This is a genomic window from Pseudomonas sp. PB3P13 (assembly GCF_054897735.1).
Genome location: NZ_CM142702.1, coordinates 4112526 through 4169102 on the forward strand (window position 1 = coordinate 4112526; position 56577 = coordinate 4169102).

The 56577-nt window shown below is 59.6% G+C and carries 54 protein-coding genes and 2 pseudogenes (2 of these 56 running past the window's edge); 25 read left to right on the forward strand and 31 right to left on the reverse strand.

The features are described 5' to 3' along the window. A protein-coding gene (locus ACYZT1_RS18915; RefSeq protein ID WP_462016181.1) for a lysophospholipid acyltransferase family protein crosses the window boundary here: on the forward strand, positions 1-557 show its 3' portion. Its footprint begins 235 nt before the window's first position; only the last 557 of its 792 coding nucleotides appear in the window; its start codon lies beyond the left edge, outside the window; its stop codon occupies positions 555-557. 40 nt (positions 558-597) lie between these two features. On the opposite strand, the gene ACYZT1_RS18920 is transcribed toward ACYZT1_RS18915, so the two are convergent. Next, complete coding sequence (locus ACYZT1_RS18920) at positions 598-1176, reverse strand: acyl carrier protein phosphodiesterase (protein ID WP_462016182.1); 579 nt, start codon at positions 1174-1176, stop codon at positions 598-600. Positions 1177-1332: 156 nt separating this feature from the next. On the opposite strand from ACYZT1_RS18920, the gene ACYZT1_RS18925 reads away from it, so the two are divergent. Genes ACYZT1_RS18925 through ACYZT1_RS18935 form a run of 3 tightly spaced genes read left to right on the forward strand, consistent with a single transcriptional unit; the run spans position 1333 to position 3895 of the window. Further along, on the forward strand, positions 1333-1653 hold the full coding sequence (locus ACYZT1_RS18925; RefSeq protein ID WP_462016183.1) for an ArsR/SmtB family transcription factor: 321 nt from the start codon (positions 1333-1335) through the stop codon (positions 1651-1653). Between the two features lie 3 nt (positions 1654-1656). Then, on the forward strand, positions 1657-2823 hold the full coding sequence (locus tag ACYZT1_RS18930) for an MFS transporter (protein WP_462016184.1): 1167 nt from the start codon (positions 1657-1659) through the stop codon (positions 2821-2823). A gap of 22 nt (positions 2824-2845) precedes the next feature. Next, positions 2846-3895, forward strand: coding sequence for an alkene reductase (locus tag ACYZT1_RS18935; protein ID WP_462016185.1), 1050 nt, complete (start codon positions 2846-2848; stop codon positions 3893-3895). A 109-nt stretch (positions 3896-4004) separates the two neighbouring features. On the opposite strand, the gene ACYZT1_RS18940 is transcribed toward ACYZT1_RS18935, so the two are convergent. Both ACYZT1_RS18940 and ACYZT1_RS18945 read right to left on the reverse strand, forming a co-directional pair. Further along, positions 4005-4484 (reverse strand): GyrI-like domain-containing protein, encoded by a 480-nt coding sequence (locus ACYZT1_RS18940; protein WP_462016186.1) that lies wholly within the window; start codon positions 4482-4484, stop codon positions 4005-4007. 67 nt (positions 4485-4551) lie between these two features. Then, positions 4552-5214 carry a LysE family translocator gene (locus ACYZT1_RS18945; RefSeq protein WP_462016187.1) on the reverse strand — a complete coding sequence of 221 codons (663 nt, stop codon included), beginning with the start codon at positions 5212-5214 and terminating at the stop codon, positions 4552-4554. A 139-nt stretch (positions 5215-5353) separates the two neighbouring features. On the opposite strand from ACYZT1_RS18945, the gene alaC reads away from it, so the two are divergent. Further along, positions 5354-6565 carry an alanine transaminase gene (gene alaC / locus ACYZT1_RS18950; RefSeq protein ID WP_462016188.1) on the forward strand — a complete coding sequence of 404 codons (1212 nt, stop codon included), beginning with the start codon at positions 5354-5356 and terminating at the stop codon, positions 6563-6565. Positions 6566-6723: 158 nt separating this feature from the next. On the opposite strand, the gene ACYZT1_RS18955 is transcribed toward alaC, so the two are convergent. Beyond that, positions 6724-8076 carry a GntP family permease gene (locus ACYZT1_RS18955; protein ID WP_462016189.1) on the reverse strand — a complete coding sequence of 451 codons (1353 nt, stop codon included), beginning with the start codon at positions 8074-8076 and terminating at the stop codon, positions 6724-6726. A 103-nt stretch (positions 8077-8179) separates the two neighbouring features. Beyond that, positions 8180-8710, reverse strand: a complete 531-nt coding sequence (locus ACYZT1_RS18960; RefSeq protein ID WP_462016190.1) for a gluconokinase — start codon at positions 8708-8710, stop codon at positions 8180-8182. Between ACYZT1_RS18960 and ACYZT1_RS18965 the strand changes: the two genes are divergently transcribed. Next, positions 8702-8929, forward strand: a complete 228-nt coding sequence (locus tag ACYZT1_RS18965; RefSeq protein ID WP_462016191.1) for a hypothetical protein — start codon at positions 8702-8704, stop codon at positions 8927-8929. The genes ACYZT1_RS18960 and ACYZT1_RS18965 overlap by 9 nt on opposite strands. Beyond that, positions 8926-9957 carry an HTH-type transcriptional regulator GntR gene (gene gntR, locus ACYZT1_RS18970; RefSeq protein ID WP_462016192.1) on the forward strand — a complete coding sequence of 344 codons (1032 nt, stop codon included), beginning with the start codon at positions 8926-8928 and terminating at the stop codon, positions 9955-9957. The genes ACYZT1_RS18965 and gntR overlap by 4 nt, the downstream gene beginning before the upstream one ends. 7 nt (positions 9958-9964) lie before the next feature. Here gntR and ACYZT1_RS18975 read toward each other — a convergent pair whose 3' ends face one another. Continuing rightward, positions 9965-10840, reverse strand: a complete 876-nt coding sequence (locus ACYZT1_RS18975) for a LysR family transcriptional regulator (protein ID WP_462016193.1) — start codon at positions 10838-10840, stop codon at positions 9965-9967. A 119-nt stretch (positions 10841-10959) separates the two neighbouring features. Between ACYZT1_RS18975 and ACYZT1_RS18980 the strand changes: the two genes are divergently transcribed. Then, complete coding sequence (locus tag ACYZT1_RS18980; protein WP_462016194.1) at positions 10960-11391, forward strand: PACE efflux transporter; 432 nt, start codon at positions 10960-10962, stop codon at positions 11389-11391. Between the two features lie 63 nt (positions 11392-11454). After that, on the forward strand, positions 11455-12087 hold the full coding sequence (locus tag ACYZT1_RS18985) for a glutathione S-transferase family protein (RefSeq protein WP_462016195.1): 633 nt from the start codon (positions 11455-11457) through the stop codon (positions 12085-12087). 37 nt (positions 12088-12124) lie between these two features. On the opposite strand, the gene ACYZT1_RS18990 is transcribed toward ACYZT1_RS18985, so the two are convergent. After that, positions 12125-12694, reverse strand: a complete 570-nt coding sequence (locus ACYZT1_RS18990) for a methyl-accepting chemotaxis protein (protein ID WP_462019281.1) — start codon at positions 12692-12694, stop codon at positions 12125-12127. Next, positions 12668-13444: pseudogene (locus ACYZT1_RS18995) on the reverse strand (PAS domain-containing protein); the annotation flags it as partial. The gene ACYZT1_RS18990 and the pseudogene ACYZT1_RS18995, both read right to left, overlap by 27 nt. Before the next feature lie 704 nt (positions 13445-14148). On the opposite strand from ACYZT1_RS18995, the gene ACYZT1_RS19000 reads away from it, so the two are divergent. Continuing rightward, positions 14149-14565, forward strand: a complete 417-nt coding sequence (locus ACYZT1_RS19000) for a GNAT family N-acetyltransferase (protein WP_462016196.1) — start codon at positions 14149-14151, stop codon at positions 14563-14565. Between the two features lie 50 nt (positions 14566-14615). Here ACYZT1_RS19000 and def read toward each other — a convergent pair whose 3' ends face one another. From def to ACYZT1_RS19015, 3 genes are all read right to left on the reverse strand, one after another. Beyond that, entirely contained in the window at positions 14616-15155 is a 540-nt protein-coding gene (def, locus tag ACYZT1_RS19005; RefSeq protein ID WP_462016197.1) for a peptide deformylase, read from the reverse strand. After that, complete coding sequence (locus ACYZT1_RS19010; protein WP_462016198.1) at positions 15152-16102, reverse strand: YihY/virulence factor BrkB family protein; 951 nt, start codon at positions 16100-16102, stop codon at positions 15152-15154. Before ACYZT1_RS19010 ends, def begins: the two co-directional genes overlap by 4 nt. A gap of 172 nt (positions 16103-16274) precedes the next feature. Next, a complete protein-coding gene (locus ACYZT1_RS19015) occupies positions 16275-16466 on the reverse strand; it encodes a CsbD family protein (protein ID WP_462016199.1) in 192 nt (63 codons plus the stop codon). A gap of 198 nt (positions 16467-16664) precedes the next feature. Here ACYZT1_RS19015 and ACYZT1_RS19020 point away from each other — a divergent pair, with 198 nt between their 5' ends. Further along, positions 16665-17042, forward strand: a complete 378-nt coding sequence (locus ACYZT1_RS19020) for a hypothetical protein (protein WP_462016200.1) — start codon at positions 16665-16667, stop codon at positions 17040-17042. A 301-nt stretch (positions 17043-17343) separates the two neighbouring features. Here the strand turns inward: ACYZT1_RS19020 and fadD1 are convergent, their stop codons facing one another. Both fadD1 and fadD2 read right to left on the reverse strand, forming a co-directional pair. Beyond that, positions 17344-19044: a long-chain-fatty-acid--CoA ligase FadD1 gene (gene fadD1 / locus ACYZT1_RS19025; RefSeq protein ID WP_462016201.1), complete on the reverse strand. Its 1701-nt coding sequence runs from the start codon at positions 19042-19044 to the stop codon at positions 17344-17346. 354 nt (positions 19045-19398) lie between these two features. After that, on the reverse strand, positions 19399-21087 hold the full coding sequence (gene fadD2 / locus ACYZT1_RS19030; protein WP_462016202.1) for a long-chain-fatty-acid--CoA ligase FadD2: 1689 nt from the start codon (positions 21085-21087) through the stop codon (positions 19399-19401). A 222-nt stretch (positions 21088-21309) separates the two neighbouring features. Here fadD2 and ACYZT1_RS19035 point away from each other — a divergent pair, with 222 nt between their 5' ends. Beyond that, entirely contained in the window at positions 21310-22254 is a 945-nt protein-coding gene (locus ACYZT1_RS19035) for a lysophospholipase (RefSeq protein WP_462016203.1), read from the forward strand. A gap of 40 nt (positions 22255-22294) precedes the next feature. Continuing rightward, a complete protein-coding gene (locus tag ACYZT1_RS19040; protein WP_020295762.1) occupies positions 22295-22765 on the forward strand; it encodes a MaoC family dehydratase in 471 nt (156 codons plus the stop codon). A gap of 120 nt (positions 22766-22885) precedes the next feature. Here the strand turns inward: ACYZT1_RS19040 and ACYZT1_RS19045 are convergent, their stop codons facing one another. The 4 genes from ACYZT1_RS19045 to ACYZT1_RS19060 form a co-directional block, all read right to left on the reverse strand. Then, entirely contained in the window at positions 22886-23749 is an 864-nt protein-coding gene (locus ACYZT1_RS19045; protein WP_462016204.1) for an efflux RND transporter periplasmic adaptor subunit, read from the reverse strand. Between the two features lie 10 nt (positions 23750-23759). Beyond that, the gene (locus tag ACYZT1_RS19050; RefSeq protein ID WP_462016205.1) at positions 23760-23966 is read right to left on the reverse strand and encodes a DUF1656 domain-containing protein; all 207 of its coding nucleotides are present in this window, start codon (positions 23964-23966) and stop codon (positions 23760-23762) included. After that, positions 23953-25941 carry an FUSC family protein gene (locus ACYZT1_RS19055; RefSeq protein ID WP_462016206.1) on the reverse strand — a complete coding sequence of 663 codons (1989 nt, stop codon included), beginning with the start codon at positions 25939-25941 and terminating at the stop codon, positions 23953-23955. Before ACYZT1_RS19055 ends, ACYZT1_RS19050 begins: the two co-directional genes overlap by 14 nt. Before the next feature lie 155 nt (positions 25942-26096). Beyond that, a complete protein-coding gene (locus tag ACYZT1_RS19060; protein ID WP_462016207.1) occupies positions 26097-26564 on the reverse strand; it encodes a PA2169 family four-helix-bundle protein in 468 nt (155 codons plus the stop codon). 202 nt (positions 26565-26766) lie between these two features. Here ACYZT1_RS19060 and ACYZT1_RS19065 point away from each other — a divergent pair, with 202 nt between their 5' ends. Next, positions 26767-27003 carry a DUF3820 family protein gene (locus ACYZT1_RS19065; RefSeq protein WP_462016208.1) on the forward strand — a complete coding sequence of 79 codons (237 nt, stop codon included), beginning with the start codon at positions 26767-26769 and terminating at the stop codon, positions 27001-27003. A 20-nt stretch (positions 27004-27023) separates the two neighbouring features. Next, entirely contained in the window at positions 27024-28202 is a 1179-nt protein-coding gene (locus ACYZT1_RS19070; protein ID WP_462016209.1) for an aminotransferase class V-fold PLP-dependent enzyme, read from the forward strand. 127 nt (positions 28203-28329) lie between these two features. Here the strand turns inward: ACYZT1_RS19070 and ACYZT1_RS19075 are convergent, their stop codons facing one another. From ACYZT1_RS19075 to zwf, 3 genes are read right to left on the reverse strand one after another with little or no spacing between them, the layout of a single operon-like run. Then, the gene (locus ACYZT1_RS19075) at positions 28330-28995 is read right to left on the reverse strand and encodes a bifunctional 4-hydroxy-2-oxoglutarate aldolase/2-dehydro-3-deoxy-phosphogluconate aldolase (protein WP_462016210.1); all 666 of its coding nucleotides are present in this window, start codon (positions 28993-28995) and stop codon (positions 28330-28332) included. Positions 28996-29012: 17 nt separating this feature from the next. Then, on the reverse strand, positions 29013-29738 hold the full coding sequence (pgl, locus tag ACYZT1_RS19080; protein ID WP_462016211.1) for a 6-phosphogluconolactonase: 726 nt from the start codon (positions 29736-29738) through the stop codon (positions 29013-29015). Next, positions 29725-31194, reverse strand: coding sequence for a glucose-6-phosphate dehydrogenase (gene zwf / locus ACYZT1_RS19085; protein ID WP_462016212.1), 1470 nt, complete (start codon positions 31192-31194; stop codon positions 29725-29727). The genes pgl and zwf overlap by 14 nt, the downstream gene beginning before the upstream one ends. Before the next feature lie 225 nt (positions 31195-31419). Between zwf and ACYZT1_RS19090 the strand changes: the two genes are divergently transcribed. Next, positions 31420-32280 carry a MurR/RpiR family transcriptional regulator gene (locus ACYZT1_RS19090; protein ID WP_462019282.1) on the forward strand — a complete coding sequence of 287 codons (861 nt, stop codon included), beginning with the start codon at positions 31420-31422 and terminating at the stop codon, positions 32278-32280. 147 nt (positions 32281-32427) lie between these two features. Here ACYZT1_RS19090 and ACYZT1_RS19095 read toward each other — a convergent pair whose 3' ends face one another. From ACYZT1_RS19095 to edd, 11 genes are all read right to left on the reverse strand, one after another. After that, a complete protein-coding gene (locus tag ACYZT1_RS19095; RefSeq protein WP_462016213.1) occupies positions 32428-33282 on the reverse strand; it encodes a D-hexose-6-phosphate mutarotase in 855 nt (284 codons plus the stop codon). Positions 33283-33388: 106 nt separating this feature from the next. After that, positions 33389-34735 (reverse strand): carbohydrate porin, encoded by a 1347-nt coding sequence (locus ACYZT1_RS19100; RefSeq protein ID WP_462016214.1) that lies wholly within the window; start codon positions 34733-34735, stop codon positions 33389-33391. A gap of 108 nt (positions 34736-34843) precedes the next feature. Continuing rightward, positions 34844-36004, reverse strand: coding sequence for an ABC transporter ATP-binding protein (locus ACYZT1_RS19105; protein ID WP_462016215.1), 1161 nt, complete (start codon positions 36002-36004; stop codon positions 34844-34846). A 3-nt stretch (positions 36005-36007) separates the two neighbouring features. Then, positions 36008-36853: a carbohydrate ABC transporter permease gene (locus ACYZT1_RS19110; RefSeq protein ID WP_462016216.1), complete on the reverse strand. Its 846-nt coding sequence runs from the start codon at positions 36851-36853 to the stop codon at positions 36008-36010. After that, a complete protein-coding gene (locus ACYZT1_RS19115; RefSeq protein ID WP_339503517.1) occupies positions 36846-37754 on the reverse strand; it encodes a carbohydrate ABC transporter permease in 909 nt (302 codons plus the stop codon). The genes ACYZT1_RS19110 and ACYZT1_RS19115 overlap by 8 nt, the downstream gene beginning before the upstream one ends. 156 nt (positions 37755-37910) lie before the next feature. Then, on the reverse strand, positions 37911-39209 hold the full coding sequence (locus ACYZT1_RS19120) for an ABC transporter substrate-binding protein (protein ID WP_462016217.1): 1299 nt from the start codon (positions 39207-39209) through the stop codon (positions 37911-37913). 116 nt (positions 39210-39325) lie between these two features. Next, on the reverse strand, positions 39326-40585 hold the full coding sequence (locus tag ACYZT1_RS19125) for a D-mannose isomerase (protein WP_462016218.1): 1260 nt from the start codon (positions 40583-40585) through the stop codon (positions 39326-39328). Between the two features lie 303 nt (positions 40586-40888). Then, positions 40889-42358 (reverse strand): ATP-binding protein, encoded by a 1470-nt coding sequence (locus ACYZT1_RS19130; RefSeq protein ID WP_462016219.1) that lies wholly within the window; start codon positions 42356-42358, stop codon positions 40889-40891. Further along, positions 42348-43079 (reverse strand): response regulator, encoded by a 732-nt coding sequence (locus ACYZT1_RS19135; protein WP_462016220.1) that lies wholly within the window; start codon positions 43077-43079, stop codon positions 42348-42350. The genes ACYZT1_RS19130 and ACYZT1_RS19135 overlap by 11 nt, the downstream gene beginning before the upstream one ends. Before the next feature lie 183 nt (positions 43080-43262). Next, positions 43263-44222, reverse strand: coding sequence for a glucokinase (locus ACYZT1_RS19140; protein WP_462016221.1), 960 nt, complete (start codon positions 44220-44222; stop codon positions 43263-43265). After that, on the reverse strand, positions 44219-46045 hold the full coding sequence (gene edd / locus ACYZT1_RS19145; protein ID WP_462016222.1) for a phosphogluconate dehydratase: 1827 nt from the start codon (positions 46043-46045) through the stop codon (positions 44219-44221). Before edd ends, ACYZT1_RS19140 begins: the two co-directional genes overlap by 4 nt. A 219-nt stretch (positions 46046-46264) precedes the next feature. Between edd and gap the strand changes: the two genes are divergently transcribed. The 9 genes and pseudogenes from gap to ACYZT1_RS19190 all read left to right on the forward strand — a co-directional run. Further along, on the forward strand, positions 46265-47266 hold the full coding sequence (gap, locus tag ACYZT1_RS19150) for a type I glyceraldehyde-3-phosphate dehydrogenase (RefSeq protein WP_462016223.1): 1002 nt from the start codon (positions 46265-46267) through the stop codon (positions 47264-47266). Positions 47267-47467: 201 nt separating this feature from the next. Further along, a complete protein-coding gene (locus tag ACYZT1_RS19155) occupies positions 47468-47986 on the forward strand; it encodes an RNA polymerase sigma factor (protein WP_462016224.1) in 519 nt (172 codons plus the stop codon). A 183-nt stretch (positions 47987-48169) separates the two neighbouring features. Further along, positions 48170-49078 (forward strand): FecR family protein, encoded by a 909-nt coding sequence (locus ACYZT1_RS19160; protein WP_462019283.1) that lies wholly within the window; start codon positions 48170-48172, stop codon positions 49076-49078. Between the two features lie 121 nt (positions 49079-49199). Beyond that, complete coding sequence (locus ACYZT1_RS19165; RefSeq protein ID WP_462016225.1) at positions 49200-51764, forward strand: TonB-dependent receptor; 2565 nt, start codon at positions 49200-49202, stop codon at positions 51762-51764. 110 nt (positions 51765-51874) lie between these two features. Then, the gene (locus ACYZT1_RS19170; protein WP_462016226.1) at positions 51875-52483 is read left to right on the forward strand and encodes a biliverdin-producing heme oxygenase; all 609 of its coding nucleotides are present in this window, start codon (positions 51875-51877) and stop codon (positions 52481-52483) included. A gap of 114 nt (positions 52484-52597) precedes the next feature. After that, on the forward strand, positions 52598-52984 hold the full coding sequence (locus tag ACYZT1_RS19175) for a YbaN family protein (RefSeq protein WP_462016227.1): 387 nt from the start codon (positions 52598-52600) through the stop codon (positions 52982-52984). Between the two features lie 450 nt (positions 52985-53434). Continuing rightward, positions 53435-54442 (forward strand): annotated as a pseudogene (locus tag ACYZT1_RS19180) (methyl-accepting chemotaxis protein); the annotation flags it as partial. 102 nt (positions 54443-54544) lie between these two features. Beyond that, entirely contained in the window at positions 54545-55300 is a 756-nt protein-coding gene (locus ACYZT1_RS19185; RefSeq protein ID WP_462019284.1) for a methyl-accepting chemotaxis protein, read from the forward strand. 152 nt (positions 55301-55452) lie between these two features. After that, on the forward strand, positions 55453-56577 hold the 5' portion of the coding sequence (locus ACYZT1_RS19190; protein WP_462016228.1) for a CoA transferase. Its footprint extends 207 nt past the window's final position; only the first 1125 of its 1332 coding nucleotides appear in the window; the start codon lies at positions 55453-55455; the stop codon falls past the right edge of the window.

Here is a 56577-nt window from a genome sequence, read left to right on the forward strand (position 1 = left end):
TTTCGTGGACCGACATCCCGTTGCTGGGCATGCTCACGCCGATGTCGTTTCTGTCCAAAGCCGAAGTGCGCACCTGGCCGGTGGCGGGCTGGCTGGCGGCCAAGGCTGGCAGTCTGTTTATCCGTCGCGGCTCGGGCGACAGCCAGTTGATTCGCAAGCAAATGACCCGTCATCTGCAGCAGGATCACCCGCTGCTGATGTTCCCGGAAGGCACCACCACCGATGGCCGTTCGCTGCGCACCTTCCATGGTCGCCTGCTGTCAGCGGCGATTGACTCCGAAGTGCCGTTGCAGCCGGTGGCGATTCGTTACCTGCGTGACGGCGAAATCGATACGCTGGCGCCGTTCATTGGTGAGGATGACTTGCTTTCGCACCTGATGCGGTTGTTCGCCAATGACCGGGGCGAGGTGGAGATCCACTTGCTCAAGCCGATTGCCTGCGAAGGCCGGGAACGTGCGGCGCTGGCGTTTGAAGCGCAGCAGGCGGTGCAGAGCGCATTGTTTGGGGCGATTCCTGAAGCGCACCCGATCCCGATGCGTCCCGCGATCGCGGCCTAAACACACATCTCCTGTGGGGGCGGGCTTGCCCACAGGTGATTCAAGTCGCTGGATAGTTCTGCGCAAAATCCTGCACCCGCGGATAGAACAAACGGAAATCCTCGCTCAATGGCTCATACAAACCCCGCAACTCCTGCATCGCCCCCGCCAACTCCTCCGGCCGTGTCAGGCGCCGGGAAATCCCTCTAATCACTTGCTCCAGCACTTCGAACTCGCGGTACGAACCTAACCAGTCATTGGCCACCATGTGCGGCGCAATCTTCGCCAGGCGCTCCGGCAATCGCGGCTCGGCCGACAGCACCCGGTATACACGCGAAGTGAACTGCTGCAGCGGCTGATCGGCGTACAGCGTCCAGTCCCGCGCCAGGCAATGGTCGAAAAACACGTCGAGCACAATCCCGGCATAACGTCGGCGAGTGACGATGAACCGTGACAACGCGACATCGACCAAGGGATGGCGGTCGGTGAACACGTCGATGCTGCGATGTAACTGGATGGCCGCTTCGATCTCCGGATCGAATTGCCCCTGCAGCCGTCCCTTGACGAAATCGCCATACAGGCTGCCGAGCCATTGACCGGGGCGCTGGCCACCGAGGTGAAGATGTGCGAGATAGTTCATGCCGCGCAGCTTAGCACTGCCGCGCACGCATCGTTATAACCCGATATACCGATTTATGCAGTCATCAGAGCAAAATCATATTGGTGTATCGCGAAGTAACGATTTAAAGTTCGCTTCATCGCGATATAGCGTTTTACTCATCACGAGCCCAAACCCATGACCATCGACCTCGACGAAATAATAAAAGCGCTGGCACACCCAGTACGCCGAGACATCCTCATCTGGCTGAAAGACCCCAGGACCCAGTTCCCCGAGCAAATCCACAACCATGAGTACGGCATCTGCGCCGGACAGATCGATCAACGCTGCGGCCTGTCGCAGTCGACCGTGTCTGCGCATTTGGCGACCTTGCAACGGGCGGGTTTGATCAGCAGCCAGAAAGCCGGTCAATGGCACTTTTTCAGACGCAACGAGGACGTGATTCAGGCAGCCCTCGACGCCATCGTCAAGGAGCTCAGCGCTCCGACAAGGAATTGATCAATGCCCCTCTCGCTACTCATTCTGGCCTTGAGCGCTTTTGCCATCGGCACCACCGAGTTTGTCATCATGGGCCTGTTGCCCGAAGTGGCGGCCGATCTCGGTGTGTCGATCCCCGGCGCCGGCTGGCTGGTGACCGGATATGCACTGGGCGTGGCCATCGGCGCCCCGTTCATGGCACTGGCCACTGCCCGCCTGCCGCGCAAGGCCGCGTTGGTAGCGTTGATGGTGATCTTCATTATCGGCAACCTGCTGTGCGCGGTAGCCAGTGACTACAACGTGCTGATGTTTGCCCGGGTAGTGACCGCCCTGTGCCACGGCGCCTTCTTCGGCATCGGTTCGGTGGTGGCGGCAGGTCTGGTCCCGGCCAACAAACGCGCCTCCGCCGTGGCTCTGATGTTCACCGGCCTGACCCTGGCCAACGTGCTCGGCGTGCCCCTGGGCACCGCACTCGGTCAGCAAGCGGGCTGGCGCTCGACCTTCTGGGCCGTGACCGTCATCGGCGTGATCGCCCTGATCGGCCTGATCCGCTTCCTGCCGGCCAAACGGGACGAGGAAAAACTCGACATGCGCGCCGAGTTGCGCGCGCTGAAGGGCGCCGGTATCTGGCTGTCATTGAGCATGACGGCGTTGTTTTCCGCGTCGATGTTCACCCTGTTCACCTACGTCGCCCCGCTGCTGGGCGATGTTACCGGTGTCTCGCCAAGAGGCGTCACCTGGACCCTGCTCCTGATCGGTCTGGGCCTGACCGTCGGCAACATCATTGGCGGCAAACTGGCGGATAAACGCTTGGCTGCGACCTTGATCGGCGTCTTCATTTCGATGGCTGTGGTCTCCACCGCGCTGACCTGGACCAGCGTCGCGCTGATCCCGACCGAGATCACCCTGTTCCTCTGGGCGACCGCTTCGTTCGCTGCGGTGCCAGCGCTGCAAATCAACGTCGTGACTTACGGCAAGGCGGCACCAAACCTGGTGTCGACCCTGAACATCGGCGCGTTCAACGTCGGTAATGCCCTCGGTGCCTGGGTGGGCGGCAGCGTCATTGCCCACGGCTTCGGCCTGACCAGCGTTCCTCTTGCGGCGGCCGCGCTGGCGGTACTCGCCCTGCTGGTGACGCTGATTACTTTCCGCCAGGGCGGCACGCCCGAACTGGCCCCCGCTAATCATTAACTTCAAAAGAGAGAGTTATTTCATGACGACTATTTTTGACCCCATCAAACTCGGCGACATCGAACTGGCCAACCGCATCATCATGGCCCCGCTGACCCGCTGCCGCGCCGACGAAGGCCGGGTGCCAAACGCGCTGATGGCCGAATATTACGTTCAGCGCGCCTCCGCCGGCCTGATCCTCAGCGAGGCCACGTCGGTCACGCCAATGGGCGTCGGCTACCCGGACACTCCGGGTATCTGGTCCAACGACCAGGTGCGTGGCTGGGCCAATGTGACCAAAGCGATCCACGGCGCGGGCGGCAAGATTTTCCTGCAGTTGTGGCACGTCGGCCGCATCTCCCACGAGTCGTACCTGAACGGTGAAGCACCGGTCGCCCCGAGCGCCATCCAGCCAAAAGGCCACGTCAGCCTGGTGCGTCCATTGGCCGACTACCCGACGCCACGTGCGCTGGAAACCGCTGAAATCGCCGACATCATCGACGCCTACCGCACCGGCGCCGAGAATGCCAAGGCGGCCGGTTTCGACGGTGTGGAAATCCACGGCGCCAACGGTTACCTGCTCGACCAGTTCCTGCAAAGCAGCACCAACCAGCGCACCGACCACTACGGCGGCTCTCTGGAAAACCGTGCGCGCCTGTTGCTCGAAGTGACTGACGCAGCGATCGAAGTCTGGGGCGCTGGCCGTGTGGGGGTGCACCTGGCACCGCGCGCCGACTCCCATGACATGGGCGACGACAACCTGGCCGAGACCTTCACCTACGTCGCCCGCGAACTGGGCAAACGTGGCATCGCCTTCATCTGCTCGCGGGAAAAAGAAGCAGGCGACAGCCTCGGTCCACAACTGAAGGAAGCGTTCGGCGGTCCGTACATTGCCAACGAACGTTTCACCAAAGACAGCGCCAACGCATGGCTGGCCAGCGGCAAGGCCGACGCAGTCGCCTTCGGTGTGCCGTTTATCGCCAACCCGGACCTGCCCGCTCGCCTGAAGGCCGATGCTGCGCTGAACGAGCCGCGTCCCGAGTTGTTTTATGCCAAAGGACCGGTCGGTTACATCGATTACCCAGTGATGTAACTTCACTGAAATAAAAAAAACCCGTATCGAAAGATCCGGGTTTTTTTAGACAAGGTGTGCTGATTCTCACGACGGCTTCGTGATTGGCCGGCACATCAGTTACCGGGGCTTATTGTGTCTTGAGCGGCACCCAGATCTCCAGCACACCGGTGCCGAGCCTTGGATTGAAATCCTCGCTGTAACGCTCGAACTCCGGCGCGTCGGCGGCTTCGCGGCCGGATTGCGGGAGCCAGGTTTTCCAGATGTACTGAAACGTCTCGGGCAGGGTTTTCAGCGACCCCTTGTGCTCGAACACCGCGTATTGCTGCGGTTGCACTTCGACCCAGCGAAATTTTTCCGGCAAATTGTCGAGCTTGTCGATTTCGATGCCAGCGATGTACTCAAAACCACCCTGGCCATCCGGATTGCAACAGATGCCGTAGGTCACTTCGCTTTTTTGCCCAGGAATACTGCCGATCTCTGGAATGAATTTCTCCCACAGATCAGGAATCGCCTGAGTGGTCTCTGCGGTAAAACGCCCACCGTATCCAGCGATCAGCAGGAAATGGCCGTGTTCGATGCGCGGTTCTGCCTGCGTTATCTCACCCATGACGCAACTCCTCAATCAGAAAAGTGGGTACGGCTGGCAGTATAGAAGCCAATCCTGTTTCGCCCAATCACAGGCTATGCAACTGCTCGACGGCACCGGACCCGATGAATTCGTGATAACCGGAAAGGATCACGTAGACCGCGAAATAGCAGAAGATCGCCGCCGATGCCATGTAGGAGTAGCGCAGCAGCTTGTCGCCCAGCAACTTGCCGCCGTGGCTCGCGGCGAAGCAGAGTCCTGCACTCCACAGCAAACCGGCGACAAAGAAGCCGCTGAGAAACCACGCCGAGCTGACAGGCCCTGCGGCACCGGATCGCGCGATCAACGTACCACCGACCGCCGCGAACCACAGAATCGCGCTGGGTGAAGACATCGCCAGAAATATTCCCCGGAAAAATTCTTTGCGGTGGGAGTTGTTTCCGACCTCGGCGGTCTGCGCCAACAGCGCCTCGTGGTGAATCGCTGCGTAGATCATTTTCGCTGCGAAGTAGATCAGCAGCGCCGAACCGCCGATCCATAGCACCCAGCGCACGGTTTCGTATTGCAGCAGCACGGTCATGCCGGCCAGCGCCAGCACGGCGTAAATCAAGTCGCCGACACACGTGCCCAGTCCCAGGGCAAAACCCTGAAAATAGCCGCGTTGCATCGCCAGCGTGATCATCGCGATATTGGCCACTCCAATATCCAGGCACAACGAAAGGCTCAACAGGAAGCCACTGGTAAATTCCATCAACGCCCATCCTTCGGACAAATTTGTTTACAGAGAAGCTGGACAGTCTGCCACAGCTGCCCTTACATTCCGCCACAGGCCACCGCAGTGGCCAGCGTCGCTCGGACGGTTCCGGGCGCTTACGTTACCCGAGGCAACAATGGCCGAACAAGGTTCGCCGCGCCGCTTTGCGCGCATAGATCGACTCCCCCCGTACGTTTTCAACATTACCGCCGAGCTGAAGATGGCCGCGCGACGCCGTGGCGAAGACATCATCGACTTGAGCATGGGCAATCCCGATGGCCCTACTCCGCCGCACATCGTCGAGAAACTGGTGACGGTCGCCCAACGCGAAGACACCCACGGTTACTCCACATCCAAAGGCATTCCGCGCCTGCGCCGGGCGATTTCCAACTGGTACAAGCAGCGTTACGAGGTCGACATCGACCCGGAAAACGAAGCCATCGTCACCATTGGTTCCAAGGAAGGCCTGGCGCATTTGATGCTGGCGACGCTCGACCAGGGCGACACCGTGCTGGTGCCCAACCCCAGTTATCCAATCCACATCTACGGTGCGGTGATTGCCGGCGCGCAGGTGCGCTCGGTGCCGCTGATTCCCGGTGTGGACTTTTTCGACGAGCTGGAGCGCGCGATTCGCGGGTCAATCCCGAAACCGAAAATGATGATTCTCGGCTTCCCGTCCAACCCGACCGCGCAGTGTGTCGAGCTGGATTTCTTCGAGCGGGTGATCGCGCTCGCCAAGCAATACGACGTGCTGGTGGTGCATGACCTGGCGTATGCCGACATCGTTTATGACGGCTGGAAAGCGCCATCGATCATGCAGGTGCCGGGGGCGAAGGACATCGCGGTGGAATTTTTCACCCTGTCCAAGAGCTACAACATGGCGGGCTGGCGCATCGGCTTCATGGTCGGCAACCCGGAACTGGTCAACGCCCTGGCGCGGATCAAGAGTTATCACGATTACGGCTCCTTCACCCCGCTGCAAGTCGCAGCGATTGCCGCGCTGGAAGGCGATCAGCAATGCGTCAAGGACATCGCCGAACAGTATCGGCAACGGCGCAACGTGATGGTCAAAGGCTTGCACGAACTGGGCTGGATGGTCGAAAACCCGAAAGCCTCGATGTATGTCTGGGCGAAGATTCCCCACGCTTATGCGCACCTGGGCTCGCTGGAGTTCGCCAAGAAGCTGCTGGCCGATGCCAAGGTCTGCGTGTCGCCCGGGGTGGGGTTTGGTGAGTACGGGGACGATCATGTGCGCTTCGCGCTGATCGAAAACCAGGACCGGATCCGTCAGGCCGTGCGCGGGATTCGCGGGATGTTTCGGGCGGACGGGTTGGTCAACAAATCCTGACGCCCTGCATATGACACTGTGGGAGTGAGCCTGCTCGCGATGAGGGCTTAACATTCAACGAAGATGTTGAAGGCTAGTCAGTCATCGCGAGCAGGCTCACTCCCACATATGTTTGGTGGTGATCACAAGAGCTGTGCCACCAGGTTCTGCGGTGTTACTTATACAAACATCGACAACAGCAGAATAAAGCCCAGCGCCACGATGGACAGGATGGTTTCCATCGCCGTCCAGGTTTTGAAGGTTTCTGCCACAGTCATGTTGAAGTACTGCTTCACCAGCCAGAAGCCGGCGTCGTTAACGTGCGACAGGATCAGCGAACCGGCGCCGGTGGCCAGCACCAGCAGTTCACGGTTAACGCCCGGAATCATCCCTACCACCGGCACCACGATGCCCGCGCCAGTGATAGTTGCCACAGTGGCCGAACCGGTCGCGATACGGATTACCGCCGCCACCAGCCAGGCCAGCAGGATCGGCGAGATTTGCGCATTTACCGCCATGTGGCCGATCACGTCGCCCACGCCGCTGGTGACCAGCATCTGCTTGAAGCCACCACCGGCGCCAATGATCAGAATGATCGCAGCGGTCGGTGCAAGGCTGGCGTCGAGCAACTTGAGAATCTTGTTCGAGCCCATGCCCTGCTTGTGGCCGAAGGTGTACAGCGACAACAGCAATGCCAGCAACAGCGCCGAGATCGGGTGGCCGACCAGGTCCATGAAGGAACGCGCGACATTGCCTTCCGGCAGTACCACATCGGCAAAGGTTTTGAGCAACATCAGGAACACCGGCAGCAGCACGGTGATCAGGGTGATGCTGAAGCTTGGCAGATCGGCCGAATCAGATTCGCGCGCCAGTTGATCCACCAGTTCCTGGTTAGGATGGCCGGGGATGTGCTTGGCAATGAACGTACCGAAAATCGGGCCGGCGATAATGGCCGTCGGCAGCGCGACGATCAGGCCGTACAAAATGGTTTTGCCGATGTCGGCACCGAACACGCCAATCGCCAGCAACGGGCCCGGGTGCGGTGGCACCAGCCCGTGTACGGCAGAGAGACCGGCGAGCAGCGGGATACCGATCTTGATGATCGACACGCCGGTACGTCGGGCAACGATGAACACCAGCGGGATCAGCAGCACGAAACCGATTTCGAAGAACAGCGGAATGCCGACCAGGAAGGCGGCGAACATCATCGCCCACTGCACTTTGTCCTTGCCGAACGCGCGGATCAGCGTTTGCGCAATCTGATCCGCGCCGCCCGACTCAGCCATCATTTTGCCGAGCATGGTGCCCAGCGCGAGGATGATCCCGACAAAACCGAGCACCCCGCCGAAGCCATCCTGGAACGCCTTGATAACGGTACCGATCGGCATGCCGGAGGTCAGCCCGAGGAAAGCGGCGGCGATGATCAGGGCAATGAAGGGGTGAAATTTGAACTTGGTGATCAGGACGATGAGTCCGATCACCGTGACCACTGCGTCGAGCAGCAGGAACGTCTCGTGGGACATGCCAAACATTAGGGGTGTCTCCTGGTTGTTGTTGTTTTTAAGGCGGCTATTTCACAGTTCATATGAAAAGTTTCGCAAGGCATCTGGACAGCGCTATCTTTCGCAGCACGACTCATACGGCACGCAGGCCGTTTTCCAGCCACCAGCGGTGCGCCTGACCGGCGAGCTCATCGACGCTATGGTTGGACGCATCGAGGGCCAGTGTGAGCGATTCGCCGACCGGCGATTCCAGCGCAGCGAACTGGCTGTCAATCAAGGTCGACGGCATGAAATGACCGGGCCGGTGGGACACACGGTCTGCGGCGACTTCAGGCGTCAGTTCAAGGAAAACGAAGCCCAGGCCCGGCAAGGCGCTGCGCAGACGTTCACGATAAATCAGTTTGAGTGCCGAACAGGTCAGCACCGGGCGCGCGCCTTGCGCATCGACGCGGCGCAGTTCATCGCACAGGCTGTCGAGCCAGCCGGCACGGTCTTCATCGTTCAGGGGAATGCCGGCGCTCATCTTTTCGATATTGGCGGCAGGGTGAAACGTATCGCCTTCAATGGCAGTGGCGCCGCTGAGCTGGCACAAGGCCTCGCTGACGCATGTCTTGCCGCAACCGGCAACGCCCATGATGACCAGGGCGGTGATGGGATGATTCATGTAACACCTCAGCGCGCAGACAGCGCTACCTTTGCCAGTTATGACACTGAGCCAAAAGCAGAAGTTGCCGACGCCTTCTTGTCATTTTTGTGGGTTGCAGCACGTTTGTTCCCAATGCCGAAAAGCGAGGTTCAGGCAAAACTCGCTTACGCATTTGCAGCCGCTTCGGGACAGCGCTACCTTAGTGCCTTGAAATTTGTTTGGCAAGCCGCCCGATGACTACTCCCAAGAACGATAAAAATACTCGCACCACCGGCCGCCCTACCCTCCACGAAGTAGCCCGCCTGGCCGGCGTCAGCCCGATTACCGCGTCTCGCGCCCTGCGCGGCGTCAGTACAGTGGCCGCCCAACTGGTGGAAAAGGTGCAGAACGCCGCGCTCGAACTCAACTATGTGGTCAATCCCGCCGCCCGCGCGCTGGCCTCGGCCCAGAGCCATTCAGTGGTGGTGTTGGTGCCGTCGCTGTCCAACCTCTTGTTCATCGACACACTGGAAGCCATTCATCAGGTTTTGCGCCCAAAGGGCTTCGAAGTGCTGATCGGCAATTTCCATTATTCACGAGACGAAGAAGAAAACCTGCTGCGCAACTACATGGCTTATCAGCCGCGCGGGTTGCTGCTGACCGGTTTTGACCGCACCGAAAGTTCGCGGCGCATGATCGAGGCGAGCAACATTCCCTGCGTCTACATGATGGAACTGGACAGCGCCGCCGGGCTCAATTGCGTGGGCTTTTCGCAACTGGCGGCGGGTGAGACGGCAGCCGAACATTTGCTCTCGCGCGGTCGCAAGCGTCTGGCTTACATCGGGGCGCAGCTTGACCAGCGCACCCTCCTGCGCGGCGAAGGTTTTCGCAGAGCGCTGCAGAAGGCCGGTCGGTATGACCCGGATCTGGAAGTGCTGACCCCGCGTGCGTCCTCCGTAGGACTCGGCGGCGAGCTGTTCCTGCAGCTGATGGCCAGCCATCCGGACGTGGATGCGATTTTTTTCGGCAACGATGACCTGGCGCAGGGCGCTTTGCTGGAAGCGATGCGCTGCGGCATCAGGATCCCCGGGCAAGTGTCGATTCTCGGTTTCAACGATTTACCGGCCTCGGCGCACATGGTCCCGCGCCTGAGCAGCATCAATACGCCACGCGAGGCCATCGGCCGGCGTGCGGCGGAGCAGATGTTGACGCTGATGGCCGGCAACACCGTGGCCCGGCCGGTGCAGGACATGGGGTTCGAGTTGAAGATTCGCGAGAGTACATAAACCTGGCTTATGTGCCGGACATGAGCCTAACAAACGCCGACGCGCCTTTCTGCAACGGCTGGCTTTTGAGCCAAACCGCGTGCACCGGCAGCACCAGGCCGTTCTCGACGTTGCGAAAACTCAAGCGCTTGAGCCTTCCCGCGTCGAGCAACGGCTGCACCACCGACAACGGAAAATTGCCCCAGCCCAAACCTGCCTCGACCATTTCCAGTGCCATCGCCAGCGTATCGGTGCGCCAACAAGACTCCGCCAGCACGGGACGGGTCTCGCTGATCGGCAAATCGCGGCTGGCGACGACGATCTGGCGCACATGCACCAAATCTTCCAGAAACAAATCCTGGCCCTGCAACAGCGGATGATCTGCCGACAGCGTCGCGGTGATCCGTTCCGTGCCGACGAACTGGAAGCGCTCCAGCACGTTCACGCTTGACCCGGCGAACGCCAGGCAGACGCTGACTCGCCCGGTATGGAGCATGGCCAGAACATCGTCCTGCGGCGCTGTCAGCACTTCGATGTCGAGCAACGGATAGCGCTGGGCGATGACCTGGATCGCGGCCATGAAACGAACCTTGTCAATATCGGGCACCACGCCGATCGACAACGTGCTTTCGAGGCCCAGTGACAATTCAATGGCATGCACCTGCAGCTGCTTTAGTTGCCCGTAAATGAGCCGCGCATGCGGCACCAGCGCGCTCGCCATCGCCGTGGGCACCGGCTCGCGATGGCTGCGATCAAACAGTGGATAACCGAGCTCGGCCTCGAGATTGGCGATGCCCATGCTCACTGCCGACGGTACTTTACCCAACGCCCTCGCCGCCGCAGAGAACGAACCACGCTCGATCACCGCCAGAAACAATTCGATGCTGTCGCTGTTGAAGTTCATGGCTTACCTGTCAATAAAACTGAAAGCACCTGACTTTTTCTGTCACTCCTATTGAAGCTATCTTGCGCCCACTTAGCCAGCACCGCTGGCCGGAAATCGCAAAATAGAGGCCACTTTCAATGCAAGGCGTCACACGCAAACTCGTCTATGTATCCCTGTACGAAGTGATCGGGATGACCTTCTCCGCCCTCGGGCTCGCCCTGTTATCGGGCACCTCGCCCGGCAGCACGGGGCCGCTGGCGGTGATCATTACCACAATCGCCGTCACCTGGAATTTCATTTACACCAGCCTGTTCGAACGCTGGGAAAGCCGTCAACTTTCACGCGCCCGCACCGTCAAGCGGCGCATCGCTCATGCCGTGGGTTTTCAACTAACCTTGATTGTGTTTCTGATCCCTTTGATCGCCTGGTGGATGAACATCAGCCTGGTGCAAGCTTTTGTGCTGGACCTGGCGCTGATCATCTTCATCCCCTGCTACACGTTTGCGTTCAACTGGTTGTTTGACCGTACCTTTGGTTTGCCGGCCTCTGCCCTGCCCGACCCTGCTTGAGTTGCACGTTGGCCGACAGCCTGTCAGATTCCCGAAGCGTTCAATCGCTAAAGGAGTAGCCCAATGGAACATGCACTGAAGATCCTCGGTAAAGCGTCGTCCATTAACGTCAGAAAAGTCCTGTGGACCTGCGAAGAGCTCGGCATTTCCTACGAACGCGAGGACTGGGGCAGCGGATTTGCCTCGACCCACAGTCCGGAATTTCTCAAGCTCAACCCCAACGCCCAGGTGCCGGTGATCATCGACGACGCGGGCGTGCTGTGGGAATCCAACACCATCTGCCGCTATCTGGTCGGCAAACACCGAAACGCCGACCTGCTGCCGCACGAGCCGGCGGCGCGCGCGCGAGTGGAACAGTGGATGGACTGGCAGACCGCCGAACTCAACCGTTCGTGGAGCTATGCGTTCACCGCGTTGGTACGCAAGGACCCGGAATGCCAGGATCCGCACCGTATCGCCAGCGGGTTGCGCGACTGGAACCAGAAGATGGCCATCCTCGAACAGCAGCTCGCAACGACCGGCGCTTATGCGGCCGGTCCACGGTTCACGCTGGCGGACATTGTCATCGGCCTGTCGGTCAATCGTTGGCTGATGACGCCGATGGACCGCCCGGAGTTTGCGGCCATCGACGAGTATTTCCAGCGCCTGGCGCAACGTCCCGGTTTCCTGAAATACGGCTGCAACGGCGTGCCGTGATGGCGCAATGTTTGTAGCCAGATCTGCGTTGACCGGGTTAACTCAGTTGCAACGTCGAATTGAACTGGCTGATGGCGTCCACGACATGCCGCGAGCCCTGCTGGATTTCCAGGATCACCTCGCCCGCCTCGTTCGCCAACTCCACGCCAAGACCGGTACGGCTCAGACTCGACTGCATGCTAGACACCGCGCTTACCGACAAATCATGGTTTTTGCGCACCACATCGACGATTTGCAGGGTGGCCTGACTGGTGCGGGCCGCAAGGCTGCGAACCTCATCGGCCACCACCGCGAACCCTCGTCCATGCTCGCCGGCGCGCGCCGCTTCGATGGCGGCATTGAGCGCCAGCAAGTTGGTCTGATCGGCAATGCCGCGTATGGTCTGGACGATCGTGCCGATGATGTCGGACTGCTTGCTGACCGCATCGATGCTCAGCGCCGCCTCGTTCAAATCCTTCGAAATATCCTGAATAATCTGCACCGTTTGTTGCACCACTTGTGAGCCCTTCTGCGCACAAGCGTCGTTCTGCACCGACGTACTGTGAGCGGACTCGGCTGCAGATTGCAATGTAGTGACTTGATGGGTGATGTCACTGGCAAACTTCACCACTTTGTACAAACGCCCCTTGGCGTCGAACAACGGGTTGTAGGACGCTTCCAGAAAAATTGTCCGACCGTGCTTGTCTCTGCGCTCAAAACGGTGCGAGTGGTATTCGCCACGATTCAGCGAAGCCCAGAACGCTTTGTAGGCTGAAGATTCAGCATCGGCGCGATGGCAAAACAGGCTGTGGTGCTGGCCGACCACTTCGTTGAGCGAGTAATGGGTGGTCTTCAGAAAATTGTCGTTGGCCGTGATCACATGGCCATCGGGAGTGAACTCGATGACTGCCATCGACCGACTGATGGCCGCGAGCATGCTCCCCTCTTCGTGTGCCTTGCAGACCCTCGCGGAAATATCCGTGGCCACTTTGATGACACTGCGTACTTGCCGGTCGGCACCGAATACCGGCATGTAGCTCGCTTCGAGCCAGGTTTCCCTGCCGCTTTTATCCAGTCGCAAAAACGTCCCGCTGATCGGCTCGCCACGCGCCAGGTCACGCCAGAGTTTGGCGTAGGCGTCGCTGCGATAGAACGTCTCTTCGCAAAAAATACGGTGATGTTTGCCGCGCACATCTTCGACGCCGTAACCCATGGCGGCACAAAAGTTGTCGTTGGCATCGAGCACGATGCCATCCGGGGTGAATTCAATCATCGCCATAGAACGGCTGACAGCCGCCAGCTTCGCATTGGCTTCGGCCAGCGCGCCGCTGTAGCGTTCGATCTCCAGCAGGTCAGCCTTGTGATGTAGGTTAAACATAATCGTAATCACCCTGAGCGCGGTCTTTTGATTTGATGAAAGTTCTTTGATCTTTCAGCGGATCCAGCACAACGTTCTTTTGGAACAGGCACACGCCCCCCTCCACGGGAGAGGCATGTCAGGTGATCAATGATGTTCAATCGGAGTGTCCATGACGCAACGCTCTTATCAAGACATCCTTCTCTTGATAGCCCGGTACCGGGCCAACCCTGATGCATTCATAAGTAATTCCCTTTACCGGACAACTCCGTGATTGACGGTGCGCTGGTTGCGCACTCTATGCCGGGCATTACATTCCGCCCGAACGAGTTAGTTACGACAGCATAGACAGAAGGCTACGACAATCAAGGCCACTATTCGGCCATCATCGAGAACAAAAACGGTTCAGCTTCACCGAATGTGCAGGACTTTGAGGGGGGAATCGAGACAGCGGGGGTGATGCGAGGTGGTGCAACTGAAGCCCGAGAACCGGGCTCCAGTCAACGCGGGATCAATGGCCGAACACATCCACCTTTTTGGCCTTTTTGTCTGCGCGTTTCTCGTCGGCAGTTTTCGCCGGTTTTTTCTTTGCCGCTTTTTTTGAATCCATGCCTTTGGCCATGATACGTACTCCACTCAAACGGGATGTAAGTTCAGGTATACACCTATCCTCGCGCACGCGTTCTTTTATAATCGCCCGCTTTGTGCAGCCACAGATCAAACCCATGCCCGAGACCCGATACTCCTTGCTAGACGAGCCGCTATGGCCATTGATGAACAAGTTTTACCGCGCTCATCAATCGCCGATGAAAGCCGTGCGCGATGCCCGGCTGTGGGTGGCCAGACGCGATGACATTGTCGGTGCGTTGTGTTTGCGGCCGGTGGCGGGCGGGCATTGGCTGACGGGATTATTCGTTGCTCCGGCGTGCCGTGGCCAGGGCATCGCGGCGGAACTGATTGCGCAGGCGGTGCAAGGGCTGGAACTGCCGGTGTGGTTGTTCTGCCATCCGGATTTGCGCGGATTTTATGAGGGCTGCAGGTTTACCTTCGCCCCGCCAATGCCCTACGCGATGGTCGAGCGGCTGAGCCGCTATGCGCGCAGCAAGCCAATGATTGCGATGGGGTTGGCGCCGCGGGTTTGATGCAATGGACGCCCGCCCCTTCAAGTCTGAACATACACGCGGGGTCACGATCACTCATCGGCGTTCGGGTCCAGATCCGGAAACAGCACCTCGGTAAACCCGAACTTGCTGAAATCGGTGATACGGGACGGATACAACCGGCCGATCAAATGATCGCATTCATGCTGCACCACTCGCGCATGAAAACCCTCGGCAATGCGTTCGATCGGCTCACCCTTCGGATCGAAACCCTCATAGCGAATCTGTTGATAGCGTTCCACCGCGCCGCGCAGGCCGGGCACCGACAGGCAGCCCTCAAAACCTTCTTCCACAGCCGCACTCAAGGGCGTGATCAGCGGATTGATCAAGATGGTTTGCGGCACAGCTTCGGCATCCGGATAACGCTCGCTGTGCTCGAAACCGAAGATGACCAGTTGCAGATCGACGCCAATTTGCGGCGCCGCAAGGCCGACGCCGCCGACACTTTCCATGGTCTGGAACATGTCATCGATCAGCTGCCACAGCTGCGGACTGTCGAACATTTCCACAGGAACCGGCGGGGCGATGCGCAGCAAACGCTCATCGCCCATTTTCAGGATTTCACGGATCATTTGGTGACTTCATCAGTGTTCGGCTTGATCGAGTGATCCCGACCCAGTCCCGAAACGTGTTGTTTGGTTTCCGTTTCCCCGGCGACCTTCTCGCCCGGGTCCTTGCCTTCGGCTGACATGTGTTCGATCACCGCATTCATTTCTGCGCCGAGCAACAACACGGCAGAGGAAATATAGAAATACAGCAAGAGCACGATGATCGCACCGATACTGCCGTACATCGCGTTGTAGTTGGCAAATTCCTTGACGTACAAACCGAAGCCCAGCGACGCCAGAATCCATACCACCACGGCCAACACCGAGCCTGGCGTGATGAAGCGGAAATCCTGTTTGACGTCGGGCATCACGTAATAAATCAGTGCCACTGCAACCATCAACAGGATCACCACCACCGGCCAGCGCGCGATGGTCCACAAGGTGACAATGAATTCCTCCATGCCGACTTGCGAGGCGATCCAGCCCATCACTTGCGGGCCAAGGACCATCAGCGCCGCGGCGATCAGCAACATGCCTGCGATGCCCACGGTGTAGACGATCGACAGCGGAAAAAGCTTCCACGCGGGGCGACCTTCAACAACATCGTAGGCGGCGTTCATCGCGCTCATCATCAACCGGACGCCTGCGGAAGCGGTCCATAGGGCGATGACGATACCCACCGACAACAGACCACCCTTGGATTGTTGCAGCTGGTCAATCACCGGGTTGACTTGCTCCAGCGCCTGGGGCGGCAGAACCAGCTCTGATTGCAGACGCAACCACGAGAAGAAGTCCGGTAGATGCAGAAAACCGATCAGGGCGATCAAAAACAGAATGAAGGGAAACAACGAGAACAGCATTTGGTAGGCCAGCGCCGACGCGTAAGTCGACATCTCGTCGTCAATAAACTCTTTGACGGTGCGCACCATCACACGAGAGATGGGCATACCTTTCATGTCTGGGAAAATCATGAGCGTCTCCTTTCGCCGCAAATCAGATGAAGTCGTGGCGACTCAGGGGCCGTTTTTACATCAAAGTAGCCCAAGTGGCGACTTTGAAACAGTTTGCTTGTTCATACCGTTGAGGCTGACACAAAAACGGCCATCCGCGGATGGCCGTTTCTCTCACTCTTCAAAGCCAGGCTTATGCTTTGTCGACGCCTTTCTTCACAGCATCTTTGGCCTTGCCGACTTCTTGCTGAACTTCGCCTTTCTTTTCCTGCACCACGCCTTCAGCGCGCATTTTGTCGTTATCGGTAGCCTTGCCGACGCCTTGCTTGACGTTGCCGACGGCTTCGTTGGCCATGCCTTTAACTTTATCGCCAGTGCTGCTCATGGTGTTTCTCCTGTGAACAATTGAACGAGAAAAGTACTTACACAAGAATTGACCGGGCGCACTTGGACGGAGTTTCATTTTTTTCGCGCACTTTTCATCAGTCAGCGCAGGTTAGGCTTTATGTTTGCCCGGCAACATCCGAGAATGCGCAACGTATTCAGGCCACTGGTGCTGAAGATCCAATCCCGTAGGAATGTTATGAAACTCGATAAAAAGCAGGCCATTGCCCGCAGAAACCAGGAACTCGGCGGTGCTGTGCTTGGCGTCAACAACTGCCATTTCACCGAATTGAACCGCAACCGCAACATTTGGTGGTTCGACATTCCGGTCGCGCGGCTGGCCGTTGGTCAATACGAATGGATTCACCTGCTGATGCACACCCCGGACACCGACGAACTGCTGCACCTGAAAGTGCCGACGGTATTCCTGCGCGAGAAGCTCGAAGGTCTGGTGGTGCGTAATGAAGGCAAGCGCAAAGCCGCGCTGAGTCTGGAATTGAGCGCGGACAAGGATTCGTATCTGCAGGACATGCGCCCGGCGGGCACCAACGTCAATTTCGCGCAGTTTCGGGTGTAAGCCAGACTCTGTGTGACGGGCCTGGGGTGTTATTTGTGGCGAGGGGGTTTACCCCCGTTCGGCTGCGCAGCAGTCGCAAGATGGCGAGCGCGATATTCCTGGGGAATTGGGTTGCGGGTTATCGTTATGGTTATGGGGCTGCTGCGCAGCCCAACGGGGGCAAGCCCCCTCGCCACAGCCCCCCCTTCGCCACAGAACCTTCCTCACCACCGAAGCCCATCGCCACAGAAGCTCCGTCACCACGCAAGCCTGCTTACTTCGCTGCCCACAAAAAACCCCGCATCTGCGGGGTTTTTTTGGGTTACGCGCTGATTTTCTGCGCGTTGAGCTTCTTCAACTCTTCATCGCGCAACTCGCGGCGCAGGATCTTGCCGACGTTGGTCGTCGGCAGCGCATCGCGGAACTCCACCGAACGCGGCACCTTGTACCCAGTGACGTTGGCGCGCATGTGCTCCATCACCTGTTCTTTGGTCAGGGTCACGCCCGGTTTGGCAACGATGAAAATCTTGATCGCCTCGCCCGACTTCTCGTCCGGCACACCGATGGCCGCGCATTGCAATACGCCCGGCAGGGTCGCGAGCACGTCTTCCAGCTCGTTCGGGTAAACGTTGAAGCCGGACACCAGGATCATGTCTTTCTTGCGGTCAACGATGCGCATGTAACCGTCAGGCTGGATCACCGCGATATCCCCGGTTTTCAGCCAGCCTTCGCTGTCGAGCATTTCATCGGTAGCGTCCTGACGCTGCCAGTAGCCTTTCATCACCTGCGGACCTTTCACGCACAGTTCGCCGATCTCGCCCAATGGCAATTCCACGCCCGCATCGTCAATGACCTTGCACAGCGTCGATGGCACCGGAATGCCGATGGTGCCGATCTGGATGTGCTGAATCGGATTGACCGTCGCCACCGGGCTGGTTTCGGTCATGCCGTAACCTTCGCAGATGGCGCAGCCGGTGACCGCTTTCCAGCGCTCGGCGGCGGCCAGCTGCAGGGCCATGCCGCCAGACAGCGTGACTTTCAGCGCCGAGAAGTCGAGCTTGCGGAACCCTTCGTTATTGCACAGCGCCACAAACAACGTGTTGAGCCCGACAAAACCGCTGAACTTCCACTTCGACAGTTCCTTGACCATCGCTGACAGATCGCGCGGGTTGCTGATCAGCACGTTGTGGTTGCCGATCAACATCATTGCCATGCAATGAAAGGTGAATGCATAAATATGGTACAGCGGCAGCGGCGTGATCAGGATCTCGCAGCCTTCGTTGAGGTTGGAGCCCATCAACGCCTTGCACTGCAACATGTTCGCCACAAGATTACGATGGGTCAGCATTGCGCCTTTGGCGACGCCGGTAGTGCCCCCGGTGTATTGCAACACGGCAACATCGCTGCTGGCCGGGTTGGCTTCGTTCACGGGTTGGCCATGACCTTTGCTCAACACGTCGTTGAACTTGATCGCCTTCGGCAAGTGATACGCCGGGACCATTTTCTTCACGTACTTGATGACGCTGTTGATCAGCAAACGCTTGAGCGGCGGCAGCAGGTCGGCCACTTCGGTGACGATCACGTGCCTGACACCGGTTTTCGGCACCACGGCCTCGGCCAGATGCGCCATGTTGGCCAGGCAAACCAGGGCTTTTGCGCCGGAGTCGTTGAATTGGTGTTCCATTTCCCGCGTGGTGTACAGCGGGTTGGTATTGACCACGATCAGCCCCGCGCGAATCGCCCCGAACACGGCAACCGGGTACTGCAAGACGTTGGGCAATTGCACGGCGATTCGATCACCTGGCTGCAAGTCGGTATGCTGTTGCAGCCACGCGGCGAACGCACCGGACAATTCGTACAATTCACCGTAGGTGATCGTCTTGCCCAGGTTGCTGAAGGCCGGCTTGTCGGCGAAGCGTTGGCAGGACTGTTTCAACACTGCCTGAATATTCGGATACTCGTCCGGATTGATGTCGGCAGCAATCCCGGCAGGGTACTTATCCTTCCAAAAGTCTTCGATCATGGAAGCCCACTCCTCAGCAACGCGAATTCGAATACCGCATTTTGATGCGATTATTATTGGTGTTTGATTATGGGGGTGTCTGGCTGACAAGGCAGGCCGAGAGGTCCCAAAGCGCGCCGAGAGTAGCAGCTTTGCCGAGGGTCGCCTAGAGCTAAAGCGGGCTCTACAGTCACGTTGGTGACTCTTGAATGTGCAATGGTCAGTTTTAGAGCAAAAATTCTATAGCGCTGTGAAAGCCCTTCAATGCACGGCATATCCCAAAAAAATCGCGAGCAAGCTCGCGCCCACAGGATCACCGTTGTCCTTGTGGGAGCGAGCTTGCTCGCGATCGTGCGAAGCGCGGCTATTTAACGATCAGGCGATATCGCGCAACTCCCGCCGCAGAATCTTGCCCACCGGCGTCATCGGCAACGACTCACGCAGAACGATGTGCTTGGGCACTTTGTAGGCTGTGAAGTTTTCCTTGCAGTAGGCCTTCAGCTCTTCAAGGCTGACACCCGCCTCGCGGGCCACGACGAACAGCTTCACCGCCTCCCCCGAACGCTCGTCCGGCACGCCGATGACTGCGCAGTTGGCGACCTTTGGATGGGCCATCACCACGTCTTCGATCTCGTTCGGGTACACGTTGAAACCGGAGACAATGATCATGTCCTTCTTGCGATCGACGATGCGCACGAAGCCGTCCGGGTCGATCACCCCAATGTCGCCGGACTTGAACCAGCCGTCGGCATCCAGCACTTCGGCGGTGGCCTCCGGTTTCTGCCAATAGCCCTTCATGATCTGCGGGCCTTTGATGCACAACTCGCCGCGCTCGCCCAGCGGCTGCTCGACACCTTCATCGTTGATGATTTTCAGCGTAGTGCCCGGCACCGGCAGGCCCACCGTGCCGATACGCGAGTGGTCGCCGTAAGGATTGGTGCAGGCAACCGGCGACGTTTCGGTCAAGCCGTAGCCTTCAGTGATGCGGCACCCGGTCAGTTGCTCCCAGCGCTCGGCAGTCGCCTTGACCAACGCGGTGCCGCCGGAGTTGGTGACCTTGAGGCTGGAGAAATCCAGGGTCTTGAAATCCGGGTGTTCCATCAACGCGACGAACAGTGTGTTAAGCCCCAGCAGACACGAAAACCGCCAGTTCTTCAGTTCCTTGATGAAACCGCCGATGTCCCGTGGATTGGTGATCAACACGTTGTGATTGCCAGTGACCATCATGCACATGCAGTTCGCCGTGAATGCATAGATGTGGTACAGCGGCAGCGGCGCGATCATCACTTCCTGACCTTCACGCAGCAATGGCTGACCGTCATCGCCGATCTGGCCCAGACAAGCCCTCGCCTGCTGCATGTTGGCGACAAGATTGCCATGGGTCAGCATCGCGCCCTTGGCCAGGCCGGTGGTGCCGCCGGTGTATTGCAGCACCGCGATATCATCGAGCCCGGCGTTCAGCGGCTTGATGCTCTGCCCCCGGCCCTGGCGCAGCGCAGTCTTGAACGAACTGGCCTGCGGCAAGGCATAGTCCGGGACCATTTTCTTCACTTTGCTGACCATGGTGTTGACCAGCCAGCCTTTGGCGGCGGGCATCATGTCGCCCATCTTCGCTTCGATCAGGTACTGAATGTCGGTGTCGGCCAGTACTTCCTGGACCTTCTGCCCGAACATGTTCAGGTAGACCAGCGCCCGCGCACCGGAATCCTTGAATTGGTGACGCATTTCCCGCGCGGTGTACAACGGGTTGGTGTTGACCACGATGAGCCCGGCGCGCAAGGCGCCAAACACGGCAATCGGATACTGCAGGACGTTAGGCATCTGCACCGCAATGCGATCGCCCGGGGCCAGGTCGGTGTGGGCCTGCAGGTAACCGGCGAACGCGGCGCTGTAGCGTTCCAGTTCGGCGTAGGTCAGGGTGACGCCCATGTTGCTGAAGGCCGGGCGGTCAGCAAATTTCTTGCAGGAACGCTCGAACACCTCGATCACCGACTTGTAAGCCCCCCGCTCAATGTCCAGGGGCACGCCGGCCGGGCGTTTGTCATTCCAGAAATCAGGTTGCATTGTTTTTATCCTCTTACCTGAGCCTATCCGGGCCGCTTTTTTTCATCGTTGCCGAATAAACAAAAAGCGGAGCTTCCCGGACGTTAGCAGCTATGGCGAATCAGGCAAATATGCCAACAGCCGTCATAGATCGTGTGAATCTTCCTGCCGTGGCGTGGGCTGATCAGACGGCGATCTCGGGATGCGCTATACAATGCAGCGAGCCCATGCAAAGGAATCGCCATGACCCACGACACTTTCTGGCTGACCGCGAGTGACCGCAGCCGTCTCTTCGTCAACCAGTGGCTACCCGTCACGCCGTTGAAGGCAGTCATTCTGGTCGCCCATGGCATGGCGGAACACAGTGGCCGCTATGCGCGCCTGGCCGAAAAATGCTGTGAACAGGGCTACGGCGTCTACGCGCCGGACTTGCGTGGACATGGTAAAACCGCAGAAAACGCCACGCTGGGCCATTTCGCCAACGATGACGGTTGGTGCAAGGTGGTCGGCGATCTGGCGAGCCTCAATCAGCACATCGGCCAACAGCATCCCGGCGTGCCTATCGTGTTGCTCGGCCACAGCATGGGCAGCTACCTCGCCCAGGCTTATTTGTTGCACCACAGTGCCAGCCTGCACGGCGCGATCCTTAGCGGTTCGAACTTCCAGCCTGTTGCGCTTTATCGGGCAGCGCGGCAGATCGCCCGCCTCGAGCGCCTGCGGCAGGGACGCACCGGACGCAGTGCGCTGATCGAAAGGCTGTCGTTTGGCTCGTTCAACAAGAACTTCAAACCGGTGCGCACGCCGTTCGACTGGCTCAGTCGCGACCCCGCCGAAGTGGACAGATACGCCGCCGACCCGCTCTGTGGTTTTCGCTGCACCAATCAGTTCTGGATCGATTTGCTCGGCGGCTTGCAGCAAATCAGCAAAGCGTCCAATCTCGCGCAGATCGATCCGGGCCTGCCTCTGCTGGTGATCGGTGGTGAATGTGATCCGGTGAGTGAAGGCAAGCGTCTGACAGATCTGGCCCACGCATTGCGCGCTGCCGGCAGCCAGAACCTGCAACTGACAATTTACCCGCAGGCGCGGCATGAGCTGTTCAACGACATCAATCGCGATGAAGTGATTGCCGATGTATTGAACTGGATCGCCGGAGCGCTAAGCCATCGCCGCCCGGCACGGTCCGAATAGTTTTTTTGTGGATTTTTTTTCGTCACAGGAATTGAGACAGATGACCCAGGTTACCAACACCCCTTACGAAGCCCTTGAAGTCGGCCAGACCGCCAGCTACAGCAAAACCGTCGAAGAGCGCGACATCCAGTTGTTCGCCGCAATGTCCGGTGACCACAACCCGGTGCACCTGGACGCCGAATTCGCCGCTGCCACCATGTTTAAAGAGCGCATCGCCCACGGCATGTTCAGCGGCGCATTGATCAGCGCGGCAGTGGCCTGCGAGTTGCCTGGGCCGGGGACGATTTATATCGGTCAGCAGATGAGTTTTCAGAAGCCCGTGAAGATTGGCGACACGCTGACCGTGCGCCTGGAAATCCTCGAAAAACTGCCGAAATTTCGTGTGCGGATCGCCACACGCGTGTTCAACCAGCGCGATGAACTGGTGGTGGATGGCGAAGCCGAGATACTTGCGCCGCGCAAGCAGCAGACCGTGACCTTGCCGACTCTGCCGGCGATCAGCATTGGGTGATGACCTGAGCGATGGTCACTGTGGGAGCGAGCTTGCTCGCGATAGCGATGTGTCAGTGCGCATGGATGCAGCCTGATGCGCCGCCATCGCGAGCAAGCTCGCTCCCACAGGGAGAAACGATCACTTTGAATCCTCCTGCACCTGCACGCTCGCCGTCATCCCGGAACTTAAATTCACTCCTTCCGGCACTTCATCCAGTTTGATCCGCACCGGAATCCGCTGTGCCAGCCGCACCCAGTTGAACGTCGGCTCCACTTCCGCCAGCAACTGCCCGTCCGGCGTGGTGTTGCGATCGGTGATGCCGCGACTGATGCTCTGGACATGCCCGTGCAACGGCGCGCCGGCACTCATCAGCCACACCTTGACCGGATCGCCGACGCGAACTCGCGGCAGTTTGGTCTCCTCGAAATACGCCTGCACGTAGAACGTCGAATCATCGATCAACGCCATCACCGGTTGCCCGGCGTTGACATAATTGCCCTGCGCCAGCTGCAGGTTGGTGACGTGCCCGCTGCGCGGCGCATGCACCTGGCTGCGCGCGAGGTTAAGCTCGGCGACCTTGGCTTCGGCCTGAGCCTCGCGCAGTTCGCCACGGGCAATGCCGGCGTTGATTTGCGCGTTCTCGCGCAGCTCGGCGCTGATCGCCTGCGGACCCAATGCGGCGCGACGACTGGCCTCGCGCTCACGCAGATTAAGCTGCTGCTGACGGGTTTGCACCACCGCATGGGCTTTCTCCAGCGCCGCTTCGAAACGCTCACGATCAATGCTCAGCAGCAGATCGCCGGCCTTGACGCGCTGATTGTCGAACGCCTTCAGTTCGCGCACCCAACCTGACACGTCCGGGGCGATTACCACCACGTCGGCGCGGATTCGCGCATCGCGGGTCCACGGTGTCAGCATGTAGTACTGCCAGAGATGAAAACCGGCAAAAATGGCCAGCGCCACCAGGCACAACGTTACCGCGACACGTACGGATGTACGCATGTTCAACTCCTTATAAAGGTCCGAGAACGACGGTGATCAGGGTCAATACACAGACGTACAAGGCGCAATCGAATAACGCCTCGTGCCAGATCCAGCGCCCGGCCGGGGTCATTTGCAGCAGCACGCGCAGACCGCCAGTGACCAGCAGCGCCAGCACCACATAAATCAGAAAGGGACTGAGCAAGACACCGCCCACTGACCATTCACGCAAGCCCATCGCTCATCTCCTGCTGACGGCACCAGGCTCGCCAGCTGTTCTGCAATTGCAGCACCGCGCCCTGAGCCAGTTTCACGGCATCGCTGGGCGGTAACGCGTACAAGGTTTTCAGGAATTTTTCACTCGGGTGTTCAAGCGCATCGGCGCGACTGGCGGTCGGACCTTGCTCCAGAAGTTTTTCCAGCTGATCAAGATAGCGACGCTGAGGCCCACTGACCGGCGCTTGCGCCACGGCAAGACTCAAGCGCAAATGCAGCAACTCGTCGCCGATGTCCAGGCCGAGCAAGCCGTCGTCCCAGCGACTGCGCCCCGGTTCCGGCAATTCGGGGTAGTGCCGCGCCAATTGCAGGAGCCGATCGGCCATGCGCCCGCCGAACCAGCTTTCGGCACCGCGCAGATTGCGTCGAGTCAGGCGCACCAGATCCTGCAGGGTGGCTATCAGCAGGCGACGGCTGTGCCACGCCGGATTGCGCAGGATCAGCAAACGGAACGCCAGCACGGCAGCGCCCACACCGATGACCATTGCCTGGGCACTGTTGAAGAAATTCGCGACATCGAACTTCATCGCGTTGAGCGGCGATATCAGCACGATGAAATGCAGGCAGAACGAGGTCGCCGTGGCACCGGTCTGCGGCTTGGCCATGCCCAGTGCCCCGAAGAATAACGGCACGCCCATGCCCAGGCAGAGCAAGGCAAAGCTGCTCCATTGCGGCAGCAGAATCTGCCCGACAATGAACGCCAACGGAATCGCCAGAAAAATCCCGCGCATGAAACTCATGCCGATCTGCGCGCCGTTTTCGCGACTGGCAAACAGGCTGCACACCACGCACGTCAACAGCAAGGCGCCCGATGCTGCCGGCCAGGCGGTAGCCAGCCAGAAGCACGACACCACCAGAAAAGCCAAGGCACTGCGCGCACCGAAAACCAGTGCCAAAGAGAGGTCGCGGTGTGGCGCGAGGGTGCGCGGCGGGTCGACCGCTTCCCTGCCCTCTTCCACCGCCTGCACTGCCGCGCTCGCCGCCATGGCGCTGTCGAGCAGCAAGGCCAGACGCGCCAGGCAGAAACTTTGCGCGGTACTGATGTGCGCATCGTGAGAGGCGTCGAGCAAGCGTGGTCGCAGGGCTTGCAGCGCAGCCTGATCCGATTGATCGAGCGCCGCTTGAACCTCGTTCAGCCACGGTTGCAGTTGCTCGGCTTCCTGCGGTTCCAGCTGCTTCCACTGTCGGCGCACGGACCTGGCGATGCGCAGCAACATCAACAGCTTCTGGCTCAGGCCACTGATCGACCGCGCGCGCAGCCGACCCAGATTGCCTTCGAACCAGGCATGTTCGCGCTGCGCATCGACCGCGACGATTCTGCCGAGGATTTCCAGCAAACCTTTACGCGCCTGCCCATCGCCAGCCAACGTTGCCTTTGCGGCTTTCATTGCGCTCTGCCAGGCGGCGCGTGCCTCATCCGCCAGTTGCTGTTCGACGCGCATTGGCCACAGCAGCGCACTCGCAGCAGTGGCGCAGATGATGCCCAGGCAGATTTCAGTGCAGCGCGCCACGGCTTGATCGAACACCGTCAGCGGATGGTTGATGGCCGGTAACGCGATGATCGCCACCGTGTAACCGGCCAGCACGAAGGAGTAGGACCAGGCGCTGCGCAGCAAGGTCGAACTCGCCGTGCACAGCCCGAGCCACAGGGCCAACGCCAACAGAAACAGCCAGGGCGTCTGGGCGAACAGGCCCATGAAGATCACCGACATGATCGTGCCGACAATCGTCCCCAGCAGCCGCGCCAAGCCTTTCTGCACCACCATCCCCGACAGCGGCTGAGCGACAATGAACGCGGTCATCAACGCCCACGCCGGTTGTTCAAGGCCCCAGCGCATCGCCAGCCACAGCGCCAGGCCGCCGCCGATCACGGTCTTGACTGCAAACTGCAAGGCACGGCGGTCAGGCAGGAATAACGCCTGGAAAGTGATGGGCACGGAGAAGACTCTTGGGGGCACGGTTTAACGATAGACGGGATCGGTCGAATGACATCCGGCAAATTATTAGCTAGCTAACTATAAATCGTCCAGCATTAAATCCCGGGCACAAAAAAACGCCAGACTGGCTGGCGTTTTTGACAGGCTACGAACGCTTACGAGCGAGCGCGAGCCTGGTTACGCAGGGCTTTCACCTGGTCGTGGTTGCGTTGCACGCCGTGGTACTGCTTTTCAACCAGGTCACGAATGCCAACCAGATTGTTCTTGTTGATTTTCTCGATTGCATCCTTGTAAGCCTTGAGCGCGTGATCTTCACCGCGTTCTGCTTCGTTCAGCACGGCTTCTTCATCTTTGCCGGTGAATACAGCTTTCACGTCAACCCAGCGACGGTGCAGATCACCGCTAACACTGGTGGAAGTTTCCGGATCGCCGCCCAGCGCACGAACAGCAGCTTGCAGTTCAGCAGCTGCGGTAGCGCAATCGGCAGAACGCTTTACGAACAGCGCTTTGAGTTCCGGATTTTTAATGTCTTCAGCGCAAGTCTTGAAGCCTTCCTGACCATCTTTGCTGGTTTCGATCAGATCGTTCAGTACAGAGATGGATTCTTTATTGATGTCAGTCATTTTCAATTCCTCACGGGTTGATGAAAGATGTAATAGCTATTGCACCCTGCATGCCAGTTTTGAATTGAGCAATAAAACCTTTATTTTCAATAGCTTAACTTTTTATACAAAAACTGTATCCGCTTTTTTTGCATGATCTGTCATTTGGCCTGCATGCAGAATGCCTGTATTTTCCAGCTGACTGAATGCAGATGGCTTACAGATGAACCCGCAAAAGCTCGAGTTACTGATCACCCGCGAAATGCCCTTCGGCAAATATAAAGGACGCATCATTGCTGACCTGCCCGGCCAGTACCTCAACTGGTTCGCCCGCGAAGGATTTCCCCACGGCGAACTGGGCGGGTTGCTGGCCCTCATGCAGGAAATCGATCACAACGGATTATCGCAATTGCTGGAACCGCTGCGCGCCAAACATGGCAAACCCGCCCCTCGCCACTGAACCACTTGATCGAGTCAACCATGCCCGAGAACACCCGCCGCGCCCGTGATGAACACTTCTGGCACACCTTCGCCGACCGCTACGACATGGGACCGGGCCCGGTCAATCTGGAAAACGGCTACTTCGGGCGCATGTCGCGCACCGTGGTCGAGGAATATCAGCGCAACATCGAGTTCATCAACCGCAGCAACTCGGTTCATGTTCGCCAGCGCTTCGAGGATGAAAGCCTGACGATTCGCGCCGCACTTGCCGGGCTGATCGATGCCCCCGAGGACACCATCGCCCTCACCCGCAACGCCACCGACGGTTTGCAATCGCTGATTCGCAACTACAACCTGCTCAAGCCAGGCGATCAGGTACTGATCTGCGACCTGGAATACGATACGGTCAAAAGCGCCATGCGCTGGCTGGCGCGTAATCGTGGCGCCGAAATCATCGAGATCGAACACACTCACCCCGCCACTTACGACGGTTTGCTGAGCACCTACAGCGAGATCTTCGCGCGTCATCCGCGCCTTAAATTGATGGCACTGACCCACGTGACACACCGCACCGGCCTGGTCATGCCGGTGCGGGCAATTGCCGCCGCCGCCAAGGAGCACGGCATCGATGTCATCCTCGACGGCGCGCATGCCCTGGGGCAGATCGAGTTCAACCTCAGCGACCTGGGTATCGCGTTCGCCGGCTTCAATCTGCACAAGTGGATCGGTGCACCGCTGACCCTCGGATTTGTCTACATCGCCCGCGAGCGACTCGCCGACATCGACCCCGACATGGCCGAGACGCATTATCCGATCAGCGACATCCGCGCCCGCACGCCACACAGCACGCCCAACATCCCGGCGCTGCTGACCTTGCCGCTGGTGTTCGAAGAACACACTGCGTTGGGCGGTGCGGCAGCCAAAGGCGCGCGACTCAATTACCTGCGCAACCTTTGGGTGAGCGCGGTGCGCGATTTGCCGGGCATCGAAGTCCTGACGCCGGATGATCCGCGCCTGTATTGCGGCATCACCTCACTGCGTTTTACCCGGCATGCCGATCAGCAGATCATGGTCGAGCGACTGCTCAACGAGTACAACCTGTTTACCATCGTGCGCGACGGTGCGGCCTGTGGTCCGTGCATCCGGATCACGCCGGGACTCATCAGCAGCGCCGACGATATGCACCTGCTGGGCAAAGCGCTCGACGAACTGCGCTGAGTTCAATCTGCAATGCCAGATTATGTCGATTTTTGCGAGTCTCTATTTGCGGGCAAAAAAAAACGGTGCGCCGACCAAGCGCACCGTTAAAGCCGTAGAACACACAACGAAGTGTCGGGTTAAGCGATCAGTCCAGCAGCGCCAGTGCCTCGGCGGTGCATTCCTGAATGCGGGCCCAGTCGCCGTTCCTGATCCACTCGGGGTCAAGCATCCAGCTACCGCCCACGCACATGACGTTTTTCAGTGCCATGTAGCTGTTGATATTGGCCGGGCTGACGCCACCGGTCGGGCAGAATTTCACTTCGCCGAACGGGCCGCCCAGCGCCTTGATGGCTGCGACGCCACCGCTGACTTCTGCCGGGAACAACTTGAAGCGGCGATAGCCCAGGCCATAGCCTTCCATGATCCCGGAAGCGTTGCTGATACCGGGCAACAGCGGGATCGGGCTGTCGATGCTGGCTTCGAGCAAATCACGCGTAATACCCGGCGTTACGATGAACTGCGAACCTGCCGCTTCGGCAGCGGCGAGCATATCGCGGTCAAGCACGGTGCCGGCGCCGGTCACCAGTTCCGGACGTTGCTCGCGCAGAATCCGGATCGCTTTGAGCCCGTACTGAGAACGCAGGGTCACTTCCAGCGCGGTCAGGCCACCGGCCGCCAGAGCGTCAGCCAGCGGCAGGATATCCTGCTCGCGGGCGATGGTGATCACCGGCAGAATCCGCGCCTTGGCGCAGAGGCTGTCGATCAGGGCAACTTTATCCGCCATGGAAACGGTCGGGGCTGGGTTTGTCATAGCGGCTGATCCTTGGCTCATGGGCACCAGTAAATCTCTAACGTAGGTTGCAGAAACGCGCGAATCGGCATGGCGGCGACATCGTCACCGGCCAGAGCGGCGCTCAGGGTGGTCAGTTTGGACTGACCGGAAATCGACAGAACCTTGTGCCTGGCTGACGCCAGCAGCGCGCGACTCATGGTCAGGCGTTGGTGCGGCACCGTTGGCGCCAGCATTGGCCAGCAGCGACGGCTGCCATCAGCCTTCAATGCGTCGGCCAGATTCGGGCTGTCGGGAAACAGCGAGGCGGTATGACCGTCATCGCCCATGCCGAGTATCAGCACGTCGATCGGCGGCAATTCGCCGAGCAAGCGATCAGCGTGTTCAGCGGCCTGTTCGACATTGGCAGCGGCGCTGTACAAGCTCAAAAATTGCGCCCTGGCCACCGGCCCCTGCAGCAGGTAACGCTTGATCAGACCGGCATTGCTGTCGGCGTGCTCGACCGGGATCCAACGTTCGTCCGCCAGGCTGATGACCACGTTTGACCAATCCAGTGTCTGCTTCGCCAGATGCTGGAAAAATGCCACCGGACTGCGTCCACCGGACACCACCAGCGTGGCGGTGCCTCGGGCGTCGATCGCATCGCTCAGCTCTTTGGCCACCTTCAGCGCCAGACCCTCGGCCAACAACACCGGGCTCTTGAACGCATGGGCAGTTACACCCGGAGGCAGGCCCTGAGACAGTTTCAATTCAGATATCGCCATACCACGACCTCCCATCCCGCGTGATCAATGCAATGGAGCTCATCGGCCCCCATGACCCCGCCGCGTACGGCTTGGGCGCGTCACCGGACTTTTTCCACCCGGCGATCAACTGGTCACACCACTTCCACGCGGCTTCGATTTCATCTTTACGGACAAACAGGTTCTGATTGCCACGCATCACTTCCAGCAACAACCGCTCGTACGCATCGGGGATCCGTGCGCTACGCCAGGTGTCGGAAAAATTCAGCTGCAATGGACCACTGCGCAGCTGCATGCCCTTGTCCAGGCCTTGCTCTTTGGTCATCACGCGCAAGGAAATGCCTTCGTCGGGTTGCAGGCGGATAATCAGCTTGTTGCTGATTTGCAGGCGCTGCTCGGGAGCGAAAATGTAATGCGACGGTTCCTTGAAGTGGATGACGATCTGCGACAGCTTCTGCGGCATGCGCTTGCCGGTCCGCAGGTAAAACGGCACACCGGCCCAACGCCAGTTGCGGATGTCGGCACGCAGGGCGACGAAGGTTTCGGTGTCGCTCTGGGTGTTGGAATTGGGCTCTTCCAGATAGCCCGGTACCGGTTTGCCTTCGCTGTAACCGGCAATGTACTGGCCGCGCACCACTTGTGTGGTCAGGCCCTCCGGGCTGATCGGCGCCAACGCCTTCAGCACTTTTACTTTTTCGTCGCGAATGCTGTCGGCGGAAAGGTCGGCCGGCGGGTCCATGGCGATCAGGCAGAGCAGCTGCAGCAAGTGATTCTGGATCATGTCGCGCAACTGGCCGGCCTTGTCGAAATAGCCCCAGCGACCTTCGATGCCGACCTTCTCGGCCACGGTGATTTCCACGTGGGAGATGTAATTCTGGTTCCACTGGGTTTCGAACAGGCTGTTGGCAAACCGCAGGGCGATCAGGTTCTGAACGGTTTCCTTGCCCAGGTAATGGTCGATGCGATAGGTGCGGTTTTCCGGGAAGAATTGCGCCACGGCGTCATTGACGGTGCGCGAGGATTCAAGGTCCGAGCCGATTGGTTTTTCCAGGACCACGCGGGTGTTTTCAGCGAGGCCGACCTTCGACAGGTTTTCGCAGATTGCGCCATACACCGCCGCCGGGGTCGCGAAGTAGGCGATCACCTGCTGAGCAGAACCTGCTGCTTCAGCGAGGGCGACATAATCGTCAGCCTTGAGAAAGTCGACGTGCAAATAGCTCAAGCGCGCGAGGAAGCGATCGAGCACCGCTTCGTCCAGCTCCTTTTCACCGACGTAGCGGCGCAGCTCGGAGGTGATGAACGCCAGATGCTCCTGCTCGCTGCCAGGCTCACGGGCCAGCGCGATGACGCGCGTGTCCTCATGAAGCAAGCCTGCGCCATCCAGCTGGTAGAGCGCAGGAAACAGCTTGCGCAAAGCGAGATCGCCGAGCGCGCCGAACAAGGCAAATGTGCACGGTTCAACCGTAATCGAAGGCATGATGTTTGTTCTTTTATCAAGTTAAGCTACAAATACCTTTTTTCAAGGCATCACTCAAGGGAAAATGTAGTAATAACCACAACATTTACCCAAAATGCAGATTCCGAGTGGTGGTCGGTCGGAGCCATCAGTAGGATAGGCCACCGCCACGGGCCGCATCAAAGGCTCAATTTGCATGGCAGGGCGTCTTTTTTGTAGGTGAATCAAGGAACAACTATGGACCGCGTGCGAAATCTCCTGGAACAGATCCAGAATCGCCTTGAAGACCTGAACAAGGCAGAACGCAAAGTCGCCGAAGTGATCCTGCTCAACCCCCAGCAGGCCACCCGGTTCAGCATCGCTGCCCTCGCCCAGGCGTCGAAAGTCAGCGAGCCGACGGTCAACCGTTTCTGCCGTTCATTCGGGGTTAGCGGCTATCCGGAACTCAAGCTGCAACTGGCTCAGAGCCTGGCCAGCGGCGCCGCCTATGTCAGTCGTGCGGTCGAAGCCGATGACAACCCGGAAGCGTACACCAAGAAGATTTTCGGCAGTGCCATCGCTTCGCTTGACAGCGCCTTGCAGGCGCTGGACCCCAACCTGGTCAGCCGCGCCGTCGATCTGCTGATCCAGGCGCGCCAGATCCACTTCTTCGGCCTCGGCGCCTCGGCCCCGGTGGCGCTGGATGCGCAACACAAATTCTTCCGCTTCAACCTGGCCGTCACCGCCCATGCCGATGTGCTGATGCAGCGCATGATTGCCTCGGTCGCGCACACCGGCGAATTGTTCGTGATCATTTCCTACACCGGGCGCACCCGCGAGCTGGTGGAAGTGGCGCGCATCGCCCGGGAGAACGGCGCTTCGGTGTTGGGCTTGACCGCCGAGGGATCACCACTGGCCAAGGCCAGTACGCTGAGCCTGAACATTCCGCTACCGGAAGACACCGACATCTATATGCCGATGACCTCGCGGATCATTCAGCTGACAGTGCTGGACGTGTTGGCGACCGGCATGACCTTGCGCCGTGGCGTGGACTTCCAGCCGCATTTGCGCAAGATCAAAGAGAGCTTGAACGCCAGTCGGTATCCGGTGGGGGATGAGTTTAATTAACCCCTTCGTTGCCTGACCCGGCCTCATCGCGAGCAGGCTCACTCCCACAGTGGATCTTCATGGGTCGCAACATGTGTGACCACCACAAATCCTTGTAGGAGTGAGCCTGCTCGCGATGGCGGCCGCTACAACACCGCTGATCTCGAGCTAAACCCCTACCCGCGCCTGCAGACTCAGATGCGCTTGCTGCCCCGGTGCCAGACTCAAGCTGTCGGTGCCGCCGCTCGCCGCTTCCACGCAGACAAACTCTGAAATCTCGTTCCAGCTCACCCCCAGCAACGGTCGCGTTCCGGGGTGCCAGACCACCGTCTCGCCATCGTCACCGGTATCGATGCATAACTGGCGCTGCCAGGCGTGATCCTTGAGCTGCAATTCGCCATCGTGCTGAAACACCCGCTGACAGCCGCCCTCAACCCGCAACTCGCCTTCCTGCTGACACGCCTGACGATTCAATTGGTCATATCCCTGCGCGCCTTCGAGTCCAGACAGCGCTACCTCACCGACATCGCCAATACGCCAATAGGCATGCAACGCCTGACTCAACTGGCACGGCAGGCTGTCTTGATGCTCCGTGCTCAGGCGCAATTCCAGGCGTTCGCCCAGGTGCGCATGCAGGTCCGCCTGCCAATCACACAGTTGCAACTGCCAATGCAATCGCACGCCCTGCTCGTCGTGACTGCTGTCCATCAGTTTCCAGTCGAGCAGCCGCGCCCAGCCGTGGGACGGCCAGGCGTTTTCGCTCGGATGCCGCCCATACCAGGGCCAGCACACCGGCACGCCACCGCGAATGGCACCGACATGCGGCCATTTCGCCGCGCACCAAAGCCAGGGCTTCTGTCCACGCGGCTGAAAGTGCAACAACTGCGCCCCCTGTCGGCTGAAAACCGCCTGACACAGCGGGTGATCGATTACGAGGACATCGCGCAGCTGATAGCGCTCCCAGGCAAATACCGGACGTGCACGCAAGGATTTGAAGAAGCGTTGAAGCGGATGCTCATGCATGTGCCACGGTCCTGAAAATCATCGGCTGTGCCAGCCCAAAAAAAAAGCGGACAGCCTGGGCCGTCCGCACAAATGCGCACATAGAGAGGAGCTTATCGCACCAGCGTTAGAACACCGACTGAATTTTCAGGCCGGCGACGATCGCGTCATCGACCTGATCAACCCCGCCCGGGTGTTTCACGTATTGCAGGTTGGGACGCACGGTCAGCCAGTTGGTGACGTGGAAACCATAGTTGATTTCAGCGTTGTATTCGGTGTCCTGGATCGGCAGGAAGCTTGGGTTGTCGTAGTCGTCGATACCGTTGACGCCGTTGATCAGCTTGCGATTCTTCTGCGCATCTTCGTTGACGTGAATGCGCGCGATACCGATGCCGACATCGTCCTTCGGACGGGCGTTGAAAGGACCTTTGTAGGTCAACATCAGGTTCTGATAGTTGTCGACCGTGTTGGTGTCCTTGTCGTGGAAGGTGGCGTTTGCAGCGATGCTCAGGCCACGGCTCTTGTCGCCGTTATGGTCGGTCAGCTGTTGCTGGGCAACGAACCAGTAACCGGACTTGCTGCTGTGACTGCGGTAAGCGTCGCCGCTGACAGCCGCATCATTGCCGTTGGCATCTTCACGAACGTCGTCGGCCTTGGCGGTACTTTTGTAGTAACCGACACGGTATTCGCCTGGCAGGCTGTTGACGTTGGGCGACCAGACCAGTTCGACCGGAATGATTGTGCCTTTGGTGCCGCTGCCACTGAGCTTGAAGCCGTTGCCGGTTTCCAGCTGCGACGGGTTCTGGTTGTACGCGCCGATCTGCGCGTAGAGCTCATCGTTGATGTTGTACTTCACGCGGATTGCGGCCTGGCTGACCGGCCAGTTGTACCAGATGCCACCGACCCAGTTACCCACTTGCGAGCCGCAGAACGCCAGGTTCTGGAAGTCGCACGGGAAGCTGTTGAAATCTTCGCCTTCGCCGAAGTAACCGGCCTTCACGTCGAGTGCGCCGTCGAAGTACTTTTGCTTGACCCACAACTGCGTCAGACGCCAGGTCTGGCCGCGCCCCCAGACTTCTTGCGAAGAACTGAAAGTACCGGCACGCGGATCGCCGATGCGGTCGTTGGAAATGTTGCGGCCACTACGCTCGGTGATCGCCAGTTTGAATTCGGCATCGTTCCAGCCGAAGATTTTTTCCAGGTCCAGTTTTGCCCCGAAGGCAAACTGGTCGCTGTAGCGCGCGGTCGTGTCGTCGTTGTAACCGCCCTTGAGGTTGGAGCCGACTTCCCCGACGTACTCGATCTGGAAATCGTAACCGGCATCAATCAGTTTGGTCCGTTCACCGCCCCAATCACCCGTCATCCATTTCGATTCCGGACTGAACGCCTCGGCAGCGTGCACGCTGCCTGCCAGGGTCATTGCCGCAATCGCCGACAACTGGCAGATCAGTTGGGCGTTGTTGTTCTTCTTCATCCCTACATCCTCGTTTTATTGTTATTAACTGTTTTTATCTAACGCGGTTTACATCGGTTGCGGCGGCGTCTCCAACCACCACGAGTTCGTCTTTCCTACAGTGATTCGCTATCGGCCTTTGAATTGGGTGACGTTGGCAACGTGAATTTCAGGTTGTGGCTTGCCCGCCACGCCCAGACGCTCCCCGGTGTTGGCATCGAACAGCAGCACTTTCGACGGGTCGAACTGCAACGTCAGGGTCTCGCCCACGGCCGGCGCGACATCCGGCGCCAGACGGCAGCAGACCTTGGTACCGTTGAGATTGACGAACACCAGCGTGTCGGGACCGGTCGGTTCGGTGACCTGGACTTCTGCGCGAATGGTCGGCAAACCATTCGGTTCGCCAACCGCGAGCACGATCTGCTCCGGGCGCATGCCGAGGATCACTTCGCGATCTTCCAGCCCGGCGTCCTGCATGCCCAATGGCAGCTCGCAACGCGCCTGACCGCTGTCGAGCAGCGCCATCAGGCGACCCTCCTTGCGCTGCAGGCGCAGGGGAATGAAGTTCATCGGCGGCGAACCGATGAAGCTCGCTACAAACAGGTTGGCCGGGTTGTTGTAGATGTCTTTTGGCGTGCCGAACTGCTGAATGATCCCGTCCTTCATCACCGCCACTTTGTCGCCCAGCGTCATGGCTTCGATCTGGTCGTGGGTCACGTAGACCGTGGTGGTTTTCAGGCGCTGGTGCATCAGTTTCATTTCGGTGCGCATCTCGACGCGCAGCTTGGCGTCGAGGTTGGAGAGGGGTTCGTCGAACAGGTAAATCTTAGGTCGACGCGCCAGGGCACGGCCCATCGCCACGCGCTGTTGCTGGCCGCCGGAAAGCTGGCCCGGCTTGCGGTTCAGCAGGTGTTCGATCTGCAGCAGCTTGGCCACCCGCGCGACTTCCTCGTCGATGTCGGCGGCCGGCATCTTGCGAATCTTCAGGCCGAACGCAATGTTGTCGCGCACGCTCATGGTCGGATACAGCGCGTAGGACTGGAACACCATGGCAATGTCGCGATCTTTCGGGCTCATGCCGCTGATGTCGGCGTCGTCCACCAGAATCGCGCCGCCGCTGATGGTTTCCAGGCCGGCGATGCAATTCATCAGCGTTGATTTACCGCAGCCGGACGGGCCGACCAGAATCAGGAATTCACCGTCATCGATTTTCAATTCGATGTTTTTCAAGGTGTCCGGCAAACCGGCGCCGTAGGTCTTGTTGACGTTGCGTAATTCGAGAGTTGCCATGTTCTACCCCTTGACCGCGCCGGACGTCAGCCCACGCAGGAAATACTTGCCAGCAAATATGTAGACCAGCAGTGTCGGCAGCCCGGCGATCATCGCGGCGGCCATATCAACGTTGTATTCCTTGGCCCCGGTGCTGGTGTTGACCAGGTTGTTGAGGGCCACGGTAATTGGCTGGGCATCGCCGCTGGCGAAGACCACGCCGAACAGGAAATCATTCCAGATCTGGGTGAACTGCCAGATCAGGCAGACCATCACGATCGGGATCGACATCGGCAGCAGGATCTTCCAGAAGATCGTGAAGAAACCCGCGCCATCCAGCCGTGCAGCCTTGACCAGCGCATCCGGGATGCTCACGTAGTAATTGCGGAAAAACAGCGTGGTGAACGCCAGGCCGTAGACGACGTGCACCAGGACCAGGCCAGTGGTGGTGTTGGCCAGACCGAACTTGCCGAGGGTGAATGAAGCCGGCAACAGCACGGTCTGGAACGGCAGAAAACAACCGAACAGCAACAAGCCGAAAAACAGCTGCGAACCACGGAAGCGCCACATCGACAGCACGTAACCGTTCATCGCGCCGATGAAGGTCGAGATCAGAACAGCCGGCACGGTGATTTTTACCGAGTTCCAGAAGTAGCCGCCTACGGTGTCCCAGGCTTTGATCCAGCCGATGCCGTCAATCACTTGCGGCCAGCTCAGCAGGTTGCCGGTGCGGATGTCTTCCGGGGTTTTGAAACTGGTCAGCAGCATGACGACCAGCGGGATCAGATAGATCGCAGCCGCCAGCAACAACGTTGCGTAAATCGCGATGCGGCTCAAGCTGATCGCCGGTTTGCCAGGTTGATTAGTCATGGCGTTTGCCTCGCAGCTCGGAGTACAGGTACGGCACCAGAATCGCCAGGATCGCGCCGAGCATCATCATGGCGCTGGCCGAACCGATGCCCATCTGGCCACGGCTGAAGGTGAAGGAATACATGAACATCGCCGGCAGGTCGGAGGAATAACCCGGACCACCCGCGGTCATTGCTGCCACCAGATCGAAGCTCTTGATTGCGATGTGCGCAAGGATCATGAAGGCGCTGAAAAACACCGGACGCAGGCTAGGCAGCACGATCTTCAGGTAGATAGTCGGCAGGCTTGCACCGTCGACTTGCGCGGCACGGATGATCGACTGATCGACACCGCGCAGACCGGCGAGGAACATCGCCATGACAAACCCCGAGGCTTGCCAGACGGCAGCAATCACCAGGCAGTAGACCACGCGATCCTGATCCACCAGCCAATCGAGACGGAAGCCTTCCCAGCCCCAGTCGCGCAGCATTTTGTCCAGGCCAAGGCCGGGGTTGAGCAACCATTTCCACGCGGTACCGGTGACGATCATCGAGAGCGCCATCGGGTACAGGTAAACGGTGCGAATGAAACCTTCCTTGCGAATGCGCTGATCGAGCAACACGGCAAGGAACACGCCAAGGACAAGGCTGATGCCGATGAACATGCCGCCGAAAAGGGCGAGGTTTTTACTCGCGACCCACCAGCGATCGTTGTCCATCAGGCGGATGTATTGCTGCAGGCCGACCCATTTGTAGCTCGGCATGAAGCTGGAATTGGTGAAGGACAGTACGAATGTCCAGATGATGTAACCGTAGAAACCAACCAACACGATGAGCATGCTCGGCGCGAGTACCAACTTGGGTAACCAGCGTTGCAGCGCATCGAACGGTGAGGCTTTGCTGAAAACCGCCACAGAACTCATCGGGATAATCCAGGTGAAGAAGGAGTGGTATCGGCGCTGATCCCTTGTGGGAGCGAGCCTGCTCGCGATAGCGGTGTATCAGTCGACATTGGTGTTGAATGTCAGTCAGCTATCGCGAGCAGGCTCGCTCCCACAGGGATGACTCAGTGCCGGAGATTACTGGGCAGCTTTGACCGCCGACGCCAGTTGACCGCTGGCCTTGGCCGGGTCTGCGTCCTTGTCGTTCATGAAGTTGGTAACCACGTCAAAGATCGCGCCTTGCACAGCCAGAGAAGTGGCCATGTTGTGCGCCATGCTCGGTTGCAGGCCGCCAGTCTTCTCGTCTGCCAGGAAATCCTTGGCAGCGGTTTGTGCGCAGGAATCGAAGCCCAGGGCGCTCATGTCGTTGAGCATGTCGGTGCGCACCGGGATCGAGCCTTTGTTGATGCTGAAGACTTTCTGAAAGTCTTTGCCCAGGGCGACCTTGGCCAGGTCTTGTTGAGCGGCGATGTCGCCCTTGCGATCAGCCTTGAGCTTGAACACGGCCAGCGAATCGATGTTGTAGGTGAAGGCTTTTTCGGTGCCCGGGAATGGCACGCACTGGTAGTCCTTGCCAGCCACCTTACCGGCAGCGGTCCATTCGCTTTTCGCCCAGTCGCCCATCATCTGCATACCGGCCTTGCCGTTGATGACATCGGCAGCGGCGATGTTCCAGTCACGCCCGGCGCGGTTCTGGTCCATATAACCGGTGAGTTTTTTCAGCTCGGTGAAGGCTTTGGTCATCTCCGGACCGGAAAGGGTTTTCTGATCGAGATCAACCAATGCCTTTTTGTAACCGTCGGCGCCCATCACCGACAGCACCACGTCTTCAAACACAGTGCTGTCCTGCCACGGCTGACCACCGTGGGCCAGCGCAATGAAACCTGCGGCCTTCAGTTTGTCGCCGGCTGCATAGAATTCTTCGAGGGTGGTCGGGGCCTTTTCAATCCCGGCTTTCTTGAACACTTGCGGGTTAATCCACAGCCAGTTGACGCGGTGAATGTTCACCGGCACGGCGACGTAATCGCCTTCGTACTTGACGGTGTCGGAGACTTTCTTGATCAGCAGGTTATCCCAGCCTTCAGCCTTGGCGACGTCGGTCAGGGTGTCGGTGCTGAGCAGGCCGGTGCTGCCCCATTCCTGGATGTCCGGGCCTTTGATCTGGGCAACGCCCGGCGGGTTACCGGCCACTGCGCGGCTTTTGAGTACGGTCATGGCCGTGGAGCCCCCACCGCCGGCGACTGCGCCGTCCTTCCAGGTGAAGCCGTCTTTTTCGACCTGGGCCTTGAGCACATCGACAGCGGCTTTTTCACCACCCGACGTCCACCAGTGAACGACTTCCACGGATCCTTTGGATTCGGCGGCAAGCACACTGAGCGGAAGCGCAGACAGGGAGGCGAGAGAAATGACTGTTGCGAGGCGAGAAATCGCGTTCATCGGGAAGTACCTTTCTTGTTGTTATGCATGCAAGTCTGGTGCTTGCGCTGCACGGATTCTAAACAGGAGTCATCCCCTCGCAGGTAACGAAGGGACGCGTGAATGTCACCGCATGGTTACATGGAACCGCTCTGGGCCAACCCTGCCAAGGCAGTTGCCATGCTCGGCGCCAGCGGCAGCCGCGGGATCAGCAACGCTTGCCAGGCGTGATACAGGTCAGGCTTGCCCGACCAGATATCGGCGCTCGGCCGGTTGAGCGGATCGAGCTCGTGGTGCCAGCTGCCATCGCAGCGGTCGATGAAATGTTGCTCGCAGAACTCCCAGAACAGTCGGTTCCAGGATTCGTATCGCGCATCGCCGGTACGCTTCAACAAGGCGCTGGCGGCGGCGCTGGCTTCGCAATGGGTCCAATGCAGACGGTGACGGACCACCGCGCGATTGTCCCAGTCGAGGGTGTAGACAATCCCCGGCGCGCCGTCGATGTTCCAGCCGTATCGGCAGTTGTGCTCGAACAGTTTTTGCGCATCGGTGGCGAGCCAGCCCGGCGTCAGCATCCCGGCCTGCACCCGCGCCGCTTCGAGGTGCAGCAATAGCCGCGCCCATTCGAAACCATGGCCGGGCGTGGTGCCGTAGGGACGGAAACCGTCGGCAGGATTGTCACGGTTGTAGTCCCGCAAAGGATTCCAGTCACGGTCGAAATGCTCGACCACCCGGTAATCATTGGCGGCGGCGTGCCCATGGATCACGCGCTCGACGATCCGCTGCGCCCGGCTGAGCCAGTGGTTGTCCCCGGTGACATCGGCCAGCGCAAGAAAGGCTTCGGTGGCGTGCATGTTGCTGTTGGCGCCGCGGTAGCTTTCTTCTTCGCTCCAGTCGCGATTGAAGGATTCGCGCATCGCGCCCTCCTCTTCGCTCCAGAACCAGGTATCGATGATGTCGATGGCGTCATCCAGTAGTGCCTGGGCGCCAGGACGTTGCGCGACCACAGCAGAACTCGCGGCGAGTGCGACGAACGCATGCAGATACGCGTTCTTGCCGGTGTTGCCGTCGCGATGCTCGGCGGTGGCAAACCAGCCACCCTGCACGGCGTCGCGCAACGGCCCGCGCAACGCTTGAATGCCGTGATCGACCAGCTCGGCAAAACCCGGCAAGCCCTGAATGTGGGCCATGGCAAAGCTGTGGGTCATGCGCGCGGTGTTCATGGTTTCGGCGTGGGCATCGGCCGGGAGGCGGCCCTTTTCATCGAGATTGCCGAAGCCTTCCGGGTGCCTCGAGGCTTTGGCGAAGTCCAGCAAACGCAGGCCTTCAGCAGCGAGCCATTGCTGGTGGGCGGGCGCGTACAGCCAACTGCTGAAATCCGGTCTGAAGGTGTCCATGGGGTGCCTTTTCTTGTTGTTATGACTGAGGGCAGTCTAAACAACGGGCAATGGCGAGCTTGTAACGAAGCGGGCAGGTTTTGTCACCAGACTGTGACATCTACACAACTATCGCGGCGAGTGATTCCTGTGGCGAGGGGATTTATCCCCGCTGGGTGGCGAAGCCGCCCCAAAAATGGATCTGTGGTGTATCAGGTGTACCTGGGGGGGCTGGAATCACGACTGCTGCGCAGCCGAACGGGGTGGTGTGGCATTCCGATAAATCCCCTCGCCACAGGAATTCCACTTGCAGCAAGGAGTGCGTTACTCGATTGAGCGTGGCAACTGCAACGTCACTCTCAACCCGCCTTCGCGTAAATTCTGCAGGCTGACTTCGCCGCCATGACTGTGAGCAATATTGCGCGCTATCCCAAGCCCCAATCCGTAACCCTGCTGCTGCCCGGCCAGGCGAAAGTGCGGCTCGAACACCTGCTCCATTCGCTGTTCAGGCACGCCCGGACCTTCGTCGTCGACATGCAGTACAAACGCGTTTTCATCATCATCGATGTGCAAATGCGCGTTCTGCCCATACTTCAATGCGTTGTCGATCAGGTTGCCGATGCAGCGCTTGAGTGCCAGCGGTTTGCCCGGATACGCCGCCAGTGCCCGCCCGTGCTGGGTCACACGGCCATTGCCGTTGGGCGCAAGATAAGGCTCCACCAGACAATCGAGCACGTGGTTGAGGTCCACCGGTTCGATGTTCTCGTGAATGTCGGTGTCTTTCACGCATTGCAGCGCGCCCTTCACCAGCAATTCCAGCTCATCCAGGTCGCGACCGAACTTGGCTTGCAGCTTCTCGTCCTCCAACAGTTCCACACGCAAGCGCAAACGCGTGATCGGCGTGCGCAGGTCATGGGAAATCGCGCTGAACAACTGACTGCGCTCAGTCAGATACCGGCTGATACGTTCGCGCATCGCATTGAATGCGCGCCCGACCTCGACAACTTCACTGCCACCGCCCTCTGCCACGGGCTGCACGTCCGCGCCCAGCGACATTTCCCGCGCGGCCCGGGCCAGACGCTTAAGCGGCCGACTCTGCCAGTGCACCAGCACGCCGATGAACAACAGCAAAAACCCGCTGGTGAGGACGATGAACCAGACCTGTTGCTTGGGCAGCCCTTGCTCTTCAAGACTGGTATAGGGTTCGGGCAGCAGCGAGGCGATGTACAGCCATTCGCCTGGCGCCATCTGGATCTGTGTGACCAGAACCGGCGGATTGACCGGCTCCAGGGTTAGCGCGTAGTGCGCCCAGGAACGCGGCAATTCATCGAGTTTTAATCCGCCGTTGAATATCCGCAGGTCCTCGGGGCTGACGAAGGTCACGGAAATGTCGGCGTTCTGACCCAGCGACTGACGCAGCACTTCGTCCACGGCTTTGAGTACCGCGGCTTTGCGCGGGGTGATCGGCAGCACTTCCATGCCCAAAGGTTTGTCATTGAGGGTCACCACGAATCGGGTGCCGCCCATGCTGCGCAACTGGTCGAGCACCAGCGGCCTGAAGGCCACCGGCAGCGAGCGAAAATAGCTGACGCTGGCGGTCATCGAATGGGCCAGGCTGCGGGCGCTGGTGACCAGCCCTTCGAGCTGCGTGGCGCGCAGTTGCGAGACCCAGATCACGCTGGACAGCGCCTGGGCGAACAGCACCGCCAGCAAGGTCAACAGCAACATGCGTCCAAGCAGGGAGCGCGGCACCGGCACTTTAGCGCCGAGTTTGCGGAAAAAATCAGTGACCATTGCTGGCAACCACATTGGCTGCCAGTTGGTAGCCGCTGCCGCGCACTGTGCGGATCAGCCGTGGCGGTTTATCGGTGTCGCGCAGGCGTTGGCGCAATCGACTGACGGCCATGTCGACGATGCGGTCCAGCGGCATCAGGTCGCGGCCACGGGTGGCGTTGCCAATGGTGTCGCGGTCGAGGATTTCCTGCGGGTGATCGAGGAACAGTTTCAACAGGGCAAAATCGGCACCGGACAGAATCACTTCTTCGCCGTCGGTGTGAAACAGCCGATGGCTGACCATGTCCAGCCGCCAGTCGTCAAAGGCCAGCACTTCGCTGCCGGAACGTTCCTGACCGAACTGGGCCCGGCGCAACAAGGCTTTGATGCGCGCCTGCAATTCACGCGGGCTGAAGGGTTTGCCGAGGTAATCGTCGGCGCCCAGCTCCAGACCGATGACGCGGTCGGCTTCGTCGGAACTGGCGGTGAGCATGATGATCGGTACCTGCGCCTGGCGCGGGTGCTGGCGAACCCAGCGACACAAGCTGAAACCATCTTCATCCGGCAGCATCACGTCGAGAATCACCAGATCGCTCGGTGCCTCGTTCAAGGCCTGGCGAAAGCCGGCGCCGTCGGGCGTGGTCCGTACCTGAAAACCGGCGCGGGTCAGGTAGGTGTCCAGCAACTCGCGTATCTCCTGATCGTCATCGACCAACAAAATCGACTTGTTGACTGAGCTCACGGCGGCGTCCTTGTTGTTTGAAGTGGGGCGGATTATGCCTTAAGCGCGGAACCAACAAACACCGCGGTAAAACTGTAGGAGCGAGCTCGCTCGCGATGGACGTCAACGATAACGCGGCAATCCTGACACCCCGCGGCGTTCACAGGTTTTTCGCGAGCAAGCTCGCTCCTACAGTGCTTGCGTTCAGGCTGGAATGGATTGGTCGAGCGCCACACCCGCGCCCATCAACCCGGGATACGGCGCCGTCACCAGCCACACCGGGATGCCTTTGAAGTAGTCGCTCATGCAGCCCTTGTCGGCGAAGCAACGGGCAAAACCGCTTTCGACAAAGAAATCGGCAAACCGCGGAATCACGCCACCGACGATGTACACGCCACCGCGTGCGCCCGTGGTCAGCACGTTGTTGCCTGCGACGCGCCCAAGCCAGCAACAGAATTGCTCCAGCACTTCCAGCGCAACCGGGTCGCCGGCCAGACCGGCAGCGGTCACCGACTCTGGCGAATCGAGCACCGGCTCATGGCCGTCCACCGCGCAAATCGCCCGATAGACACGCGGCAAACCGCTGCCACTCAAAGCCGTTTCGGCGCTGACATGCCCGATCTCGTCAAAGATGTGCTGCCACAACCGGGTTTCACGCGGACTGCTCAGCGGCAGATCCACATGCCCGCCCTCGCCCGGTAATGCCGCAAAGCGACCGTCGCCAAGGTCGAGCAAGGTGCCCACGCCAAGCCCCGTGCCCGGGCCGATCACTGCCGCTGGCCGCAGCGGTTGCGGCGTGCCTTCGCAGACCACGCGAAACTCGTCCGGCTGCAAACGGGTCATGCCCAGCGCCATCGCCGAAAAGTCGTTGATCAGCATCAGGTGATCCACCTGCAACAGCCGGCAGAAATTCTTCCGGCTGAGTCGCCAGTGATTGTTGGTGAATTTGAACTCGTCACCGCCCACCGGACCTGCCACCGACAGGCACACCGAACCGATTGAACCCAACTCCAGACCCAGCCCGGTCATGTAGACCGCGATGGCCTCTTCCGGGCTGACATGGTCTGCCGTTGCCAGCACCTGAATGGATTCCAGCTGCTGGTTTTTCCACAACGCGAACCGTGCGTTGGTCCCTCCGATGTCCCCGACCAAAGCCAGTTTCAATTAAGCGTCTCCAGGGCAGAAGTGAAGGCGCTGGCGCCCTGCTCTGCGGAGCTGAAGGCCATGCGCATGAAACCAAACAGTTCGCGACCGCTGCCGATGTTGTTGCCCAACAGGCCTTTGGCAGGTTCGCGCGCTGCAAATTCGTCGGCGTCTACCTTAAGCTCAAGTGTGCCTCTGACGCCATCGACGCGGATGATATCGCCCTCCTGCACCCGCGCCAAAGCGCCGCCGACGTAGGCTTCGGGACTGACATGAATGGCCGCCGGAATTTTCCCGGAAGCACCGGACATGCGCCCGTCAGTCACCAGGGCGACTTTGAACCCGCGATCCTGCAGCACACCCAGGAACGGCGTCATCTTGTGCAGTTCCGGCATGCCGTTGGAACGCGGCCCCTGGAAGCGCATGACGGCAACAAAATCCTTCTCCAGCAGACCAGCCTTGAATGCATCCGCCAGATCCTGTTGATCCTGAAACACCATCGCCGGTGCTTCGACAATCTGATTCTCCAGCGCCACGGCGGAGACCTTCATCACGCCGCGACCAAGGTTGCCTTCCATCACCCGCAAACCACCCTCTGGCGAGAACGCGCGGGACACCGGACGCAGAATGGTTTCGTCGAGACTGTCAGTCGGGCCTTCGCGCCACACCAGTTCGCCGTTATCGAGGAACGGTTCCCGGGTGTAGCGGCTCAAGCCGTGACCGAGCACGGTGTTGACGTTTTCGTGCAGCAGCCCGGCTGCGAGCAGTTCGCGGATCAGGAACGACATCCCGCCCGCCGCCTGGAAGTGGTTGATATCGGCCTTGCCGTTCGGATAGACATTGCTCAGGGTCGGGACGATTTCCGAAAGGTCGGCCATGTCCTGCCAGGTCAGCTGAATGCCCGCCGCCATGGCGATGGCCGGCATGTGCAAGGTGTGGTTGGTGGAACCGCCGGTGGCGTGCAACGCGACAATGGAGTTGACCAGGGAGCGCTCGTCGACGATTTCGCCGATTGGCATGAAGTGGCCATTCTGTTTGGTCAGACGCGTGACCTGATGCGCCGCTTCACGGGTCAGGGCGTCGCGCAGCGGCGTGTTCGGGTTGACGAAAGAAGCGCCCGGCAAGTGCAGGCCCATGACTTCCATCAGCAACTGATTGGTATTGGCGGTGCCGTAAAACGTGCAGGTTCCGGGGCTGTGGTAGGACTTCATTTCCGATTCCAGCAGCTCTTCACGGGTGGCCTTGCCTTCGGCATAACGCTGGCGCACATCGGCTTTCTGCTTGTTGGAAATACCCGAAACCATCGGCCCGCCCGGGACGAAGATGGTCGGCAGGTGACCGAAACGCAACGCGCCCATCATCAGGCCCGGAACGATCTTGTCGCAGATGCCGAGCATCAGCGCGCCGTCGAACATGTTGTGCGACAACGCTACGGCGGTGGACATCGCAATGACTTCACGGCTTGGCAGGCTCAGCTCCATGCCCGGCTCACCCTGCGTCACGCCATCGCACATGGCCGGCGTTCCCCCGGCGAACTGGCCGACCGAGCCGATTTCGCGCAGGGCATTCTTGATCTGTTCAGGAAAGACTTCGTACGGCTGGTGAGCCGAGAGCATGTCGTTATATGACGAAACAATTGCGATGTTGGCTGCGTTCATCATCCGCAGGTTGTGCTTGTCATCGCTGCCGCAACCGGCCACGCCGTGGGCGAAATTGGCGCATTGCAACTTGCCGCGCATCGGACCGTCGCTGGCAGCACCGCGGATAAGCGCGAGGTAAGCCTCACGTGTTGCGCGGCTGCGGGCGATAAGCCGTTCGGTGACCTCAAGGACGCGGGGATGCATGTGTAGAACTCCAGGCTAACGGATGTGGCGACCTGATTGTCTATGCTGACCAAGGGCCGCGGTCGATGGGATGACGGACGGTTTGCTTGATCGGTTGGACCAGTTGATTCAGGTCACTCGTTGTAGATTGAATAAAATATTGCCATTAAAAAGGCTTGTTTTCTATTTTTATGCGAATAATCTTGTAATTCCAACAACAAATCGACGGCGGCCCAGTTAATGACTCTTCGCATCGCAATCAATGGATTTGGCCGGATCGGCCGCAACGTCCTGCGCGCACTGTATACCCAAGGCTACCGCCAGGATTTGCAGATTGTGGCAATCAATGACCTGGGCGACAGTGCCATCAATGCGCATCTGCTCAAATACGACACGGTTCACGGCACGTTCGATGCTGATGTGCAGCATGATCAGGAAAGCCTGACCGTCAATGGTGACCGTATTGCCGTCAGCGCCATTCGCAACCCTGCCGAGCTGCCCTGGGCGGCGGAAAAAATCGACGTGGTGTTCGAATGCACCGGTTTGTTCACCGACCGGGCCAAAGCCGCTGCGCATATTACGGCGGGCGCGCGCAAAGTGATCATTTCGGCTCCGGCCAAAGGCGCAGACGCCACGGTGGTGTACGGGGTCAACCACGACATTCTGCGGCAATCGCATCAAATCATTTCCAACGCGTCGTGCACCACCAATTGCCTGGCACCCGTCGCTCAGGTGCTGCATCGCGAGCTGGGCATCGAGAGTGGGCTGATGACTACCATCCATGCCTACACCAATGACCAGAACCTGACCGACGTCTACCACTCCGACCCGTACCGCGCGCGTTCGGCCACGCAGAACATGATCCCGAGCAAGACCGGCGCTGCTGAAGCAGTCGGTCTGGTGTTGCCGGAACTGGCGGGCAAGCTGACCGGGATGGCAGTGCGCGTGCCGGTGATCAACGTTTCGCTGGTCGACCTGACCGTGCAGCTCAAGCGCGAAGCGTCGGCCGATGAAGTCAACGCGCTGCTCAAGGAAGCCAGCCAGCATTCGAAGATCCTCGGCTATAACACCCTGCCGCTGGTCTCGAGCGACTTCAATCACAACCCGCTGTCGTCGATCTTCGATGCCAATCACACCAAATCCAGCGGCAAACTGCTCAAAGTGCTGGCCTGGTACGACAACGAATGGGGCTTCTCCAACCGCATGCTCGATAACTGTCTGGCGCTGTGCAACGCCGAATAACGCAAATCGTGCAGGAGCGAGCTTGCTCGCGATGGACTTCTGGGCGCCGCTGGTGTCCAGACAGCACGCGTTACCGTTGACGACCATCGCGAGCAGGCTCGCTCCTACAGGAGGCAATGCGTATTTCATAACAAATAAGCGCTTGACCATTCGCGTGGATGATAAGCATTATCATTCGCTTGAAATGGATCAGGTTCTCCCGTGAGTCAATCGCGCTTCAATCACGTCTTCATCGCCCAGCGGGTTTCCTTGCTGCGCACGTTGGAGCGGATGGTCAACAATCACAGCACCGCTGAAGATCTTCTTCAAGAAACCTACTTGCGGGTCTCCCGTGCCCTCAGCGAGCGGGCCATCGATCACCTTGAGCCTTTTGTTTTCCAGACCGCCCGTAACCTGGCGCTCGACCATTTGCGCGCACGACGCATCCAGTCACGGACAATGCTCGACGATGTGCCGCTCGATGTGGTGGAAAGCATCGCTGCGCCAGCCAGCAGCGCCGAGGATGCTGCCCATGCCGAACAATTACTGGAGCGTTTGAATGTGAGTCTCGGTGAACTCAGCCATCGTCAGCAGCAGATATTCATTCTGAGCCGGCTGCACGGACACAGTTATCTGGAGATTGCCGACGAGCTCGATGTCTCGCTGAGCACCGTGCAAAAAGAGTTGAAGCTGATCATGGCCATCTGCGTCGGCGTCGCTGAACGCCTGAATGGCGACTGACTATTCAAGCGTGCGCTCAATTTATCGAGGGCCGACGGCGCTGAGCCCGGGCACCTTGCTACCCTTGCCGCACGTTCAGGCTTCACTTATAAAACAGCCGTGCACAGACACTGCCGAGGAAACACCGTGAAGGAAACCCGCCGCCCCTCTCTGCCCGAAACGGCGGATGACCCTGCCCGAGCCATGGACGAGGCCCTGGACTGGCTGATCGTGCTGGGCAGCCCAAACGAGGAGCAGACACGAGCGTTTCACGCCTGGCTGGCCGCCGACCCTCTGCATGAGCACGTGTTCGCCAAAGCGCAGGCCATCTGGGACGGTCCGCAGGTGGCGCAGTGCGCGCAGGATCTCGCTGCCCTGCCGCCCAAAGTCACCGTGCTTTCACGCCTGCGCCCGCACTGGCGCCCCTTGGCCACCGCCGCCGTGCTGATCCTTGGTTTGTTCAGCTTCGGCAATGTGCCTTTGCGCATTCAGGCTGATCATTTGACCGTGGTCGGCGAGCGCCAGCGCCTGCAGCTTGAGGACGGCTCAAAAGTGCTGCTCAACACCAACTCGGCTTTCTCCAGCACCATCAACGATCGACAGCGCGTGGCCCGCCTGTATGAGGGCGAAGCGTTTTTCGACGTGCCGGCCAGTCGTGACCAGCCGCTGCAAATCGATGCCGGGCCGGTGAAAGCCAGTGTCCGCGATACCGCTTTCGCGGTGCGTTACCTCGATGGCGTGGCGCAGGTTCGGGTGCAGCGCGGCGACATCGATTTGCAGGCCACCCGCGACGATGCGCGCATTCGCTTGTCTGCGGGCGAAAGCATCCGCATCGGTCCGAACGGTTTTGACCGCCCCGCCAAACTCGATGCAACCACCGACCTGGCCTGGGTTCAGGGCCGTCTGGTGTTCGAGAACTGTCCGTTGCACGAAGTGCTCGCGGAACTGCGCCGCTACTACCCCGGCTGGATCATCAACAACAACGAGCAGTTGGCGAATGTTGCCGTGACGGGCAATTACCGCCTCGATCAGCCGCTGGACGTGGTTCGCTCACTTGCGCACATCACCTCGGCTCGCCTGCAGGAATTTCCTGCGGTGGTGATTCTGAACTGAATGAGAATTATTTTTACTCGATAGCTGAAGCTCGTTCGTCTCGTTATAGCCAATGCAATTGATTCGCATCTCGCATGCCAATCAGCACCTATAAAGATTCGTGCGACACGGAGCGCTATCGATGTCCTCTCGCCTTACACGCCACTGCTCTTCACCTTCACGCGTATTGTCCCTGTTGACCGCCGCCATTCTGATGGCCGGCAGTGCATCGGCCATGGCCGCCACCGCCGCCGAGCAACCGAGCCGCAACATGGGCGACTATGCATTCGCCATTGCGCAGCAACCGCTGGTGTCGGCGCTCAACGCATTCACTGCCGTCACCGGTTGGCAAGTCGGCTTGCCGGCCGAACTGGCTGAAGGCGTAGCCTCGCCGGGAGTACGGGGTTCGTTGCCGCCGGAAAAAGCCCTGGAGCGCCTGTTGGTGGGGACCAACCTGAGCTATCGCAAACTGGGCAATAACAACATCGTGCTGGAAAAGCGCAGCACCAGCGGCGCCCTCAATCTGCAACAGGTCACCATCAGCGCCACCCGACAGGAACAGGACGTGGTCAGCGTGCCGAGCACTGTCACCGTACACACTCGCGAAGAGCTGGACCGCAACAACGTCAATAGCATCAAGGATCTGGTGCGTTACGAGCCCGGCGTTTCGGTAGGGGGTTCCGGTCAGCGCAGCGGCCTCACCGGTTACAACATCCGCGGCATCGACGGTGACCGCGTGTTGACTCAGGTGGATGGGGTGCAAGTGCCCGATGGTTTCTTCAATGGTCCGTATGCCCAGACCAACCGCAACTATGTCGATCCGGAAATCGTCAAGCGCGTGGAAATCCTCCGCGGCCCGGCTTCGGTGCTGTACGGCAGCAGCGCCATCGGCGGCGCAGTCAGCTACTACACCCTGGACCCTGACGACATCATCAAACCCGGCAAGGACGTCGGCGCACGCCTGAAAACCGGCTACAGCTCGGCCGATGACAGCTGGCTGACCTCGGGCACTGTGGCCGGCCGCACCGGCGAGTTCGACGGCCTGCTGCACCTGAGCCAGCGCAATGGTCATGAAACAGAGTCCTATGGCGAAACCGGTGGCACCGGGCTGAACCGCTCCGAGGCTAACCCCGAGGACGTGCGCACCACCAACGTTCTGGCCAAACTGGGCTGGAACTACGCCGACGACTCGCGCTTCGGGCTGACTTACGAGCACTACAAGGATGACCGCGACACCAACCAGCTGAGCGCGGTCGGCGGTCCATTCAACGCGGGGAGCGGTTTCGGTTTCTATAAATCGCGTACCGGCAATGACACCATCACCCGTGAGCGCTTCGGTCTGGAGCACAGCTTCGGCCTGGACAGCGCTTTGGCCGATCACATCAAATGGACGCTGAACTACCAGATCGCCAAGACCGACCAGAGCACCGAGGAAATCTATGCGCCATCGCGCACGGTGCTGCGTACCCGCGAAACCACCTATAAGGATCGCCAATGGGTGTTCGATGCCCAGGCCGACAAGTCGTTCGCCATCGCCGACACCGACCACCGCGTCACCTATGGCACCACCCTCAAACAGAACAAAGTCACCGGCCTGCGTACCGGCAGCGGCACATGCCTGACCGTGGCCGGCAGTTGTCGCACCATCGGCGCCGCCAGCGCCGCCGACACCCTGACCCCGGCCAGCGATTTCCCGGACCCGACCATCAACACCTACAGCCTGTTCGCCCAGGATGAGATCAGCTGGAACAACTGGACCTTCCTGCCCGGCGCACGCTATGACTACACCCAGCTCAAGCCGCACATCACCGACGAATTCCTGGCCACCGCCGACCAGAGCGGTAACGGCGTGATCAGCGACGACAGCAAGACCTGGCATCGTCTGTCACCCAAATTCGGCACCACCTACAGTTTCAACGACAACTACACCTGGTATGGCCAGTACGCTGAAGGCTTCCGTACGCCGACCGCCAAAGCCTTGTATGGCCGCTTCGAAAACACGTCCGGCGGCTATCACGTCGAGCCCAATCCCGACCTGAAACCGGAAAAGAGCAAGAGCTATGAAACCGGCCTGCGCGGCCAGTTCGAAGCGGGCACCTTCGATGTGGCGGTGTTCTACAACAAATACCGCGACTTCATCAATGAGAATGCCATCACCCCCGGTTACACCGAGCTCACGTTCCAGAGCAACAACATCAAACACGCCACCATCAAGGGCCTCGAACTCAAAGGTCGTTTGAACCTGGACAACTTCGGTGCGCCGCATGGTCTCTACACGCAAGGCTCGGTGGCCTACCTGCAGGGTCGCAACGATGACAACGGCGAGCCGCTTAACAGCATCAATCCACTGACCGGCGTGTTCGGCCTGGGTTATGACCAGGACACCTACGGCGGCCTGTTGAGCTGGACCCTGGTCAAACGCAAAACCCGGGTCGACAGCAGCAGCTTCAACACCCCGGATGGCACCAGCACCCAGTTCAAGACCCCGGGCTATGGCGTGCTCGACCTGGCGGGATTCTACAAAGTGACCGACGATCTGACCCTCAACGCTGGCCTGTACAACCTGACCGACAAGAAGTACTGGCAGTGGGATGACGTGCGCGGTTACGACAACGTCGGCGAAGCTTCGGTGACGCAACCGGCCAACCTTGATCGCCTGACCCAACCGGGTCGTAACTTCTCGGTCAATCTGGTCTGGGATATCTGACCCGGTGGGTCCTCCCTGCGCTCTCTCACCGGAGCGCGGGGATTTTTTTACTGTGTGGCGCCGCCCCGTTCGTCTCGTTACCAAGCGCCTCTTTTTCTCAAGGACTTCTCATGACTTCCCAGCACACTGCTCAACGCCCTGCACTGCGTTCGCAACGTTTGAACCTGATCACTCACGAACCTCACACCAAACTCGATGCGTTGGTCAAAGCCCACGCACCATTCGAAACCCAGGCCAACTTCGCGCGTTTCGTGGTCGCCCAGTATTTGTTCCAGTCGGAACTGGTGTCGTTGTACGACGATATCGAATTGATCGCCATCGTGCCGGACTTGCCAGCCCGTTGTCGCGCTGAAGCGGCCAAGGCTGACCTGGCGGATCTGGAAACCGAAGTGCCGGAGCCGGTTGCCGGCGCCGTGACCCGCCCAACCAAAGCCGAGGCCCTGGGCTGGTTGTTTGTTTCGGAAGGCTCGAAGCTCGGTGCGGCTTTCCTGATCAAGCGTGCGGTGGGTCTTGGCTTGAGCGAAACCTTTGGCGCTCGTCACCTCGCCGAACCGGCCGGTGGCCGCGCTGAAGGCTGGAAAAGCTTCGTCAAGACGCTCGATGGACTGGCGTTCAGCGCGCAAGAAGAAGCCGAGCTGGATAAAGGCGCAATCGATGCGTTCAACCGTTTCACCGTTCTGCTGGAACAGGCGTACTCGACCGCAGCCGAACCTGCCTGATCACACCGCACCTGTGAGCGAGGCTTGCCCGCGAAGAAGGCACCTCGGACTTTCAGACAGACCGCGTTATCGTTCTTCGCGGGCAAGCCTCGCTCCTACAAGTTACAACGCCTTATGACTCGCACACCCCTGGCTCGAATCCTCTTCGCCCTGCTGGCTTACGTCAGCCTGGGCATCGGCCTGATTGCCATCGTCGTTCCTGGCTTGCCAACGACCGAATTCATCCTGCTGGCCGCTTGGGCCGCGACCAAAAGCTCGCCGCGCCTGAGTGCCTGGCTGGAAAACCACCGGCTGTTGGGGCCGATCCTGCATAACTGGCGCAACGGTAAAATCATCGCTCGTCGCGCCAAGGTCAGCGCCACCGTCAGCATGCTGCTGTGCGCGGGGTTGATGCTGGGAATGCTGGGTCATGGGTGGCCGATCTATCTGGCGATTGCGGGCATGAGTGTGGGCAATATTTGGTTGTGGTCGCGCCCGGAATCGTTGCCGAAAACCTCCTGAATTCTTGTTCTTTTCAGGGCATTGTCCTGCGCAAACGTTCACCTGTTGCCGTTCGTCGGCTGGCATTCATGCAACCTGCGCCCACGCCGATGTGCCTTGAATGGCGCTGAATGGATTTGGCAAACCGGGTCGACTTCGACTCACAGCCAACACCTCATCCATTCGCGAGTTCGCCCCATGTTCGACTCTCTCTCCATCCGCCTGAAAATCGTTCTGTTGTCCGGGCTATGCCTGCTGGGCGTGGTCGTTCTGATCGTCGGCATGAACATTTACCAGACCAACCAGAACGACCAGTTGGTTAGCGCCTCCAGTAGCAAAATGCTGACTGCCAGCGTGCAGGATTTGCTTGAAGCCAAGGCCGCCGAACAAGCGGTGCGGGTGCAGCAGACTTTTGGCGAAAGTTTGCTGGTGGTCACCGCGCTGGCGGACCAGATCAAGGACTTGCGCACCATGGCCGCCAAGCGCTCGCTTGAAGCCGGCGCGGTGCGCGAAGAACTCAACCAGAACCTGAAAACCGCATTCGAGCGAAACACCAAAGTGCTGGGCATCTGGCTGGCGTTCGAACCCAACGGTCTGGACGGCAGGGACAGCGAGTTCGCCAATGATGAGGCGCGCCAGTCCAACGAAGCAGGCCGCTTCGCCAGTTACTGGAGCCGCGCCGGCGGGGCCGGGATCAACACGATCATGGTCGAAGACGACATGACCAAAACCACCCTCAGCCTCAGCGGCACACCCTACAACAGCTGGTACACCTGCCCTCGCGACAGCAAGCGCACCTGCCTGCTGGACCCGTATGCCGACACGGTTGCCGGCAAGGAAATGCTCATGACGACCATTTCCGTACCGCTGCTGGTGGACGGCAAGTCCATTGGCGTGGTCGGCGTGGACATCGCCCTCGACGCACTGCAGGCCGCGGCCGTCAATTCCCAGCGCGATCTGTTCAACAACGCCGGGCATATGCTGATCGTCTCTGGCAGCGGCGTGCTGGCCGGGTACAGTAATGACGCCAGCAAAGTCGGGAAAACTATCGCTGACACACTGGGGGCTGACGGTAAGGATGTCCTGCAATTGCTCGGTGCGGGCATGCCAAAAATCCTTGAACAGGGTGATTTGATTCGTGCGGTTTATCCGGTCCGTCCGATTACCGATTCCAAGGCCTGGGCCGTGGTGATCGACCTGCCCAGGCACGTGCTGCTGGCAGACTCGGTCAAGTTGCAGGAAGTGCTTGATGACGCTCAGCAGAGCGGCACGGTGATGGCGGTGGCCGTTGCGGTGGCAGCCGGGCTGATCGGTTTATTGCTGATCTGGCTGACCGCGACAGGCGTGACCCGGCCGATCAACAGCGTGGCCGAGATGCTCAAGGCGATTGCGAGCGGCGACGGCGACCTGACCCAGCGCTTGCAGTACAGCAAAAAGGACGAACTCGGCGAACTGGTCAGCTGGTTCAACCGCTTCCTCGACAAGCTGCAACCGACCATCGCGCAGATCAAGCAAAGCATCACCGATGCGCGCGGCACCGCCGATCAGTCTTCGGAAATTGCTCGCCAGACCAGTGAAGGCATGCAAGTGCAGTTTCGCGAAATCGATCAGGTCGCCACCGCGTCCAATGAAATGAGCGCCACCGCGCACGACGTTGCCAACAGCGCGTCGAATGCCGCCAACGCCGCCAAGGGCGCCGACCAGTCCGCCCGCGACGGCATGTCGATCATCGAGCGCAGCACCCGCGACATCAATCAACTGGCCGACGAAGTCAGTAAAGCAGTGGGTGAAGTCGAAGCACTGGCGGTCAACAGCGAGCAGATCGGCTCGGTGCTGGAAGTGATCCGCAGCATCGCCGAGCAAACCAACCTGCTCGCACTCAACGCGGCAATCGAAGCGGCTCGCGCCGGTGAAAGCGGCCGTGGTTTTGCGGTGGTCGCCGACGAGGTACGCAACCTGGCCAAACGCACGCAGGATTCGGTGGAAGAGATTCGCATCGTCATCGAACGCATCCAGACCGGGACACGCGGCGTCGTGGCCACCATGCACTCAAGCCAGACCCAGGCGCACAGCAACGCCGGGCAGATTCAGCAAGCGGTGCAAGCCTTGAGCAAAATCAGCGATGCGGTCACCGTGATCAGCGACATGAACCTGCAGATCGCCAGCGCCGCCGAACAGCAAAGCGCAGTCGCCGAAGAGGTCAACCGCAACGTTTCGGCCATCCGCACCGTGACCGAAACCCTGACCGGGCAAGCGACTGAATCGGCGCAGATCAGCAGCCACCTCAATGCCCTGGCCAATCAGCAGATGAAATTGATGGATCAGTTCCGGGTGTAAAGCTCACCGCAGATCCCTGTGGGAGAGGGCTTGCTCGCGAAAGCGGTGTATCATTCAGAAGCTGATGGTCCCTTCGCGAGCAAGCCCACAGCTTTCATTCTGCCTGTCACTTCTTTTGATCTATGCTCGAGCCCTCTCCCGGAGGGCCTTCGATGACTGATCTACTCACGCCCATCCAAGCCGCACTCGGCTTGCCGAACACCCAGACCCCGTTCACCTCGCATGGCGCCCTGCCCTCGGCGTTCGCCGTCACGGAGCTTGCGTGCGCCAGCATTGCCGCCGCCGGTCAAGCTGTCGGGCAATGGCTGCTGCAACACACCGGCCGCTTGCCCGGCCTGGAAGTCGACCGTCGCCTGGCATCGTTCTGGTTCGCTACCTCGATCCGCCCAGTCGGTTGGACTGTGCCGCCTTTGTGGGACCCGATCGCCGGTGACTACGCAACCAAGGATGGCTGGATTCGCCTGCACACCAACGCGCCGCACCATCGCGCGGCGGCCGAGACGGTGCTGGGCGCCTGTGCCGATCGTGCGGCCATGGCCAGCAGCGTGGCGCAATGGGAGAAAACCGCGTTGGAGGACGCCGTGGTCGCGGCGGGAGGTTGCGCCGCACAAATGCGCACATGGGCGCAGTGGCAGGCGCATCCGCAAGGACTGGCCGTGAATGCCGAGCCGCTGATCCAGTTCGCCGGCAACGGCAGTCAGCACGGCAAACCCTGGCGAGGTTCGGTGGCGCAACCGCTCGCCGGGATCCGGGTCCTCGATTTGACCCGAGTGCTTGCCGGCCCGGTCGCCAGTCGTTTTCTGGCGGGGCTCGGTGCCGACGTTTTGCGCATCGATCCGCCGACCTGGAATGAGCCCGGCGTGGTGCCCGAAGTCACTTTGGGCAAACGCTGCGCGCGCCTCGATCTACATCAACCCGCCGACCGGGTGGTGTTTGAAAGCCTGCTCAAGGATGCCGACATTTTGCTGCACGGCTATCGAGCGGATGCCCTTGAGCGCTTGGGTTATGGCCCCGCCGAACGGCAAAACCTGGCGCCCGGCCTGATCGATGTAAGCCTGAACGCTTACGGCTGGTGCGGCCCGTGGCGCCATCGTCGAGGGTTCGACAGCCTGGTGCAAATGAGCAGCGGCATTGCTGAAGCAGGCATGCAGTGGAAAAACGCTGACAAGCCGACGCCGTTGCCCTTGCAAGCGCTTGACCACGCAACCGGGTATTTGATGGCTGCTGCGGCGATCAGATTGCTGGGCAGCGCAGGCTCGGCGCGGTTGTCTTTGGCG

Excerpts from the sequence above, each read along its gene's own strand:
- ACYZT1_RS19015 (WP_462016199.1), bottom strand. The coding sequence starts at position 16,466 with ATGAGCAGCACTGGCGATAAAGTTAAAGGCATGGCCAACGAAGCCGTC.
- ACYZT1_RS19000 (WP_462016196.1), top strand. The coding sequence starts at position 14,149 with ATGCCCGAGACCCGATACTCCTTGCTAGACGAGCCGCTATGGCCATTG.
- edd (WP_462016222.1), bottom strand. The coding sequence starts at position 46,045 with ATGCATCCCCGCGTCCTTGAGGTCACCGAACGGCTTATCGCCCGCAGC.
- fadD2 (WP_462016202.1), bottom strand. The coding sequence starts at position 21,087 with ATGCAACCTGATTTCTGGAATGACAAACGCCCGGCCGGCGTGCCCCTG.
- ACYZT1_RS18980 (WP_462016194.1), top strand. The coding sequence starts at position 10,960 with ATGCAAGGCGTCACACGCAAACTCGTCTATGTATCCCTGTACGAAGTG.
- ACYZT1_RS19175 (WP_462016227.1), top strand. The coding sequence starts at position 52,598 with ATGACTCGCACACCCCTGGCTCGAATCCTCTTCGCCCTGCTGGCTTAC.
- alaC (WP_462016188.1), top strand. The coding sequence starts at position 5,354 with ATGGCCGAACAAGGTTCGCCGCGCCGCTTTGCGCGCATAGATCGACTC.
- gntR (WP_462016192.1), top strand. The coding sequence starts at position 8,926 with ATGACTACTCCCAAGAACGATAAAAATACTCGCACCACCGGCCGCCCT.
- ACYZT1_RS19105 (WP_462016215.1), bottom strand. The coding sequence starts at position 36,004 with ATGGCAACTCTCGAATTACGCAACGTCAACAAGACCTACGGCGCCGGT.
- zwf (WP_462016212.1), bottom strand. The coding sequence starts at position 31,194 with ATGCCTTCGATTACGGTTGAACCGTGCACATTTGCCTTGTTCGGCGCG.
- fadD1 (WP_462016201.1), bottom strand. The coding sequence starts at position 19,044 with ATGATCGAAGACTTTTGGAAGGATAAGTACCCTGCCGGGATTGCTGCC.
- ACYZT1_RS19050 (WP_462016205.1), bottom strand. The coding sequence starts at position 23,966 with ATGGGCTTGCGTGAATGGTCAGTGGGCGGTGTCTTGCTCAGTCCCTTT.
- ACYZT1_RS18925 (WP_462016183.1), top strand. The coding sequence starts at position 1,333 with ATGACCATCGACCTCGACGAAATAATAAAAGCGCTGGCACACCCAGTA.
- ACYZT1_RS18965 (WP_462016191.1), top strand. The coding sequence starts at position 8,702 with ATGATTCATGTAACACCTCAGCGCGCAGACAGCGCTACCTTTGCCAGT.
- ACYZT1_RS19070 (WP_462016209.1), top strand. The coding sequence starts at position 27,024 with ATGCCCGAGAACACCCGCCGCGCCCGTGATGAACACTTCTGGCACACC.
- ACYZT1_RS18985 (WP_462016195.1), top strand. The coding sequence starts at position 11,455 with ATGGAACATGCACTGAAGATCCTCGGTAAAGCGTCGTCCATTAACGTC.
- ACYZT1_RS18945 (WP_462016187.1), bottom strand. The coding sequence starts at position 5,214 with ATGGAATTTACCAGTGGCTTCCTGTTGAGCCTTTCGTTGTGCCTGGAT.
- ACYZT1_RS19110 (WP_462016216.1), bottom strand. The coding sequence starts at position 36,853 with ATGACTAATCAACCTGGCAAACCGGCGATCAGCTTGAGCCGCATCGCG.
- ACYZT1_RS18920 (WP_462016182.1), bottom strand. The coding sequence starts at position 1,176 with ATGAACTATCTCGCACATCTTCACCTCGGTGGCCAGCGCCCCGGTCAA.
- ACYZT1_RS19125 (WP_462016218.1), bottom strand. The coding sequence starts at position 40,585 with ATGGACACCTTCAGACCGGATTTCAGCAGTTGGCTGTACGCGCCCGCC.
- ACYZT1_RS18935 (WP_462016185.1), top strand. The coding sequence starts at position 2,846 with ATGACGACTATTTTTGACCCCATCAAACTCGGCGACATCGAACTGGCC.
- ACYZT1_RS19160 (WP_462019283.1), top strand. The coding sequence starts at position 48,170 with ATGGACGAGGCCCTGGACTGGCTGATCGTGCTGGGCAGCCCAAACGAG.
- ACYZT1_RS19040 (WP_020295762.1), top strand. The coding sequence starts at position 22,295 with ATGACCCAGGTTACCAACACCCCTTACGAAGCCCTTGAAGTCGGCCAG.
- def (WP_462016197.1), bottom strand. The coding sequence starts at position 15,155 with ATGATCCGTGAAATCCTGAAAATGGGCGATGAGCGTTTGCTGCGCATC.
- gap (WP_462016223.1), top strand. The coding sequence starts at position 46,265 with ATGACTCTTCGCATCGCAATCAATGGATTTGGCCGGATCGGCCGCAAC.
- ACYZT1_RS19115 (WP_339503517.1), bottom strand. The coding sequence starts at position 37,754 with ATGAGTTCTGTGGCGGTTTTCAGCAAAGCCTCACCGTTCGATGCGCTG.
- ACYZT1_RS19130 (WP_462016219.1), bottom strand. The coding sequence starts at position 42,358 with ATGGTCACTGATTTTTTCCGCAAACTCGGCGCTAAAGTGCCGGTGCCG.
- ACYZT1_RS19065 (WP_462016208.1), top strand. The coding sequence starts at position 26,767 with ATGAACCCGCAAAAGCTCGAGTTACTGATCACCCGCGAAATGCCCTTC.
- pgl (WP_462016211.1), bottom strand. The coding sequence starts at position 29,738 with ATGGCGATATCTGAATTGAAACTGTCTCAGGGCCTGCCTCCGGGTGTA.
- ACYZT1_RS19045 (WP_462016204.1), bottom strand. The coding sequence starts at position 23,749 with ATGCGTACATCCGTACGTGTCGCGGTAACGTTGTGCCTGGTGGCGCTG.
- ACYZT1_RS18940 (WP_462016186.1), bottom strand. The coding sequence starts at position 4,484 with ATGGGTGAGATAACGCAGGCAGAACCGCGCATCGAACACGGCCATTTC.
- ACYZT1_RS19035 (WP_462016203.1), top strand. The coding sequence starts at position 21,310 with ATGACCCACGACACTTTCTGGCTGACCGCGAGTGACCGCAGCCGTCTC.
- ACYZT1_RS19120 (WP_462016217.1), bottom strand. The coding sequence starts at position 39,209 with ATGAACGCGATTTCTCGCCTCGCAACAGTCATTTCTCTCGCCTCCCTG.
- ACYZT1_RS19165 (WP_462016225.1), top strand. The coding sequence starts at position 49,200 with ATGTCCTCTCGCCTTACACGCCACTGCTCTTCACCTTCACGCGTATTG.
- ACYZT1_RS19170 (WP_462016226.1), top strand. The coding sequence starts at position 51,875 with ATGACTTCCCAGCACACTGCTCAACGCCCTGCACTGCGTTCGCAACGT.
- ACYZT1_RS19010 (WP_462016198.1), bottom strand. The coding sequence starts at position 16,102 with ATGATTTTCCCAGACATGAAAGGTATGCCCATCTCTCGTGTGATGGTG.
- ACYZT1_RS19185 (WP_462019284.1), top strand. The coding sequence starts at position 54,545 with ATGCAAGTGCAGTTTCGCGAAATCGATCAGGTCGCCACCGCGTCCAAT.
- ACYZT1_RS19060 (WP_462016207.1), bottom strand. The coding sequence starts at position 26,564 with ATGACTGACATCAATAAAGAATCCATCTCTGTACTGAACGATCTGATC.
- ACYZT1_RS19095 (WP_462016213.1), bottom strand. The coding sequence starts at position 33,282 with ATGCATGAGCATCCGCTTCAACGCTTCTTCAAATCCTTGCGTGCACGT.
- ACYZT1_RS19075 (WP_462016210.1), bottom strand. The coding sequence starts at position 28,995 with ATGACAAACCCAGCCCCGACCGTTTCCATGGCGGATAAAGTTGCCCTG.
- ACYZT1_RS18960 (WP_462016190.1), bottom strand. The coding sequence starts at position 8,710 with ATGAATCATCCCATCACCGCCCTGGTCATCATGGGCGTTGCCGGTTGC.
- ACYZT1_RS18930 (WP_462016184.1), top strand. The coding sequence starts at position 1,657 with ATGCCCCTCTCGCTACTCATTCTGGCCTTGAGCGCTTTTGCCATCGGC.
- ACYZT1_RS19100 (WP_462016214.1), bottom strand. The coding sequence starts at position 34,735 with ATGAAGAAGAACAACAACGCCCAACTGATCTGCCAGTTGTCGGCGATT.
- ACYZT1_RS18975 (WP_462016193.1), bottom strand. The coding sequence starts at position 10,840 with ATGAACTTCAACAGCGACAGCATCGAATTGTTTCTGGCGGTGATCGAG.
- ACYZT1_RS19020 (WP_462016200.1), top strand. The coding sequence starts at position 16,665 with ATGAAACTCGATAAAAAGCAGGCCATTGCCCGCAGAAACCAGGAACTC.
- ACYZT1_RS18955 (WP_462016189.1), bottom strand. The coding sequence starts at position 8,076 with ATGTTTGGCATGTCCCACGAGACGTTCCTGCTGCTCGACGCAGTGGTC.